This is a genomic window from Faecalibacillus sp. TM498 (assembly GCF_020589955.1).
Classification (GTDB): domain Bacteria; phylum Bacillota_I; class Bacilli_A; order Erysipelotrichales; family Coprobacillaceae; genus Faecalibacillus; species Faecalibacillus intestinalis.
Window position 1 is genome coordinate 1 of record NZ_JAJDKB010000005.1, and the last position, 57,671, is coordinate 57,671.

Sequence of the window (57,671 nt, forward strand, 5' to 3'; positions counted from 1 at the left end):
ACCTAATATTCTTATAAAATCTGCTTTCTGAAAGAGTAAATTCTACTTTTATTTTTCATTTTTTTAAAGTGGAATTTAACTTTTCACTTTAGCGAAATTAATTCTTGATCCAAAGATTCTAAAGCCATAATAGCATCCCAACAGAAACTTTCTTTACCAACGTATTCATCAAAATGATTACGTTTAAATTGAATCATCACTTCTTCTTGAACACCACTGAATTTAATGATACAGTTTTGTGCTTTTAAACGATCAACGATATCAAAGAATTCATGAATACCTGAATCATCAATAGAAGGAACACCTCTCATTGAAAAAACAATAGCTTCTAATGAATCATCTAATTCATCTAAAACATGTGTCATTTGTTCTTGTGTCCCAAAAAAAATAGGTCCACTTAAATACATAATTCTTGTTTTTTTATGATGATGTTTTAAATCTTTTCCTACACGATCTTTATCAATATCACGTACTTCTATATGTAAATGAGAATTATTTAAAACAAATAAGATAATTGAAACCATAACTCCAATAACAATCGCAACAGTTAAATCAAAAACAACAGTCGCACACATTGTAATTAAATATTGTGAAATATTTGTTTTAACTCTATTATGAAATAATGTTTTAATTTCTTGCCAATCGTTCATACGCCAAGCAGTAACCATTAAAACACCAGCAAGTGCAGATAAAGGTATACGTGACATAAGTGAACCAAGTAAAAACATCGAAATCAAAATAACAATTGAATGGAAGACACTGACTAATCTTGTTTTTCCACCTGCTTTAATAGCTACAGATGTTCTAGCAATCGCAGCTGTTGCAGGAACGCCACCAAATAATGGAATCAACATATTTCCAATACCCTGTGCCATTAATTCACGATCAGCATTTAATTTTTCATTTTTCATTTTACCAGCACTTGCTCCACATAAAAGTGATTCAATCATTCCAAGTGCAGCAATACTTAAAGCAGGTAGCATCAATTGTGTAATTGTACTTAAATGTAATGAAGAAAAGGATAATCTTGCTTCTGGAAACAAAGTACTTGGAATAGTCCCTACTTCATGAACCGGTAAATTTAAACATAATTGACAAATTAAAGCAATAATAATCCCTGCTAATGATGAAGGACAATATTCTCCCCATTTTTTAGGCCAAATAAGCATAATCACAACAACTAAAATTCCAAAGAAAACAGTTGGTAATGATACTGGAAAACCTAATTTTAAATATGAAAACAGTTTTTCTAAAGCACTTGAACCAACAGATGTTGTCCCAAAGAAATTATCAATTTGTCCTAATGCAATAATGATTGCAATTCCACTTGTAAAACCAGTAATAACACTAGTTGGAATAAAAGAAACAATTTTTCCAAGCTTAAATAATGAAGCAATAATCAACATACATCCAGATAAAAAGCTTGCGATGAAGACACCTTGTAAACCATATGTTGTTGAAAGTCCAATTAAAATAGCTGACATAGCACCTGTTGGTCCAGAGATTTGGTAACTTGCTCCCGATAAAACACCAATCACTAAACCAGCAATAATCGCTGTAATTAACCCAGCACCTGCATCAGCCCCACTACTTACACCAAACGCTAAGGCAAGTGGTAAAGCAACAGCAGCTACTGTTAAACCTGCTAAGATATCTTGTAAAAGAGTTTGCATGTTATAACCTTTAAACTCATTTTTCAAGTCTCTTATATAATCTTTAAACATAAAATCCCCCTTTTTTACCCCGTGTCATTATACACATTAAACTGTCTTTTGTTAAGTTTATGTAGAAATAATCCTATTAAAATTATAATAATAAATAGGTTATAGCGATTTAATTCGTTATAACCTATTTTCATTAATAAATGATTTTTAAAACATCTTCTTCACTATTGATGTTAAAGATATTTAATGTAAGTTCATTCAATTTTTCTAGCGATGTTGTTGTAAGTCTTTCTTCTAAAGGATTTGATAAAGTTCCTAATTTAACTTTAAGCAGTTCTTTTAAGTTTTTTTCAATTCCTATAGTTTCTCCTTTTTCAATTCCTTGATTTTCAAATCTTTGAAATAATTGATCCATTGCCTTACACATGTTGATTTTATTTCCTTCTGGTAAGTCTTCTTCTTTAATGTCCGTATGTGTCAAGATGGATGCCATCTTATAATTTTCTACACTGATCATACGGTTTGTCCTTAACTTTTCATAGTCTCCTTCAAGCATGCTTTGATTGATCTCTACCACTTCTTTTCCTCTTTCTACCTGATTGATATAAAGCTGGGCAGCATAGTTAAGTATACGAATAATCATATTTTTATCTAAACTACTTTGATACTCTACACCAATGATCATATAATCTCCATTGATACTTACTTTTCTGACGATATCTCGGTATCTTTTGTTTCCATTGGTAAGGGTTCTTTACCTATCAATGTTGAGACATCATTTTCCTGTGATATCAGATTTTCTGGTTTGATGACCTATCTACCATGAAAATAGAGAGCATTGCATAGATCTGCAAAACGTTCCCCGTCTCTTAATAACTGTTTACAGGTTGTATCACTTGCATTTCTTTTTTGACTCATTTTTTTACCTCCTTACATGAGTGTTTTATAGTTAGTCATCATCGCTTTTTATATCTTTTTTTAATATTGATGTAAGGAGCTTTCTTGATTTAATTGCATCATATGTTTAAAGATAATTCGTCTCATATTTGTTTCACATTTAATTCACAAATATTTCTTTTTTATTATTTTATCTTTCTCTTTTCCTTCTTTCAATGGTCGGATAGTCCAAAAAAAGAAACTGCATACTATCTGCAGTTTCATCTTAGCTATATAATTTTTTAGCTATGATAAATTTCTTTATCAAGCATTTTTTCTTTTTTAGCAACGATTACAGAGGTTGCTGCATCTCCTGTAACATTGAGGGAAGTTACAAGCATTTCAATTGGTCTATTGATTGCAAGAATCAATGAATAAGCAAGTAAAGCGGCATCATTTGTATAACCCATACCTGTTAAAATTGTAAAGAGGATAACAGCTCCTGCACCAGGTGCAGCAGGTGTTCCAATAGAAGCAATTAAAGCTAAAATAGCAATAATAGCCATTGACATAAAAGTTACTTTATAACCTGAACTAACAGCTACAAACATGGCTGCAATAACTTGCATAATTGCTGTTCCATCCATGTTAACTGTCATACCTAGAGGTAAAACAAACGAAGCAATTTGATCATGTACCCCTAATTCTTCTACTGTTGTTTTTCTATTTAATGGTAGTGTTGCTGCAGATGAAGATGTTGAAAATCCAAATAAAGCAACTTTAGCAGCTTTTTTCATAAATGGTTTAGGATTAACCCTAGCCATTGTCATTAAATAAATTGGATAAGCGATAAATAAATAAGCAAATAAAGCAATAATAACTGTTACTACATAAGCTAAAGCCGGTTTTAATGAATCAATTCCATAAATAGCAAATGTTCTTGTAAGTAAGCAGAAGATTGCATATGGTGCAAATTTATTAATTACAAACGTTAGAAATAAACTAATAACTTTTGAAACTTCTTCAAATACTTTTTTTAATGTTTTTGTTTGTTCTTCAATGGTATTCATAGCAAGTCCAGTAACTACTGCTAAAAATACAATTGCTAGGACATTTCCATTTGTTGTAAAGGCACTTACAAAATTGTTTGGAATAATTGATACAATAATATTTAATGGATTAGATCCTGTTGTTCCTTGTTGAACAGTAATCTTTCCTGCGTCTACTGAATTAAATAATCCTAAATGATAGATAATTGTACTTACAATACCAGCAAAAATCAAAGCACATATTGTTGTCGTAAAGAAAGTTAAAATTGTTTTAGAAGAAATTCTACCTAATTTCTTAGTATCAGTAATTGTACAAATAGCAAGTGTAATAGAAACAAAAACCATTGGTACTATAATTAACTGTAATGCATTAACAAATAATTGACCTATAATATAGAAAATTCCGATAGCACTTGTAGCACCTTCTGCTGTAATATCTTGGAAAAAGATATTATTAATCGTTTGCCACAAGTCTCCTTGACCATTTGAATTTAAGTGTTCTCTCAATAAAATACAACCAAATCCAGCAATTAAACCACATATTAATGCAATCAACATTTTCTTAGCTAACTGCTTTCCACTATTTTCTTTCATAACCATCCTCCTAAAAGTTCCCAAATTGCCAACATTATACATTATTTTTTTTAAAATACAATCCCTTTTATAAAAAATGTTAAGACCCAGCGATTTTGTCACGATAAAATTCAGCGAAAATGTCACCATCATTTCTCTTTTCTAATCTTCTCCATTATCATGTTATATGAAGGAGGTTTTTATATTGGACAGATTGTCCAAAAAAAATAATTGGTCAGTATGACCAATTATTTCATATATTCTTTTAGTTTATCAGGAATAGCTTCTATTAAATAGCTAACTATTTCTTCTTTTTTGATAGGTATATCATTTAAGACCCATTCTACTGTCATATCTACAGAACCTCGACAATACATATTTAATAAAAAATCTATATCTGAAGATAATGTCTTTCCTGTATTTTTATAAATATAATTTTTATAAAAATCATAGATACAACAAAAATCATAATGAATTAAATTATTATAATCATTTGATTTAAAAGCTTCTTTAAAGAAAGTATGTTCTTGTTCAATAAAAGCAAACTTTAAATTAAGTGCTTCTTGTAACGAACCACCTTGATTCATTTCTTCAAATGATTTTAAAACTAATTTTTCAAAATACCAATTAACTAAATCATATTTATCTTGAAAATGTCGATAAAATGTTTGTCTGGTTTTTCCTGCTGTTGAAACAATATCTGTTACAGTAATTTTATCTAAAGGCTGTTTTTTTATTAAGCTTTTGATTGCTTTAGCAAACAAAAATAAAGTTTCTTCGTTTTTCATAATAAACCTCTATAATAAATAATCATATTTTTCTATTTCATCAGTTTGTGCTAAAACAAGGAAAGTATCATTTAATTCTATTTCTAAATTAGGATCTACTGGAACTTCTAATTTATGTGTATGAGGATTTCGTTTACCTAAAACATTGATACTATAAAGTTTTCTTAAATCTAGTTGTGATAATGTTTTTCCTACCCATGCTTGAGGTACTTTCATTTCAACAATACAATTTTCTTCATCTAATTCAATTAAATCTTTAATATTTTTTCGAAGTAATGTTCTTGCTACTTTTTCTCCCATTTCTTTTTCAGGACGGACAACATAATCAGCACCTATTTTTTCTAAAACAACTTTAAAACGTTTGTTTTTAGCTTTAACAATAACATAAGGTACTCCCAGTTCTTTTAGATTCATTGTAGCTAAAATACTATCTTCTAATCGATCTCCAATAGCAACAATTCCTACATCCATATCATCTAATCCTAAATCTGATAAAAATTGAAAATCTGTGACATCACCAATAACTGCTTTTGTCGCAAAATCAGCCACTCTTTGTACATTTTCAGGATTTTTATCAATTGCAATGACTTCTCTACCATATTGAGAAAGTGTCTTTACAAGTGTAGAGCCAAAAATTCCAAGCCCTAATACAACAAATTGTTTTTCCATCTCATTATCCTATTAAGATATGTTCTTTTATATAGTTCACATCTTTTCCTTTCTTAGCGTTATATTTTCTTACAAAAATCAAAACCATAGTAATAGGACCAATACGTCCTATATACATCAAAATAATTATAACAATTTTTCCAACAAATGTCAGTGTTGGTGTAAGACCCGCTGTTAATCCTACTGTCGCAAAGGCAGAAAAAACTTCAAAAAGTAGATCAATAAAATCTGCCTGCTCACTTATTGATAAAATAAATAAACCTGTTAAAGCAATCGCAAAACTAATCAACATAATTGTTAATGCTCTTTTAACAATTTGATCATCAATTGTTCTTTTAAAAACATGAATATTTTCATCACCACGCATTAATGCACGGACGTATAACAATCCAATAACAAAAGTTACCGTTTTAACACCACCAGCAGTTCCTGCAGGAGAACCACCGATAAACATAATAATAGACATAAAAAACTTCGTTGCTTGATGTAAAGAAGCCATATCTACTGTCGCAAAGCCAGCTGTTCTAAGTGTTACTGATTGAAAAAAACTTGCGAGGATCTTTTGTGAAAATGGTAAAGATTTTAATGTTAGCGGATTTTGAAATTCTAATATGAAAATAACGATCATTCCTCCAAAAATTAAAACAAATGAAGAAATCAATGCAATCTTTGTATGTAAAGATAAAGATTCTAAATACCTTTTTATTTTAAAATATTTAAAATGTTCTCTATAATGAATCAAAGATAAACGTAAATCGATCCACACAACAAAACCTAAACCACCAGCAATAATCAAACCACAAATAACTAAATTGATCCAAACATTGCCTACATAAGGAACCATTGAATTATTTCCTAAAATATCAAATCCAGCATTACAAAATGCTGAAATTGCATGAAATAAACTATAATAAATTCCTTTAAGGATTCCAAATTGTGGAATAAAAACAAAAGCAAGACAAATTGCTCCAATAAGTTCAAAACAAACTGTATATTTAATAACTCTTTTAATATAAATACCTGTTTCATTTAATGAATTTCTATTTAAAGCTTCCTGCATGACAATCTTATTAGCGTAGGTTAGTTTTCTTTTTAAAAGAACAAAGAACATCGACATCAGTGTTAAAAATCCTAACCCACCTATTTGAATCAATAAAATAATGACTATTTGTCCAAAAAGCGTATATTCACTAGCTGTTACATGAGTCACTAAGCCTGTTACACAGGTTGCTGAAGTTGCAACAAATAGATGATCTAAATAACTACTTGTTGAATGAACACTATGACTCATTGGTAAACTTAATAAAATTGACCCTATTAAAATAACCGCAAAAAAGCTAAAGCCAATTCTTCTAACTGCTGATATACCTAGTTTTTTATATTGTTTATGAAGTGTTTTTCTTTGCATATTTTCCCCTCGGTTCTATTAAAAAAAGACATGTTTCCATGCCAATTTAAAACAAATGATAATAAGCCAAGTTCTGTATTAGATAATCATTTATCTACGTTTACACGTCCTCTATCCCGTTCAATTCCGTTTTAAAGGTTCCCCTACCAAATTTGGGTTTCTGCCTTGCGGAGCTTTCCTCTTTTCAGCCATAGTTTCCTATGGAATTGTCTCTGTGGAGCCATTTATGAAGTTCTACCATAGTTGCCCTTAGGTTTTCCTTCTGTCGTTAGTTTACACTACCCTCACTTATTGATTCGTGAGGCACAAACACTACAATCATCGCAGATTGTGGCAGCCTGGACTTTCCTCTACTTCAATGAAGCAGCGATTATCTGTCATTTGTTATTTATTTTGAAATACTGCTTTTTCTAATAATGATAATCTTTTTAAGATATCTACATTGGAAGAAACATTATCTTCTAATGCTCTTAAATTATCATCTTGTAAAGCTTTTTCTCTTTCTAATCGAGCTATCATAGCTTTTTGATCAGCAAGACGTCTTTCAAGCTGTTCTATTCTATCATAAGAATTGTTCAATAGTCCAGCAAAAGCTTCATAATCTTTTACAACTTGATCTAAGAAGTGATCAACCTCATCCGCATTGTACCCTTTAAAATCAACTTTAAATTCTTTACTGACAATTTTTTTTGGACTTAATACGACTTTATATTCCATGCTTTTCAACTCCTTTACCTCATTGTACCAATTTATTTCCTTTTTTCAAGATAAAATATGATTTCTTATCAAAGAGTTGTTATCACAAAAAAAATATGTGTTATAATACCCATATATATGCAACTAAAAAGGAGTTTCTATGGTTAATTATCCAAATAAGAAAAAAAATAATCATTATACATCTATGATTGAAGGTAAACATAATACTGCTCACCGTGGAATGAACTTAGAAGAAGATATTAACTTAACAAATGAATACTATTTATCACATGATATTGCAGTTATTCATAAAAAACCTACCCCTATTCAAATTGTCAAGGTTTCTTATCCAGAAAGAAGTTCAGCAAAAATAGTAGAAGCTTATTTTAGAACCCCTTCAACAACAGATTATAATGGTATTTATAAAGGAAAATATATTGATTTTGAAGCAAAAGAAACAAAAACATTATCTTTTCCCTTTACGAACATTTCTTTACATCAAATTAATCATCTCGATAAAGTCATTCATCATGGAGGAATTGCTTTTTTAATTATCGCCTTTACAAAAGTGAATGAAGTTTATCTCTTAGATGCTTCTTTTATGGTAGAAGCATATAGAAAAAACGATCGTAAATCCCTTCGTTATGAAACAATAAAAGAAAAAGGTCATTTGATAAGGCAAGGATTTCTTCCTCGTCTTCATTATTTAGAAATTATTGATCAATATTATTGTGAGGTATTTAAATGAAAAGACAAACAAAAAAATTAAATTCAAAAAAAATCATTCAAGTAGTAACAATGCTTATTCTTTGTTTAATCTTAGTTTTTGCATGCATATTTGGTTATAGTGTATATAAGAATACAGCTGCTTTTGATTCAAAAAAACTTTTATCCTCTGGAGCAAGTGTCATGTATGATAGTAATGGTGATATTATGTATACTTATGGTAGCCAAGAAAACGGTACACGAAAAAATGTGACCTATGATGACTTACCACAAGTTTTAGTAGATGCCATTGTAGCTGCTGAAGATTCTCGTTTCTTTGAACATAATGGTTTTGATTTACCACGTATTGTTAAAGCGGCATTATCTAACTTAAAAGCTGGAGGAATCACTGGTGGTGGTTCTACAATTACTCAACAGTTGATTAAAAAGACTTATTTCCCTGATGCACAAAAAACGTATTCTCGTAAATTAAGTGAAATAATTTTAGCCATTCAAGCTGATAAAGCTTTAAGTAAAGAAGAAATCTTAACCCTTTATTTAAATAAAATCTATTTTGGTAGAAGTACAAGTTCGATTGGAATTGCTGCAGCAACTAAATATTATTTTAATAAGGATGTAAGTGAATTAACCCTTCCAGAAGCAGCCATGCTTGCAGGTAGCTTAAATTCACCCTATAACTATGATCCATATTATTGCCTTGATAAAGCAACTGCTAGACGTAATACAATTTTAAAATTAATGGTTACTCATGGCTATATTACACAACAAGAATATGAAGAAGCAAAAGCTACCAAAATAGAAAACACGCTTTGTGCTTCACCAACAACAAATAATAACACACTTGCTGCTTATGTTGACATTGTAACTGCTGAAGTTAAAAAACGTACTGGTTTAGATCCTTTAAAAACACAAATGAATATCTATACGTATTGTGATGTTGATACACAAACATTAGCAAGTGCCATCGGTAACGGTGAAAAATATGATTATAGTGATGAAGATATGCGCATGGGTGGTGCCGTCCAATCAAGTCAAGATGGCCGTATCGTCGCTGTCATTGGTGGACGTAATTATAATTTTGGAAATTATAGCTACGCAACAAGTAAGCAACAACCCGGTTCTTCTGTAAAACCGTTTTTAGATTATGGTTTAGCTTTTGAAAACTTAGATTGGTGTACTGGTAAAACATTAGAGGATACTCCTTATTCTAAAGGTAAATTTACTCCTAAAAACTGGGATGGACAATTTCATGGAACTGTTACACTTACAAGTGCTCTAGAAAATTCTTGGAATATCCCAGCCATTAAAACTTATGAAGAAGTGACTAAAGAAATTGGTAAATCAGGCGTTACTTCCGCAATGGCATCAATTGGTATTGATATGTCTAGTGAAAGTAATGTAACCAATTTATCTTATGCTATTGGTGGATGGAATAAAGGAATTTCCCCTCTTGAAATGGCAAGTGCCTATGCAACGATTTCTAATAATGGACTTTATACAGAAAGTCATACAATTAATTATGTAGAAGTTGTCCAAACTGGTGAAACTTTTGAAATTGATAAAGAAATTCAAAACAATGCAAAACAAAGTGATTATTCAAAAGCGAGTGCTTTCATGATTAGACATGTCATGCTTGATTATACTAAAAATGGTAGTGGTAATTACGCATACCTATCCGGTCTTTCTAATGTTGGAGCTAAAACAGGAACATCCAACTGGGGAAGCAGTGCTAAAAAAGGTATGGCTGGAAAAAGTCGAGATTTATGGATGACTGCTTACACTTCTAATTATATTTGTTCAGTATGGATGGGATTTGGTCAAGAAGGTATTGAAAAAGGAAAAACAACCAGTCGTTATAAAGCTTATCCTGGTAAAGTTGTTCAAAGGTTATTGAAACATTTACAAAGTAAAGATGGTAAAAAATCATATCCAAGTCAACCATCAACTGTTGTACAAGATGGAGATGATTATTATAAAAAAGGTTCAAAACATGAATCTCATGCTTCCGTAAGTGAAGAAACAACAGAAGAAACAACAGAAACAAATGAAACCCAAACAACAGATGATAACCAATCATCTCAAAATAATTCAAATAATCAAAATAATAATAATTCTAACAATAACTCTAATAATAATTCTAATAATAACTCTAATAATAACTCTAATAATAACTCTAATAATGATAATAACGGTGATAATACTAATGGTAATAACAATAATGGCAATAACACGGGTGGTAATACCGGTGGAGATAGTCAGCCTTCTCAAAACCAAGGAACCAATCAATCTCAAAACCAAGGAGCAAATCAATAAAAAGTCAACTTCGGTTGGCTTTTATTTTTGCTAAAATTTGCTTTTAATATACAAAATAAGGTATACTTGTATAAGAAAAACATGGAGGTATCTTATGTCTTCGAAAAAAAATAAAACTCAAAAGAAAATAAATAAAAAGAAAGTATTTATCGCTCTTACTATATGTATCTTAGTTGCTTTAATTGGTGGTGTGAGTGTTCTAGCCTATGGTGTCTATAAAGATACAGAAACCTTTGATGCAAAGAAACTTTTATCATCCGGTGCAAGTGTGATGTACGATGATCAAGGGCAAGTTCTTTATACTTATGGTAGTGAAGAAAACGGAACAAGAGAAAATATCACGTATGAAGATCTTCCACAAGTTCTTGTCGATGCTGTTGTCGCTGCTGAAGATTCACGTTTTTTTGAACATAATGGTTTTGATTTGCCACGTATTGCTAAAGCAGCTATGTCTAATTTAGTAGCCGGAGGTATTAGAGGTGGAGGTTCTACAATCACCCAACAATTGATTAAAAAAACTTACTTCCCTAATGCTGAAAAAACATATACGAGAAAGTTTAGTGAAATTATTCTTGCTATCCAAGCGGATAAAGCTTTAAGTAAAGAGGAAATTTTAACACTTTATTTAAATAAGATCTATTTTGGTAGAAGTACACGTTCAATTGGTATTTCTTCTGCTTCTCGTTATTATTTTAATAAAGACGTTAGTGAATTGACCCTACCAGAAGCAGCTATGCTTGCAGGAAGTTTAAATTCACCATACAACTATGATCCTTATTATTGTTTAAATAACGCTACGAAAAGACGTAATACAATTTTAAATCTTATGGTGAAGCATGGTTATATCACTCAAAAAGAATGTGATGACGCCAAAAATGTGAAGGTTGAAAACATGTTATGCTCATCTAAAATTACAAACAGTTCCGTTAATGCAGCTTATGTAGATATCGTAACAGATGAAGTAAAGAAAAGAACAGGATTAGATCCTTTAAAAACACAAATGAATATCTATACATATTGTAATAGTGAAACTCAAGCTTTGGCTGCTGCTATTGGTAATGGTGAAAAATATGATTATAGTGATGAAGATATGCGTATGGGTGGTGCTGTTCAATCAAGCCAAGATGGTCGAATTGTTGCTGTTATTGGTGGTCGTAATTATTCTTATGGGGATTACAACTACGCTACTAGAAAACAACAACCTGGTTCTTCCGTAAAACCATTTTTGGATTATGGACTTGCTTTTGAAAATCTTGATTGGTCTACAGGACATTCAATTAATGATGATGATTACTATAATGGTAAATTTAAAAACTGGGATCGTCAATTCCATGGTTTGGTGACAGTTGAAAACGCTCTTGAAAATTCATGGAATATTCCTGCTATTAAAACATTTGATGAAGTAGAACAAAAAATTGGTAGTGATAAAATCAAAGAAGCCATGGAATCCATAGGTATTTCAATGGAAAAAGAAAACATTGGTCTAGCAAGTGCCATTGGTGGTTGGTCTTATGGTATTTCCCCACTTGAAATGTCAGGAGCTTACGCTACTATTTCTAATAATGGTCTTTACACAGAAAGTCATACGATCAATTATGTAGAAGTTGTACAAACTGGAGAGACCTTTAATATCGATGAAGAAATCCAAAATAATGCAAAACAAAGTGCTTATTCAAAAGCAAGTGCTTTTATGGTAAGACAAGTCATGCTTGATTATACAAAAAATGGTAGTGGTAATTATGCTTACGTTTCTGGTATTAATAATGTCGGGGCTAAAACGGGAACATCTAACTGGTCAAGCAGTGCTAAAAATGGTATGGCTGGAAAAAGCCGTGATTTATGGATGTCAGCTTATACATCGGACTATATTTGTTCTGTATGGATGGGATTTGGTAAAGAAGGTATTGATAAAGGTAAAACAACGAGTCAATATAAAGCCTATCCTGGTAAAGTTGTTCAAACACTTTTAAATCATTTACAAAGTAAAGGAAGTCAAAAATCTTATCCTGATCAACCAGATGATGTTGAACAAGCAGCGATGGTCAAAGGTATTTATCCATATGTTTCACCAAGCGAAGGAATGAGCGAAGATATGATTATTCAAGCTTGGTTTAAAAAAGGAACTGCCCCTACTCAAAGTGTTGATAGTGATGTCTTTAATTTAAGTGAACTTACTTCATTTGATGTAAGTCTTAATGGTCAAAGTCTTTCATTTAACTTTGCTCCATATAGTCCAGAAAATGCTGTTACTGATGAAAATGCTACCGAAGGAACAAAAACATTTGGTAAAGTTGTTTATACAGTTGTTGTAAGTGATCAAAATGGTCAAGAACTTCACCGAGAAAATTTCTCTACTGCATCAGGAACACTTAACTATGCCGTTACATCTAATCTTAAGATTACTGGTTTCTATAGTTATGAAAAAGCACCTGATCGTACATCAAATAAAATAGAAAAAGATTTATCGCAAAACTTATCAAATATTAATGCCTCTCTTTCATGTGCCAGTGGTCAAATTAATGATGGAGCAACAATTACAGCAACTTCTGTTCAGGCAAATATTTATACTCAAAGCCAAAGTAATACGGTAACAATTACAATCTATGATCGAAATGGTAATGTTTTATCATCTGTAAATCATGCAAATGCAACATTTTCTAATTTATCTCATGGTCAACAATATTCTATTAAATTTGTTGAATCAAATGGTTCTTCTTCTACAGAGAAAACAATACATTTTTATGTAAATTAGCCATCCATTAAATGGATGGTTTTTTATTTATTGATTTAAAACAAAACTATCTGTGATATAATATCTCTATCAGAGAGGAAAAGACTAATGGATAATGATAATTATAAAATATATACAAAAGATGTCTTAAATTTAATTTTTAGTAATCAAGATATCGATCAACTTATCCCTTATTTATCTAAAAATGTTAAAGCCATGGGATTATATACAGAAGATGTCTTAAAATACAATGACATTATTAATCATATAAAAACCTATAAATCAAATCATTTTACTTTTTATATTGATCAGTTTACATGCACTGTTATTTATCAAAATAATTCTGTATGTATTACTGAAGGTGTTTTTTACCTTAATATGGAAGAATATCAAACAAGAACTAAATATTTTTATACAATTGTATTTAAAGATCATCAAATAGAACTTCTTCATACCTCTATTGGAAATACACCAAAGGACTTAAAAGAAGCACCTTTTATTCTTGCTTCATGTTCTTTTAAATTAGATGAACAGCTTTCAATTATTGATATTAATGATAATCTATTAGAACTTTTATTATATGATAACAAAGAAGAATTTTTAAATGATATTGATTACCATTGGACCAATTGTATTCATAAAAATGATATTTTTAATGTTATAAAAGCACTTTCTGAAAATGTTTCTGCTTTAGAAAGACACCACTTAGAATATCGTATTAAAAGAAAAGATGGTAGTTATTTATGGATTTATGATCAAGGACATTTCATTTTCAATAATCAAAAAAATTTAATTGTTCAATGTTATTTAAGTGATATTTCTTCTATTAAAAACAGAGAACTTGCTTCATCTGTTGAAAAAGAGAAATATCAAATGGCTTTAAAAGATAATTCTATTTCTATTCTTGAATATCATATTCAAGATGATCGAATGATTATTGATATTTTAGAACAATCTAAAAAACAAATTTATGATCATTATCTAGATTATGTTTCTTCTTCCAAATCAACTGTTTTTGAAGAAGATAAACAAAAAATTGTAGATTTATTTACTCAAAAAATAAAAGGACCTATTATCTATCGTAAATATTATAGAGGTTCACAAGAATACTGTGTTAAAACACTCGATGCAACAGTCATCTATAATTCGAATGATGAAGCAGAAATCATACTTGCAACAGCTTCTGATATTACTGTTAATTGGCATGAACAAAACTCTTTAAAACAACAAGCTCAAAGAGATTCTCTTACTCATTTGTATAATCTTGAAGCTGGAAAATATATCATTGATGAATATATTAAAAAGAATCCAAAGCAACAAAACGCTTTAATTGTTTTAGATATTGATCATTTTAAAGAAGTAAATGATACTTATGGACATTTAGTGGGAAATGAATTATTGATTGCTCTTGCAAAATATTTGTTATTTCATACAAATCCAAATGATATCGTTATTCGTATGGGTGGCGATGAATTTGTTGTTTTTTTAAAAAATGTACATGATGATTTGACTTATCCTTGTAACCAATTAATGTCTCATCTAAATGAAATTTCTCTTTCTCATCACGGGATACATTTTTCAATAAGCATGGGAGTTTATACATTTTCTAATGAACAAAATTTTGATAATATTTTTAAAATAGCTGATGATGCTCTTTATCATTCAAAAAGAAATGGTAGAAATCGTTATACAATTAAATATCAAAAATAAGGGATGAAATTCCCTTTTTTTATATTATAATAAGGTACAAAGGGGGAAAAATATATGTCTTGTACAACATTATTAGTGGGGAAAAACGCTTCTTATGATGGCTCAACAATGATTGCTAGAAATGATGATTCTGGTGCTGATGGGTTCACTCCAAAAAAGTTCGTCGTTATTTCTTCAAAAGAACAAAAAAGAAAATATAAAACTGTTATTTCGCATTTAGAAATTGATTTACCTGATAATCCAATGTCGTATACAGCTATGCCAAATGCAGTTAAAGGAAAGGGAATTTGGGCTGCAAGTGGTATTAATGAAGAAAATATTGCAATGACTGCAACTGAAACAATCACTTCAAATCCACGTGTTTTAGGTGCTGATCCACTTGTTGAATATGATGAAATCAATCATATTTCTGGAGGAATTGGTGAAGAAGATATCGTTTATATTGTTTTACCATACATTCATAGTGCACGTGAAGGTGTTGAAAGATTAGGGAGTCTTTTAGAAAAATATGGAACTTATGAAATGAATGGGATTGCTTTTCAAGATCATGATGAGATTTGGTGGTTAGAAACAATTGGTGGACATCATTGGATTGCAAAAAAAGTACCTGATGATCACTATGTAGCTATGCCTAATCAATTTGGTATTGATAATTTTGATTTAGAAGATGCACTTACTTCCAAGAAAAATCATATGTGTTCTTCAGATATGAAAGAATTCATAGAAAAATATCATCTAGATCTTTCTTTAAATTCTAAATTTAATGCTCGTGACACCTTTGGAAGTCATGATGATTCAGATCATGTCTATAACACACCTCGTGCTTTTGATATTGAAAGATATTTGAATCCACATACATTTACTCATCAACCATATGATGATGATATTCCATGGTCACAAGTACCAGAAAAGAAAATCACTGTTGAAGATGTTAAATATGCTCTTTCTTTACATTTTCAAGGAACTAATTATGATCCTTATAAATCTTATGGTGATTTATCTCAAAAAGGAATGTATCGTCCTATAGGAATTAATCGTAATGACTTTTTATCAGTTATTCAATTAAGAAATGATGTACCTAAGTCTTTCCAAGCAATTGAATGGATTGCCTATGCATCAAATGTCTTTAACGCATTGGTTCCTTTCTATGGAAGTATCAGTGAAACACCAGATTATTTATCTAATACAACAGATACTGTTTCTACAGATAATTTCTATTGGTCAAGTCGTTTAATTGCAGCTATGGCAGACGCTTCCTATAAGAAATCATCTATTCATATCGAACGTTATCAAAAAAATGTTATGGCTAAAGGACATCACTTAATAAACATCTATGATGAACTTTTACAAAAAGAAAACGATTTAGACAAACAACTTCAACTTAAACATCAAGCCAATCAAAAAATAGCTGATATGTTAAAAGAAAAAACAAATAAAACAATTTCACTTGTTTTAAACGAATTAAGTCTTTCAATGAAAAATAAATTTGAACGTTCAGACGCATAAAAGAGGTTCATTCGAACCTCTTTTAACTCCTATTTATTTTCATAAACAGCAATAATTTCACCAATATATCTTTGATGATAATCTTTTTGTGGATACCATCTTTCATCTAAAGATGAATCAATAAATTGTTTAGGATCAATCATATCACTATAAATCTTTTTACATACAAATACCATCTTACCTTGTTTAAAAGTTGGTTGATTTTCTACTTCCTCTATATCAAAAGAAACTTCAGCAATTTTATCGCCATCTCTACCAGATTTAGAACCTAAAACACCTAATTCCTTTTTATAACCATCAAATAGAGTAACTGTAAAATAATCTCCGGCATCTACAAATTCTTTCGTATATCTTTGAGGTCGAATATAAACAGTCATTACATTTTTACCCCATAAATGCCCAAGTTGTCCCCAACTTGCTGTCATTGTATTAATAACTCCATCTTTTTTAGCTGAAATAAGTACCCAATGATTACTAATTTCATCAAAAGGATTAAACTTTAAATCTTGAATATTTACTTTTTCAAACATAGTATTACCCCCTAATATCCTAATTCTTCATTTATAACAAGCACCGTCATTCTACTTAACGGTTGCCTTGCAATCTTCACATAAGCACTACATATACGATCATCACTTTGACAATCTACGCATTTTCCAACTTGAACACATGGTGTGTTCTTATGTAAACGTAATGCATTGGCTGGACATGATATGTTTTTAATATGTTGAATAGCTGAATCTTCATCATCAAAAATCTTATTCATGCCAACAATCACAATCACTTTTTTAGGACCATAAATCATTGCTGCTACTCGATTTCCATTTCCATCAATATTATAAAGATTTCCATTTCTATCGATTGCATTTGAACTTGTTAAATAAACATCAGCGAGTAATGATTGATGAAAAACATCTTCAATTTCATCTCTAGAAAGACCTTCTTGATAACGATCTAAAAAACGAACAGGTTTATTTCTTAAATAATTAATAACTCCTGTTTCAAATAAAGTCATTGAACCACCAACACCTACTGTTTGATCATCTTTAAGTAAAAAATCTAAATAATTTAATAATTCTTGTTTGTTATCTAAAAAAAGTAATTCAATATGATTTTGATTAAATGCTTTTTGCATTTTTTTATTTTTTATTTCTAATATTTTTTGAATATTTTGATCCATGCTTATTTTCTCACTTCTTTTATTTTATCTTTACACATATCATATAAATGACATTCTTTACAATTTGGATTTTGTGCTTTACAAAAATATCTACCAAAGAATATGAACTGATGATGTGCTTTATTCCATCTATCTCTAGGAATAGAACGACAAACCTTTCTTTCAACATCATTTACTGTATCATCTTTTTTAGCAAAGCCTAATCTTTTAGAAATCCGTTCAACATGTGTATCTACAGCAAATGCAGGTTCATCAAAACCAACAGATAAAACAACATTCGTTGTTTTTCTCCCTACTCCTGGTAAACTTTCTAATTCTTTTCTTGTTTTTGGCACTTCACCATTGTATTCTTCAAGCAAAACCTGTGCCATTTTCTTTAAATTTTTAGCTTTATTTCTATAGAGCCCAATAATTTTAATATCATCTTGTAAATCTTCTAAAGATGCTAAAGCAAAAGATTCAACAGTAGGATACTTTTTAAAAAGTGAAGCTGTCACTTGATTGACTTTTTTATCAGTTGTTTGTGCTGAAAGCATGACAGCTACTAAAAGTTCAAAGACATTTTGATGATTGAGTTCACAATGAGCATCAGGAAAGAGTTCTTCAAAGTAATCTAATACTTTGTTTGTTTTTTCTTTATTCATCTTCCCACCAATGATAATGACTTTCTTTTACTTTTCTTTCTTGTGGTTTTTCATCAATATATCTTTCTTTAACTCCATTTTGAGCCCAATTAATTAAAATACCTTCAATATATCTTAAAGTTAAAACTTGACTTTTAACAGCTTCTTTTAAAGCTTTTAAAATCATTTCTTCACTATAACCGCTTTGAACCCACTCTTTAATACTATCAAATTCCATCGGTGTTAATGGTCTACCAAATTGTTCTTCAAAAATATCAATCATATTCATTTTTTCTTCTACTGGAGCTTCTTTATTTTCTAAAAGTTTTTCTTCAAAATGATTTAAACATATCGCTCCATTTTTATTAAAAATCCATTTTTTCTTTAAAAGAGAATCTAAAATATGATCCATTTCATGAGGAGTAAGTGATGAATATTTTAATAATAATGAAGGTGTAATCATTTTTTTGTGCAACGTAACAAAAGTATCAATCAATAGTAATATATGACATTCTTCATCTGTCAAAGAGAGTTCTTTCCCTCTTAAAAGTAATAATCTTTCTAAATTTATACATTCTAAATCTTTTAAATATTTAATCATATCTTTTTATAATTTATATGCTTTCAAAAATTCTCCATTATCTAAAGAATAAAACGCATATAATAAAGTATCCTTTCCTTTATAAGTTAAACAATAAACAAATTGATCATTTTCATATCCTATCTCTACTTTTGTTGGATTTACTTGATATTTTTGAACAAAAGCATTCTTCACTTCTTTTTTAGAAATAGTTTCACCTTCAAAAGTATCCACCTTTTTTAATTTTTTATTACATACAACATACATTGTTTTCTTTTTATTTTTCACTTTAACAATATAATTTATTTTCTTATTTTGATAAGCATTAAAATAGTCATCATAGTCATAATGGTATTGACTACATATTTCTTCTTGTATACTTACTAAATCATTTTTATGCTTTGTGTAAGGAACATGTACCCAAAGCATGTAAAAACATATATATACAAAAACAATAACTAAAAATGTTAACACGATTTTAAAACGATGTTTTCTAAAAAAAGCTTTCATACATTATTCCTCCATGCCACCTTATTATAACCTTTTTAAACAAAAAGAAAAAGCCTTTTGGCTTAGTCTCTTCCTCGATCATTTCCTAAAACAACTAAGACAATTCTAAGTAATGAAAGAAGGGTCGATAACATTCCTGCAACATAGGTTAGCGCTGCAGCTGTTAACATTTTTTTAGCTCCAAAATATTCATCTTGAACTAAATAACGATCATTTAAAATACTCAAAGCTCTAGAAGATGCATCAAATTCAACTGGAAGGGTAACAATTTGAAATAATAACATTAAGCTTGTAAGTAAAACACCAATCCAAGCAATAGATGTTCTTCCCATAAAAAGACCAATCATAATGGCAACCCATCCTAAATTATAAGAAAAGTTACATACAGGAACGATAGCATTTCTAAATGTCAATGGTCTATAACCTTCTTGATGTTGAAGTGCATGTCCACATTCGTGAGCAGCTACCGCAAGTGAAGCAATACTTGTCCCATGATAAATATCACGAGATAGATGTAATGTTTGGTTACTTGGATTATAGTGATCACTTAAACGTCCTTGAACTTCAAAGATTTGAACAGAAGACAAACCATGTTGATCAAGAATTTCTCGCGCCACATCATAGCCCGTTAAATGTCTGCTATTTTGAACCTTTGAATATTTATTATAAGCACTTGAAACTTTCATTTGTGCAAGTGCCATCAAAGCAACACCAACTAAAACAAGTATATTCCCTAACATATAATAAGAATTTGTATAATAGTAATAATTAAACATTTTATTCACCTCGATTTATAGTTTACACTTCTATTATGAACAGAAAATGAAAAAGATGCTTAATTCATAGCATCTTTTAATCTGTTACTAGGTTTAAATGTCACTGTTTTACTAGCAGGAATAATCATTTCTTCTTGAGTTTTAGGAGAAATTCCTTTTCTAGCTTTACGATCATTGACTTTAAAAGTACCAAATCCAGAAATAAGTACCTTATCTCCTTCAACAACGCTTCTAGTAATCGTATTAAACACAGTATCTACAAGTAGTTCTGCTTCTTTTTTTGTTAAATTACGTTCTATTGAAACTGATTCAACTAATTCTTTCTTATTCATTTTCACACCCCGCAATAATAAAAATACTAGGTTAGTATAGCATCTAAAAAATGTTGTTTCAAGAGATTTTTAAAGAACTTTTTCAAAAAATTATAAAACAATTGCTATCACATTTGATTTACCTTTATTTACAATTTTTGACAATATATCATGTATTTTTAAACTTGCATTTTCTGGAATCATATTCAATTTATAATACATCCCTTCTTCTATTAAATCACCTAATTTTCTGCCAAAAACATCACATGAAAAAATAGCTTCCTTATCATTTCCATTATGATTTAAATAATCAATAAAGCTTTCCGCTTGTTGCTTTGAACCAATAATTGGTTCAAATGTACTTTCAATATCAATTTTAATCATATAAGTGGTTGCTGCTTTACTTTTTAACTTCATTCCATATCTAGAACCTTGTTTAATAATTTCTGGTTTTGATAATTCTATTTCTTCTAAACGAGGAATCGCATAACCATAACCTGTTTGTCTTACCATACTAAGGGCATTCGAAATACCATCATATTCATCCTTGATAGTCATCAATTCTTGTAACAAGGCAAGAATAGAAGAACGATCTACTTCATAACCAACAATATTTGTTAGTAATTCATCATATAAACCATTTCTTTCTTCAATGCGAATCGTCGCTGAAGAATGAGATGTATCGACACTTTTTAAATAAGCTCTTTTAACAAAGTCATACGATTCAATACCTTCTGTAAGATGTTTGACATCTTTTATTTTTTTGATTTCTACTAATGAATTTTTTAGTGCTTCATCTAATGTTTGTTTTAACCAATGTTTTTGATTTAACATTGCAATATAACGCGGAACTTCAATTTTCACCTCATGAATTCCAAATTCATTAAGTGCTTCTTGTAAAAGATGCACGATTTGAGTTTCTAACATGTTGGTTGTATCAATAGCAATGATTGGTACATCGTATTCTTTTTGATAACTTTCAACAACATTTTGACACTTTGAACTTGAAGGATCTTTACTATTGACAATCACAATAAATGGTTTCCCTATATCTTGCAACTCTTGAATGATTTCTTTTGTTGCACTGTGATAACTTTGTTCATCAATATCTAGAAAACTACCATCACTAGTAACAACGATTCCAATCGTTGAATGATCTTGAATAACCTTTTTTGTTCCAATTTTAGCTGCTTGATCAAAAGGTATACTTTCATTATACCATGGTGTTTTAACAAGACGTATCCCACTGTCATCTTGATAACCACTTGCCCCTTCAATCACATATCCTACACAATCAACTAAACGTACATTGATTTTAAAATCATCTTGTAAATCTATCTTAACGGCTTGATTCGGTATAAACTTAGGTTCTACAGTCATAATCATTTTGCCTTTTCCTGATTGTGGAAGTTCATCGATCGTTCTTATCTTTACATCAGGATCTTCAATATAAGGAATAACCGCCATTTCCATAAATCTTTTAATAAAAGTCGATTTTCCACTTCTTACAGGTCCAACAATTCCTAAATAAATATCACCTTGACATCTTTTACCAATATCTTTAAGAATTTGTTTCGTTTCCATTATCATAACTCCTTTTATTCCAATATATTAAAAACTTACGAAATCATTCCTAAATAATAAAAACAAAGCATAAAAACAAATGAAAGAAAATCTAAGAAAAAGCCTAACCATAATGTATAGCTATACTTCTTTAAATGAATACTTCCATAATATAAAGAAACAACATATAAAGTTGTATCACTTCCAGTTTGTAAAATTGATCCCATTAAACTATAAAGATGATCTATTCCATAATGATCATAAATTCTTTTTAAAATAATAAGAGAAGTTTGACTACTTATTGGTCTTGTAAAAGCCATTAATAATAAATCAAGGGGAATTGAAAAAAATCGAATAAAGAAAGTACCTATTAAAGAGATAAAACCACTACTTAAAAAAAGATTGACCCATAAAGTAAGAAGCATTAAAGAAGGAAAAAGAATCATTAAATAATGCATTCCTTCTTTGACTCCTGTAATAAATTCTTCATAAATAGGTATTTTTTTATAAGCACATTCTAAAAAACTCCATAAAATAATAAGTAGAATTAAATTAGACATGTTCAATCACCTTAATAATAACAATTCCTATAATTGTAATTGAAAAACCAATAAATAAACTATAAGGATAAAAAGCTAAAATATTTTGACTATGATAATTTTGTCTAATTGTCATCATGGTAGTTGGTAAAATAGAAAAGCCTGCCGTATTGATTACTACGAGTATTTTTATTTGAAGGGAATAATTCTTTTCTTTTAATTTAGAAATTGCTTGTAAACCACTCATTGTAGCAAGTGTTCCAAGTCCTAATAGATTAGCAATCAAATTTGAAGATAGTGCTTGATAGATTTGTTCATCTTGAATACATCGTCCATAGATCCAACGTAATAGTGGTTTAAATAGAAAATTTAAATGATTCACCATATTTGAAGCCTGAATGATTTTTAATAAGCCATTCCATAAACAAATACTTAAAATGAGTGTTTTACAAAGTTCAAAGACATCAAAAGGTGTTTGTAAAAGAGCTTTTAACATGGCTTCTTGTTTATTAAAAATCAAACCAACAATAATAAAAAGAATAATCCCATAATGAAAGATCTTATTCATAAACTAGATCCTTTAAGATCATTAAATAAAAATTTCTAAACCGATATTTCTTTAATTTAATTTTTTTAATATACGTTTGATTTCTATAAATAAACATTTCTTCATTATGAATCAAATAACTTACACTTTCATCCTTTTCTTTTGACATCAACAAATCATTTTCAAACAAGTACCAGTTTCCTTTAATATTTCTAACCCCTTTATCAAACAACACAAGTTTTTCATAATTTTTAAAACATTCCTCATACTTTTTTTGATGAAACTCAAAATCATTTCCACAATTAAAAGTAACAATAATTAAATCAACTTGTTTTTTTATAGCTCGTGTAATCAATGTTCTTTTGGCTTTTTTGGTATAACCTGTTTTACCACCAACACAATAAGGGTATTCTTTTAAAAGACGATTTTTATTATGCCAATAACCTTTTCCATCTAGTCTTTTATACTCTTTTGTTTTAACAATTTGATTAAAAAGAGGATTTTGACAACAATAACGATAAAGCATCGCCATTTCTTTAACTGTTGATAAATTTCCTTCATCTTCTTCATCTAAACCTGAAGGATTCGAAAAATGTGTCTGTTTCATCCCTATATCTCTAGCTTTTTCATTCATCATTTCCACAAAACGTTCAACACTTCCACCAACACTTTTAGCCAGCATTAAAGCACAGTCATTCCCACTTCGAAGCATTAAACCATATAAAAGATCTTGAATCGTAATTCGATCTTTTATATGTATATAGACACAACTCCCATAAGCTTTATTAATCGTTTCATCAACTGTAATCTTTTTATCTAAGCGACTATTTTCAATAACAACGATGGCAGTCATAATTTTAGAAATTGAAGCAACACTTTGTAAATAATCTATATTTCTGCCTTCTACAACATATTGATTTAAACTATCATATACAATATAACTCTTTCCATAAAACTCGACATTGGTACAAATCATTTGAAAAATCATCAAAAAACTAATCAATAATTTCATTATATCACCTATATCATTCTATGTTTCTTCTTTCCGTTTAACACAAATAGATTAAATACACTACATAGGAAAGTAACATCAAAAGACCACCTATTCTATTTAATTCATGTCGATAAATCGTTAAAAGCCATAATAAACAACCACTTCCTATAGCTACAAACATATCTACAATAAATTTACTTTCAAAAGGTACTGGACAAATTAAAGAAACACCTCCAGCAATAAATAAAATATTAAAAATATTACTTCCGACAATATTTCCAATCGCAATACCCACATGATCTTTTCTAGCTGCCTGTAAAGAGGTTACTAATTCAGGCAATGATGTTCCAAAAGCAACAATCGTTAAACCGATGAATCTTTGAGAAAAATGGAACCAATAAGCTATTTGAGTGGCTGCTTTAACAACCAGTTGACTACCAATCATAACAAAAAAGATACCTAAACCAATCAACAACACACATCCTATAAAAGAGTATTGTGGAGAGACTTCCTCCTCACTTTCTTTTTGTGACAGCCAAAACAAATAAAGTAAATAAACGATAAACATACCTATTAAAATAAGTCCTTCTTGAAACGATACAACTTGTTGACTTTTTCCCATAACAAGTAAAACAAGACTTGAAAGCAACATATAAGGAATTTCAATGAACAATGTTGATTTTTCAATCTTTATTTTTGTAATCAAAGCGCTCATTCCTAAAACAATCAAAATATTTAAAATATTACTTCCAACAACATTCCCAATGGTAATTCCTGAATTTCCTTTTAACCCTGCTACTAATGAAACAGCTGCCTCTGGCAAACTGGTTCCCATCGCACAAATCGTCAATCCAATAACTAATTGAGAAACATGAAAAATACTTGCCAGTGAAGATGCTCCATCTACAAACCAATCCGCTCCTTTCACTAAAACAAAAAAGCCTGCTGTTAGTACAATAAGCGAATAAATCATTTTATCCCTCCTGTTTTCATTCTATTAAGATTTATTCATTAAATGAAAAAGAAGGGTAAATTTCCCTTCTTTCAATGATTATCGCTTGATTGAAATAAAATGACTTCTATCTATATATCTTATTTTCTTTTGTTCAAAAAGATCAATTATTTGTAAAAAACGTGCATCTTGTTTACATTCAAAAGAATATTGTTGATTTCTTGTTGTTACTAACATACAAACTACCTTTTGTTTTAAAGATAGATCAACTTCATAAAAATCATCATAGTCTATTTCAAAAAGATTATGTTTTTCTATATCATAACATTCAACTTTATCACTTGAAAAATATAAATATTTTTCAAAATCTTTATCTTCCATTATTTCTTGATGAATACCAAAGAATAACCCAGAAAAACGAAAGGCTTTTTTATATTCCTTATATGCTTTTTCTAGTTGATCAAGACTTAAAATGAGTTTTACTTTCATCATTTTTTCTCCTTATATAAAATACTATCGTTATAATTAAACAAATAACTACATAAAAATCTATAGCAGGTAATGGAAAAGAAAGTTGAACTTGATTTCCATGAAATAATTTATTAAAGATAAATAAGATAATAAGTAGAATTATATTTTTTCGATAATCTATGACATCACTATTCCATAAGGCAATAAAATATAAAATAGGTAAAAAATAAAATAAACAATAAATAATAAAACTAATATGAATACTAATATATCCTAAAGAATTTAAAGAATTTGTAAGTAAGCTTTGACCACAAACCATGGTCATGATCATAAAAATTTCCATTAAATAATCAAAGACCCATACTTTATCTATTATCTTCATATAAATCTCACATTCCTTTCTACATATATTCTAATAAATACTTTATTTGCCTAGAGATGTAATTTATCTTTTCCTTACTTTTATTATATTATTATATTATTTATATATCAATATTATTTTTATTATTTTAATACAAAAAAGATCTAAGAAATTCTTAGATCTTTAATCGTTGATAATATTTAATACATTTAGAAAGTGGTAATCCTTCTTTGTTATTGATATAAAAAACTTCTTGACCCTTTAATACAACATATTTTTGCTTATATTTAAAACATAAATCACTATCTTTTTGAGTTATCAGAGGATATTGCTGAATAATTTTTTTATAAGCTATTTTATTTTTAAAAATATTTTCTACTTGATATTCAAAAATACCTTTTGAAATAGCTGCCGTATATCCTTTATAATAGCCTTCCATCATTCCATGATCCCCTTCAATAGAATATCCTTGATATAACATTCCACCATCTTCATAGCTATAAGGTTGTTGCAAGCTTTGGACAGGTTCAATAGCGCTATAAGGATCGCCATCTGCTGGATGGTCATACAAACTTAAAGCAATTGTAGCAATAACACAAAGATAAACAATCGCATTAGATTTTTGATGTTTTTCTTTATAAAGATGTCCAAGGTAACCAATTAACCAAGAAATAAGTAAAATCAGAAATGATTTGAAACCATTTTGTTTTAATAAATCTAATAAAATCAAAATAATCCCAACATAAAGATTTATTTTAGATAAAGTATTAAAAATATTTTCTAAATAAAAGGGCTTATTTTTCATTACTTTTTTTAAATGTGATAGATTACATAAGCCCAAAAAGAACAAAGAGAAGCTTATAAGACTTACAGCAGTATAAAATAAATAAGTACCAAAATAAAAAGTCAAATAAGGTAAACTTGGCAACCCATGTATTTTAAAAGGTTGATAAGAAATTAATAAAACAATGGCCATGATCATTAAAAAATAATGAGTTGTAAAATTATAGATCGTTGATAAGATTTCTTTTTTATCACCTACATCTTGTTTTAAAGGTTGAGCAAAAAGATCTTCAACTTCTACTACTTGTAACCCAAAATAATTAACAATAATACGGCATCCTGCTTCTTTTATATCTTTATTTATTTGTTTATAATATATTTTATAATGCTTCCTTTGTGGTGTTCTTTTTTCAAATGTTAAAAAATTTAGACTTATATTTTTTAAATACCATCCTTCTAAAGCTTTATTTTCTAATAAATCAATAAATTGATCTTCATTTACTAAATAATCTTTTGTAGATATTCTTTTATATTTCATAAACATCACCCATCTTTATTATATCAATATATTATATTTATTCAACAAATATTATTTTTATTATAAAGTATATAAAAAGTTGCCTAAGCAACTTTCTATGGTAGTGGTTTTTCACTTGCAAGATAGAGATCATACCATTCTTGTCTTGTAAGCGTAAAATCACATGCTTTAATTGTTTCTTTTAAATGTTGAGAGGATGTTGTCCCTACGATTGGTTGCATATGTGCAGGATGACGAAGTAACCAAGCAATCGCTATTGCTGGTTTAGTTACTTGATATTTATGAGCTAATTGTTGCATAACATCATTTAATTTTTGATAATTTGGATGATCAATAAAAGTTCCTTCCGCCCAAGAAGCTTGGATTGAACTCCATGGTTGGATCGTAATATCATTTAAACGACAATAATCTAAAACACCACCATCTTTATCTTGCGCAAATGCTTCTTTCATATTCATATTTAATCCTGAATCAATCATTACTGAATGAACGATTGATAATTGTAATTGATTAATAATAATTGGATATTTTAAATATTTCTTTAATAATTCTATTTGTAAAGGTGTGTGATTAGAAACACCAAAATAATGAACTTTTCCAGCTTCATATAATTCATTAAAAGTTTCAGCAACTTCTTGAGGATCACATAAAGCATCTGGTCTATGAAGCAAAAGAATATCTACATAGTCTGTATGTAATCTTTCTAATGATTCATTGACACATTTTAAGATATGTTCCTTAGAAAAATCATATCTTTTTCCAGGAACAATACCACACTTTGTTTGAATAATCATCTGTTTTCTATATTCAGGATGTCTTTTTAATACTTCACCAAATAATTCTTCTGATTTTCCTCCACCATAAATATCTGCATGATCAAAAAAATTAATTCCTGATTCTAGAGCAGTTTTGACAAGTTCTTCCACTTCTTCAATGCTTTTATCAGCAATTCTCATACATCCTAAAGCAATCTTTGATACCTTTAAATCCGTTTGTGGTAATGTTAAATATTCCATAGATAGCTCCTTTATAATTTTAATAAATTTAAACCAATTTCTTCATCAAAGTAACGATCTACTTGTCCATTGATGACTTGAATAACCATTTCACACGTTGCTGAAACAATTGCTTTATTTAAATGACCACCAAAAACTTCTCCTTGATCATTTCCAGCAGATAGATGCATATGACTATAATATTCACCATTCATTGTATTAATAGTTCCCGTAAGAGATACAATTTCATAATCACCTTTAAATTCATTAGCATAATATTTCTTTTCCTTTGTTTTAAAAACACCGACTGTAAAATCATTAATTGCACCTAAAGCTTGAATACTTGCAAGTTTGATATTTTCTTTTAAAGCAATATTTTTAACTTGTTCAACAATATCTTCACCCTTATCAATTCTTGCGATAATTGTATTTTCAAATTTTTTATATTTCATTTTCTTTCCTCCTATTGATAAACCCGATATTTCCATTTTCCTTTCAAAAAACGTGTTGATAATAATAAACATCTAGAAATATTATCTAAAACCATCATGATCCAAACACTTTCAAGTCCAAATGAAAAGACATTGATCATGAGCATTGAACCAAAAATCCTTATTCCCCACATCGTAATCAAAGAAAATACAAATGGTGCTTTGGTATCCCCCATTCCATTAAAAGTTCCTTCTAAAATAATCAAGATACCATAGATTGGTTCACTAATAGAAACAATCCTTAATACCCTAGTTCCTAAAGCGATAACTTTTTGATCAGGAGTAAAAATCGACATAATATTTTGAGCATTTATGAATAATAAAACACCAGCAATAGCCATGATACTTAAAGTAATTGCACATGTAAGATACGTCATTCTTTTAACTTTAGATTCATCTTTTTCACCAACAGCATTTCCTACAAGTGTACTTGCTGCTGATTGGAAACCATACCCCGGTGCATAAAACGCTTGTTCTGCTTGAATTGCTATCGAATGTGTTGCCAAAGAAACAACTCCTAATTTAGCAATCAACGAAGCAAAAGTAACATGTCCTAAACAAATAACACTTCTTTCCATAACAACAGGAATAGAAATTTTTAAACATTCTAAACATACTGGTTTATGAAAATGAAATCCTGTATGTTTAAAATCAAAGATTTTATTTTGATAATAATGTCTAAAAATCAAGATTCCTCCAACAATATAAGAAATAGCTGAAGCTATCGCTGCTCCGGCTACGGATAAACCAGCTCCATAAACAGTTATACCAAATATCTTTCTTGTCGGATAAATTAAAAAGAAATTTAAAACGATATTGATTATATTCATATAAACATTGATCATCATTGGTGTTTTCATATCTTTAACAGCTCTTAAAGTTGAAGAGAGAATAATAATAAATGTTCTAAATATAAATGGTGCTGATACAATTAAAAAATATAAAAAAGCATCATGCCTTATTTCTTTGGCACCATTGAGCCAACCAGGTAAAAATGGAGCAATTATGATACTAATAATAGTTGTTATCAATCCTATAATAAAAGAAATAAATAAGGCTTGTTGACCCGCAATCTGTACTTTTTTATAATCTTTAGCGCCATCTGATTGAGCACATACGGCTAAGACACCCACTCCAAAGGCAACCGAAATACTTCCTAACAACCAAGTAACAGTAGATGTTAAACCAACTGCTGCAGAAGCTGTTGCTCCCATAGAACCAACCATCGCTGTATCTACATAAGTCACTACCGTATTCATTGCTTCTTGAATAATAGCAGGCCATGCAAGATGACATATATTTTTTATCTCATTTCCATATTTCATCCTATAACCTCCAATAATTCTATTATACAAACAAAAAAAGGAATAAACAATGTTATTCCTATAATTCTTGATACATTCTTGTACGTTTCACATCTAAATATTTCCAATATTTTCTTTCCCTACCACCTACAGCTATTACTAAATCATCACTGTATCCAAAAACTCTGGCAATTGTTCCTTTTTTCACTTTAGAAATATGAGTTAATTTTCCATCTAATATTGCATACTTCATAATAGCTACCCCCTTTATCTATCTTTATTATAGATAAATAAAAGAAATATTGTTTTCATAAGTATGTATTAAACACCTAAAAAACGTATTTATAGTATATATACATAAAAAAGAGGTCCTCTATTTAGGACCTCATTTATTCTATTAGAAATCTACTTCTGTATCATAGTAGCAAGCTTTTAATAAAGCAACCATTTCATCATGGTTTGGAATACGTGGGTTTGATCCTGTACATGCATCAGCAATTGCATTATCAGCAATTTCATCAACACGTGCTAAGAAGATATCTTCTGGAACAAATCCAGTTTCAGCTGGCATACCATCTGCGCCATATTTATTGATTCCATGAGGAATATTTAATTCATCATTCATACCTCTTAAATATTTAATTAATAAAGCAACTTTTTCATCATCATCTGCTCCACCTAAATGCATGTAATCAGCGATGACACCATAACGTTTTTTAGCTGTTGGATCTTTGGCATTGAAAGCAATAACTTTTGGTAAATACATTGCATTAGCTGCACCATGAATAATATGTCCACCTTGATCAACGAAAGCAGCACCTGTTTTATGTGCCATTGAGTGAACGATACCTAATAAAGCGTTAGAGAATGATTGACCAGCTAAACATTGAGCATCATGCATTGTATCTCTTGCTGCCATATCTCCATTATATGATTTTACTAAGTTAGCTTGAATTAATTCAATTGCATGAATAGCAAGTGGATCTGTATAATTACAGTTTGCTGTAGAAACATATGCTTCAATAGCATGAGTCATTGCATCCATACCAGTATGAGCAACTAATTTAACTGGCATTGTTTCAGCTAAATCAGGATCAACAATAGCAACATCTGGTGTAATTTCAAAGTCAGCGATAGGATATTTAATTCCTTTATTATAGTCTGTAATAATTGAAAAAGCAGTAACTTCTGTAGCTGTACCACTTGTAGATGGGATTGCACAGAAATGAGCTTTTTTACGTAATTTTGGAATACCAAATACTTTGCACATATCTTCAAATGTGATATCAGGGTATTCATATTTAATCCACATTGCTTTAGCCGCATCAATTGGTGAACCTCCACCCATAGCTACAATCCAATCTGGATTAAATTCTTCCATAACAGCTGCACCTTTCATAACAGTTTCAACTGATGGATCTGGTTCAATACCTTCAAATAATTTAACTTCCATTCCAGCTTCTTGTAAATAGTTAACAGCACGATCTAAGAAACCATTACGTTTCATTGATCCTCCACCAACACATACAATTGCTTTTTTTCCTTCTAAAGTTTTTAGAGCTTCTAATGCTCCTTTTCCATGATATAAATCTCTAGGTAATGTAAATCTTTGCATAACTTATTCTCCTCTTTTCCTATCTCTAATGATAGCACTTACATTTATTTTTGGTTAGATACTAAAAAGGCATAGTGATATGCTTTTTTTTATATATCAAGTTATTTTTTTCACATTACATGTACATTTTTTTACTTTACTTGTTCGATTCCATTTTTCAAACATTCTATAAAATTTTGATCTTCTTTTGATAAAACATATCCTTTTCGATAAATTAAATAATCAACATATGGTATTTTCTTATCTTTACAAGCTTTTAAAACAAAATCATTTTGTTTTAAAAGCTTTTTAGGTATTGGGGCAACCCACATATAAGTTTCTGGAATCTCACTTAAAAGTTCAAATTGTATTCCTCTTTCATAAATGTTCATATGCTTATGATTATGATGATCTTCTTGAATATGAATATCTCCATGTTTTAATTCAATTTGTTTCTTTAAATCTTTCATATAGATATCTTTATCTTTAAGAGGATTACCTTTTGAAATAAGAATTTGGTAATCAAAAGTAAATAGTTTTTCATAAGTCAATTCTTTTAAATTTAAAATATTGAAATAATAATCTTGATCTCTTAAAGGAAAACGTACAATTCCTAAATTATTTTCTCCATCATAAACATTTTGAATCGTATCAATTGAATTCGTTTCTCGATAATTTAGATTCAATTCCTTTTTCATATTATTATCCATTTTTAAATATTCAATAAAAGCTTCTGAGATGTAACTTGAACGAGGGACACAAATATCTAAATTCAATTTATGAGGATCATCCTGATACATATTTTTTAAATAATCTACTTCTTGAACAATTTTTTTAGCCTGTGATAAAAATTCTCTTCCTTTAGTTGTTGGAACAACCCCTTTATTATGCCTTTCAAATATCTTTATATTAGCTTCTTCTTCTATTTCTTTAATAATTTTAGATAAACGTGGTTGATTAATATAGAGATGCTGTGCTGCTTTAGAAATAGATTCATATTTTTCAACTTCTATTAAATATTTTAAATGTAAAAAATTCATCTTCAAGCTCCTTAAATATAATGTAACTATTATATCATTTCTATAAAAAAATTCTATGCAAAACATAGAATTTATAAATAAGTTTCTTTAATATAATCAATTGTTTCTTCTAAATTACTTTTAGATAAATGAACTAACATATCTTTAATCATTGCATCTGTTTCTTGATGAATGACATAATAACCATGTGTCTTATTATAATAATCTAAAGGAGCCGATACATCAAAATTTTCTCCACGGTAAACCATTGTTGCCGCAACACGATCACAAAACATTTCCACAACATACTTTGTAGGCATTTTAGCAGGAACGACTCCTTCTCTTGAAAAATCAACCCAATATTCCCAATGATGTTTATTTCTTCCTTTATGATGAAGCCAAGCGGAAGAATAACCAATCGTTTCTCTTTCAATTGAATTAGGTGAACGCGTCCCTACCCAATATTTAGCACCTGTTTTTAGTTCAGTTGGCGAATATTTTGATAAATCATGTAGTAATCCTTGTTTATATAAACCACATTTAAAACAAAGCGTTGTTACATAGTATTTATGTTTATTAATTGTTTTTAAATGATTGATGAGTTTCACTATAAATCCCTCTCTTGATATTTCGTTTTAAATATATCTTCATCACTTTCTGTCTCTACAACATCACCAAGTTCTGGAAGTTCATCTAAAGACGCTAAAGAAAAAGCATCCATAAATTCATCTGTCACCCCATATAAAATAGGAAGTCCTGGACTTTCTTCTCTGCCTACTTCTTTAATAAGTGCTTTAGCAATGAGTTTTCTAATCATGCCATCACAACCAACTCCTCTAATATCTTCAACTTTAGCACGAGTAATTGGTTGATTATAGGCAATAATAGCGAGTGTTTCTAAAGCTGCTTGAGAAAGTGTTGCTTTTGATTGTTCTACCATTTTTTGATAATAAGGAAAATATTGAGGATTCGTTGCAAGTTTATATTTACCACCAAAATCAACAACTTGTAGGCCATCAAAGCCTCTTTTTGAATAAGCTTCTATAAAATGGTCCATAGCTTCCACAGCTTCTTTTTTAGAAATTTCTAAAATCAGTGATAATTCTTTTATATCAATACCTTCATCACCTTTTAGATAAAGGATACCTTCTATAATATTATTATAATCTTCCATTACTCTTTCCCCTCTACATAAATATCATCAAACAATCCTTCTTGGATAATTTCAACTTCTTTATCATTAGCTAAAACTAAAATCGATAAAAATGTCACGATAAAATAATAGCGATCTCCTCTATCAAATAATTCATCTAATTTTACCCTTTTATTAACTCTTACTTTAAAATAATTTCTAATTTGATCACTTCTTTGTTCAATGGAAATATCTTTTTTAGAAATATGTGTATCTAATGGTCGTGATAACATTTTTCTTTGATACATTTTTTGCATAGCCTTCATTAAATCATATACTTCTAACCCCTTTGGAATCATTGTTGAAGTATCAATGACATATTCTTCCATATTATTAGAGGGTTTAATCAACATAGATTGTCTTTTTTCATATTTTTCTTGAATCTCGTCTAAAACATCTTTATATCTTTTATATTCAATAAGTCTTCTAATGAGTGCTTCTCTTGGATCTTCTTGATACTCATCTTCAATTTGTACTTTTTCTTTAGGTAAAAGCATTTTACTTTTCATTTCAATAAGCTGTGCAGCCATGACTAAATATTCAGACATCACTTCAAGTTGTGATGATTCCATCATATGTATATATTGTAAATATTGATCTGTAATAACTGATAATTCAAGTGTTTGTAGATCCATCTCTTTTTCTTTAATTAAATGTAACAATAAATCTAAAGGGCCTTGAAAATCATCTAATATAACTTGATATTCCATTGTTTCACCTCTTAGGTATTATAACATAAATTTATATTTTGTATTTATTATGTTGATTATTTCCTATATAATACGCCTGAAAGGGGTTATAAAATGTTTTCATTATCATCAATTATATTAGCTTTTTTTGCAGGAATTTTAGGAACACTAATTGGTGGAACACAAACCTTTATTTGTACAGGTTTTGTCGGTCTCCTTATATTTTTATTAGAACATGTTGGTGTTAATACCACATTTTTAAATGAAGCTTTATCAAATAATTTATTTTTACCATGTATTATCTTTAACGCTGCAGGACTTGCAACTGCCTATGCAGGAACAAAACATGAAATAAGAGGCGTTGAAACTTCTAGGTCACTTGCTTTTACCAATGATCCAAAGGTTTTACTCGTAGGTGCTATCGGTGGGGTTTTAGGTTATTTGATTTTTGCTTTTGAAAATTATTTTTCATTTCCAGTAGATACCGGAGCAGTTTCGGTTATTCTTGTAGGAGTTTTAGGAAGAATCTTATTCAATCAAGAAGATACATATAATGAAAAGAATTTAGATTTCTTAGAAAAAGCATCTCCTTCATTTTGGGGATTTCAATTTTTAATTGGTTTAGCTGTATCAACAGTTATGGCTTATTTTGCAAAAGAAACAGGTCTTTATACAATTGGTTTTTCAATTAGTGCTTTAACACTTATCTTTGCTTTAAGTGATCCTGCTTTCCCTGCTACACACCATACAACTCTTGTTGTAGGTTATGCAATGGCACAAACAGGTAATATTTTGATTGCTGTTATTTTTGGTATCATTGCTCATTTTATTGGATTAATTTTTGGGATGGTGCTCAATACAGATTGTGGTACACATATCGATCCACCAGCTGTTGCTATTGCTACATGTAGTTTAATTATTTTTACTTTATTTTAAAACAGAGGTTAAATAGGAACCTCTGTTTTTTGATAAACTATAATCATTTGATTAATTTAATAAAATTTTTATTTCTTAGGTTCTCTAATAATGAATTGGAGTAAATCTTTTCCATTAAAAGGAATTAATGGATAAAGATAGGAAAAGCCAAAAGGTTTTAATGATATTAAATACATATATAAAATAACTTGATAAGCAATAAAGCCTAGCCAACCAAATAATCCTGAAAATAGAATCATAAATATTTTTACATATTTATTGGTTAAAGATAATTCATAATTAGGTGTGGCAAAACCACAAACATCTCCAATAGATACAAATAAAAGAATCTCTCCTGAAAAAAAACCGAGTTCAATCGCAAATTCTCCTAGTAAAATAGCAGCAATCATCCCCATCGTATTTGAAATAGAATTGGGCGTATGAATGGTTGCAATTCTTAAAAGCTCTACTGCCAGTTCAACTAAAATAATTGAAAATAATTTTTTTAGGCTGACACTTCCTTGATTTACAATCAACATCCATAAAGGAACCAAATAAATTGAAAGAAATACAGCACTAAAACGAATTAAACGAATAAAAGTACCAATAATAGGTGTTTGTCGATGTTCTTCAACATGTTCTAGAATTTCAAACAAAGTTGTAGGTAACATCATAACAGAACTTGAAGTATCGCATATAATGGCAAGATAACCATGATGAATGTGTGTAGAAACCACATCTGGTCTTTCACTGTATCTTACAAGGGGAAAAGGATTATAACTTTGGTCAAAAATTAATTCTTCCAAAGCACGATCTGTCATAATTAAATCTTCATTTTTTATTTCATTAAGTCTTTCTTTAATACTTTTTAACATGGTTTGATCTATTTCGCTTTTTAAATAACATAAACAAATATCTAATTTATTTTTTTTACCTACAACAACTTTTTCCATTACTAAATCTAATGTACGAATTCGTCTTCTAATCAAACCTGCACAATTTAATAGATTTTCATTAAATCCATCTTTACTTCCTCTAACCGATTTTTCTGTATCTGGTTCTTCGATTGAACGTGTAGGAAAATGTCTTGTATCTAAAACATAGACTTTACTTTTATCTATATCTTTAACGATTGCACAACCTGTAAGCATCGCATATTCGTAATTTTCTTTATTTAATTCTTCTTTGACATCTCCATTATTTAAACAATCTTTTAAAGTTTTTCCTTTTGCATTTGTAATTCCTTCAACCAAATAAGCAATCAATTCATCAGAACATAAACTAGAAATATAATCAATTTCAATTTTTCGACCATCAAAATCTAAATATCTAACATTTAAATCAAACGAAGGGTTTTTCATGATTTTGGTTTAAAGAAAAGAGCAATAATAAACGCAAATAAAATGGCCGAAGAAATTCCTGCTGCTGTTAAATCAAACATTCCCATTGCTAGACCAAAAACCCCGTATTCTTTTGTCATTGCCATGGCCCCATGCATTAAAGAATGGCCAAAACTCGTAATGGGAAGCATTGCCCCTGCATGAAAAATTTTAATCAAGCGATCATAAATATGAAATAAATCTAACAGTGCTCCTAGTACAACAAAACTACATGTAATATGTCCTGGCGTTAATTTAGTATATTCATAAATTAGTTGAGCAACAGCACAGACAAACCCACAAAACAAAAAGGATAAGACGTAATTCATTTGACAACCTCCAATACATAGCCATGACAAACACAAGGAATCGATAATTTTTGATTTGTCATCACCGGATTTAACAAAGCCCCTGTTGCTAGAACAAGCACACGTTGATACTTTCCTTTTAACATCATCTGATAAATATAGCCAAAACTAACAAGTCCATTACAAACAGGACCACTTCCTCCTTGATAGACATTTTGAGTAACATCATAAAGTAAACAACCACAATCATCATACTCGTTATACTTTTGATTTTCTTCTTTTAAAAGATCTTTCATAATTGTTTTTCCATAACGAGAAAGATCTCCGGTTAAAATTAAATCATAATAAGTACCATCTCTCTTTAGATCTTTCATATGTTGTAAATAGGTATCTAAAGCTGCTGGTGCCATGGCACGCCCCATATCATTAGCGTCATATTGATCGAAGTCGATGACTTTTCCTAAAGTAATAGATTCAATTCTTATTTGACTTGGTTTATTTGATAAAAAGACCGCGACACTTCCTGTAGCCGTAAAAGTCATCGTTTCTTTTCTCTGTATACCATATTCTAAAGGATATCTAAATTGTCTTTCTGCTGTGGCATTATGAGAAACTGTACAAGCCATAGCACTATGAATATTATGATTTTCAATCATAATTGAAGCATTTGCTAGAGCAAGTCCAATCGTACTACATGCACTATATAAGCCAATAAAAGGTCGATGTAAATGATTAGCGTAATAATAACACGCTGTAATTTGATTATTTAAGTCTCCTCCAAAATATAAATCAATTTCTTCTTTTTTTACTTTTCCTTTTTTTAAACAAATAAGGATAGCATCTTTCAGCATTTCAATTTCTGCCTGTTCATAACTTGCATGATGATGATAATGATTAGGATAATGTTTATCAAAATAATGTCCTAAAGGCCCTTGATGTTCAACAATTCCTGCTGTTGTCCCAACACTTTGAATATAAACATCTTGAAAAACAAAACTACTACCAGAAATAGGTGATGACATAACGAATTCCTCCTAATACAAATGAAGCAACAATTCCAAAAGTAATCACCGCTCCACCAAGTTTAAAAATATTAGCCCCTATTCCCGTCACGAAACCTTCACTTCTTGCCTCCATTGCACTTGAAGTCATCGCATTTGAAAAACCTGTAATAGGAATAAAAGAACCTGCCCCTGCAAAATCACCTAAACGGTCATAGATTCCTAAACCCGTTAGTATTGCTGCAATTAAAATAAGAGTAATCAACATAATAGGGGTGGCTTCCTTTTCACTAAAAGAAAATAATTCTTTGTAAAGACTTAAAAAAAATTCTCCTATCATACCAATCACTCCACCCACTAAAAAAGCACTTGCTGTATGTTTTAATACTTGCTTTTGTGGTTTATTTTTATCTGCAATTTCATTATATTTTTTTATATTCATAGATTTACCTCCACATTTTTAGGATAGACAAAAACAATGAATATAAACATTTTAATTAAATTATCGATATTCGATATAACTAACAAAATAAAAAGGCAAGACTTAGCTTGCACTTTTATAGTTCATTTGTAAGTGATTGAATATATTCTTTTAAAGGTTCATCTGCTTGACTTCCATGTTCTTTAATAATATTAACAATTGCACTACCAACAATGACACCATCAGCATATTGTTTAAACTCTTTTACTTGTTCTGGTTTATTAATACCAAAACCAATAGCTACTGGTGTATTTGTTACTTGACGAATATGTTCAATAATTTCTTCAAGATTATTAGAAAATGAAGTATTATCTCTTGTCCCTGTAACACCCATTGACGATACAAGATAGATAAATCCTTTTGCTTCTTTTGCAATCATTTCAACACGATCTTTACTTGTTGGGGCAATCATTGAAATTAAAGTAACATCATAATTATAACAAACATCTTTGACTTCTTGACTTTCTTCATAAGGTAAATCTGGAAGAATAATACCATCAATGCCAACTTCTTGACATTTTTTAAAGAATTCATCATAACCGTAATGGAAAACAACATTTAAATAAGTCATAAAACATAAAGGAATATCACTTTTTTCTCTTACTTTTTTAACCATTTCAAAAACATCATCTGTTGTAACTTTGTTTTTTAAAGCACGTACATTTGCTTCTTGAATGGTTGGTCCTTCAGCAATTGGATCAGAAAAGGGAATACCAATTTCAATCAAACTAGCCCCTGCTTGTTCCATATCTAAAATATAGTCTACTGTTTTATCTATTACAGGATCCCCTGCTGTTAAAAAACCAATGAAGGCTTTTTTATTTTCAAAAGCTTTATATATTCTATTCATAGATTTCTTTCCCCCTATATCTTGCAATCGCTGCAACATCCTTATCTCCTCTACCTGAAAGACAAACAATTAAAATATCATCTTTTTTCATAGTTGGTGCTATTTTGATTGCATGTGCAATCGCATGTGCACTTTCAATGGCACAAATAATTCCTTCAGTTTTTGCAATGTATTCAAAAGCATCCACTGCTTCATCATCTGTAACTGGTACATATTGCGCACGTTTTGTATCATGTAAATAAGCATGTTCAGGTCCAATACCTGGGTAATCTAAACCGGCTGAAATAGAATAAACAGGTGCAATTTGACCGTATTTATCTTGACAGAAGTAAGATTTCATTCCATGGAAGACACCTAATGATCCTGTCGCAATTGTTGCTGCTGTTAAAGCTGTATCGACACCTTTACCAGCGGCTTCACAACCAATAAGTTTTACATCTTTATCATTGATAAAATTATAGAACATTCCCATCGCATTACTTCCACCACCAACACAAGCCATCACAGCTGTAGGAAGTTTACCTTCATATTCAAGAATTTGTTCTCTTGCTTCTTTAGAAATCACACTTTGGAAATCTCTCACCATCATTGGAAATGGATGAGGTCCCATCACAGAACCTAAAACATACATCGTATCATCCACACGTTTTGTCCATTCTCTCATTGCTTCATTGACCGCATCTTTTAAAGTCATTGTCCCTGTAGTTACAGGATGTACTTTAGCTCCTAAAAGTTCCATACGATAAACATTTAAAGCTTGACGATCTGTATCTTCTTTTCCCATAAAAATTTCACATTCAAGTCCAAGCAAGGCTGCTGCTGTGGCTGTAGCTACACCATGTTGTCCAGCACCAGTTTCAGCAATAATTCTTGTTTTTCCCATTTTTTTAGCCATTAAAGCTTGTCCTAATACATTGTTGATTTTATGAGAACCTGTATGGTTTAAATCTTCTCTTTTTAAATAGATTTTAGCGCCACCTAAATCTTCTGTCATCTTTTTCGCATAATATAATAAAGATGGTCTACCAGCATATTCTTTTAATAATGTATTAAGTTCATCATTAAATGCTTGATCATTTTTATAAAATTCATAAGCCTCTTCAATTTTATGAATTTCACTCATTAAAGTTTCAGGTATGTACTGTCCCCCATGTATTCCATATCTACCTTTCATTTCTAACTCTCCTTACGATTTCCTTAATTTTTTCCCTATCTTTAAAACCATCTGTTTCAACACCACTTGAAACATCTAATCCATAAACATTCAGTTTTAAAGCTTCATCAATATTAGAAAGATTGATTCCCCCTGCCAAAAATACAGACTTATTGACTTCTTTCAACATAGACCAATCAAAACTTTCCCCAGTTCCTCCAGAGCCATGATCGAAAAGATAATAATCAACGTCATAGTCTACATTGAAAGAATCATCATTTTTAATTTGAATTGCTTTAATAATTGGAACATCTATTTTTTGTTTTAAAATCTTTATATATTCATTTGTTTCTTGACCATGCAATTGTACAAGATCAATAACATCATTTTTAACTAATTTTTCAACAAAAGAAATATCCTCATTTACAAAAACACCTACAACTTGAATCGAAGATAAAAGACCTTTTTTTAATTCTTTTGCCTGATCATAAGTAATCTTTCTTTTTTTTCCCGCAAAAACAAAGCCAACATAATCAGGTTGATATGTATTTACATAATCAACATCTTCGCTTCTTTTTAAACCACAAATTTTAATCTTCTTCATCAATACCTTTTAAAACTTCTAATGTATGTCTTTTATCATGGCTTTTCATCATAGCTTCACCAATTAAGACAGCATTTACATGATGTTTTTCTAATAATTCAATATCTTTTCTTGTTTTAATACCACTTTCAGAGACAAAGATAACATCATCATCGACCATATCTCTTAATTTTAATGTTGTATTTAAATCAACACTGAAATCTCTTAAATCTCTGTTATTTACACCAATAATTTTAGCGCCTACACGCAACGCTTTTTTTACTTGCATTGAACTGTGTGTTTCAACAATTGCTGACATACCTAAATTATGCGCTAAATTAACACAACGCATTAATGTAATTTCATCTAAAACACCTGCAATTAATAAAATTGCATCTGCTCCTAAGATTTTAGCTTCATAAACCATATATTCATCTACAACAAAATCTTTTCTTAAAACAGGAATTTTCACAATACGTTTGATTTCTCTTAAAAAATCATCATCCCCTTTAAAATAATCAGGTTCAGTTACTACTGAAATAGCATCTGCTCCAATCATTTCATATTCTTTCGCAATTGCTTTAAAATCAAAAGTGGAAACAATTTGTCCTTTTGATGGTGAATGTCTTTTAACTTCTAAAATATAAGACATTCCATCTTTTTCTAAAGCTTTTTTAAAAGGAAAACTTTGGTCAATAGGCATTGCAAAGGCTTTTTCTTTTAATTCATAAATTGAATGACGTTTTTTATTTGTTTCAACACGTTCTTTTGTACTTTCAACAATATCTTCTAAAATCATAATATACGCTCCTATTTGTTTGATTCTTTTATAAACTCTTCTAGTTTTTCATTTGCCTTTCCACTATCAATTAACTTTGCTGCTAAATCAATTCCTGCTTGTAAAGAATCAACTTTACCACCAATATATAAACCTGCCCCCGCATTCATTAAGACAGCTGTTCTAGGTCCACCTTGTTTACCATTTAAAACATCTCGTGTAATTTGAGCATTTTCTTTGGGAGTTCCTCCAACAAGTTCATCTTTTAAACATCTTTGTAAACCAAATTGTTCAGGTGAAATTGTATATGTTTTAAATTGTTTCTCATTAATTTCACAAACAAAAGTTTCATTAGATGCTGAGATTTCATCTAAACCATCTCTTCCATAAACCACCATAGCTCTTTTAACCCCTAAATTACTTAAAACTTGAGCAAGTGGTTCAACTAATGATCCATCATAAACTCCCATTACTTGATAAGTCGCTCCTGCTGGATTCGTAAGTGGTCCTAAAATATTAAAGACTGTACGAATACCTAGTTCTTTTCTTACTGGTGCAACATATTTCATCGCTAAATGATAGTTTTGAGCAAATAAGAAACAAATATTAATATCGTTTAATAATTCCTTACTTCTTTTTTCATTGATTGTAATATCCACCCCAAGAGCTTCTAAACAATCTGCTGCGCCACTTTTTGAACTTGCCGCACGATTTCCATGCTTAGCAACTTTAACACCACCACTAGCAATCACAATAGATGAAGTTGTAGAAATATTGAAAGAATTTGATCCATCTCCTCCAGTTCCTACAATTTCAAGAACATCTTGATCATTCAATAACTTCACACAATGTTCTCTCATTCCTTTAGCACTTGCAGTTATTTCATCAATTGTTTCACCTTTTAATGAAAGTGCTGTTAAATAAGCAGCCTTTTGAATATCAGAAGCTTGATCATCCATGATCTCATTCATACATTCATAAGCTTCTTGATATGTTAAATCTTCTTTTTTTGATAATTTAATAATTGCTTCCCTAATCATTTTGTATCTCCTTTAAAAAATTTTCAACTATTTTTTTACCTTCTTTTGTTAAAATCGACTCCGGATGAAACTGTAACCCATAAACAGGATAGTTTTTATGACTGATTGCCATGATTTCACCATCACCGCTTTCCCCTATAATCTTCAAACATTCTGGTAAATTTTCTTTTTTAGCAGCTAAGCTATGATATCTAGCCACTGCTGTCTTTTCCCCGATTCCCTTAAAAATTGGATTTGTAGTATCTACTTTAATTATTGAAGACTTTCCATGCATGACGCTTTGAGCATAACTTACTGTTCCTCCAAAAGCTTCAACAATTGCTTGATGCCCTAAACAAACTCCCAAAATAGGATATTTCGTATAACATTTTTGAACAACTTCTTCAATAATACCCGCTTCACTCGGTTTCCCTGGACCTGGTGAAATAATAATACATGATGGCTGAAGTTCTTCTATTTCTTCAACTGTCATTTCATCATTTCTTATAACCTTGATATCTTCATCGATTGAACCTATCAATTGATAAAGGTTATAAGCAAAACTATCATAATTATCAATGAGTAGAATCATAATCAATACCTCCATCTGCCATCTTGATTGCTTCAACAACCGCACCTGCTTTATTTAAACATTCTTGATATTCATTTTCAGGAACACTGTCATAAACAATTCCTGCACCACTACAAATAGAAATTTCATTATTTCTTTTATAAGCTAAACGAATACCAATACATAAATCCATATTTCCTGTAAAATCTAAATAACCAATCGCTCCTCCATAAATACCTCTTTTATTTTGTTCTAATTGATTAATGATTTGACATGCCCTGATCTTTGGTGCTCCTGATAAAGTACCTGCAGGAAGTAAAGCATCAACTGCATCTAAAGCATCATATTCTTCTTTAATTTCACTGCTAACAACACTTGCTATATGGATAACTTTTGAAAACTTTAAGATATCCATATAAGATACCACATGTACACTATTGAATTTAGAAATTCTTCCTAAATCATTTCTTCCTAAATCAACGAGCATATTATGTTCAGCTAATTCTTTTTCATCTTTTAATAAATCATCTATTAATTGTTGATCTTCTTGATCATCTTTTCCTCTTTTTCTCGTTCCAGCAATTGGAAAAGTTGTTAACTTTGTTTCCTCCAATTTAATTAAAGTTTCTGGAGAAGCTCCAGCTACTTCAATATTATCACTTGCAAAATAGAACATATAAGGTGATGGATTCGTTGTTCTTAAAACACGATAGCTATCAAATAATGAACCTGTTGCTTTTGCATAAAGTCTATTTGATAAAACAACTTGGAAGATATCACCTTCTTTAATATAATCAATACCTTTTTCAACCATTTGACAATATTCTTCTTTAGAGAGAACTGGTTTAAAATCTTCTAATAATTTTAATGGTTGAACAAGTGTTTTAACATGTTTTCTAATAATATAATCTAATTCATCTAATTCTTTGATTCCTTTTTTATAATTCTTTTGTAAATCATTTGTTCCAATATTAACAATTAAAATCAACTTTTGCTTAAAATGATCAAAACAAATAACTTTATCAAATAACATTAAATCAACATCATTAAAACCATTATCTTTTTGATTTTTAATAATTGAAGGTTCGCTATATTTGAAATAATCAAAACTAAAATAGCCAACTAAGCCTCCTGTAAAAGTAGGAAAACCCTCTAATTTTAAACTACGATGTTCATTTAAAACTTTTCTAATATATTCTTTGGGATGTGTCACTTTAAAAATCTTATCATCCACTTTCATCATCTTGTTATAACAAGTAATTTCGCTTTTAGGATCAAATCCTATAAAAGTATATCTTCCCCATTTATTTTTATCTTCATGACTTTCTAACATATAAACATGTCTAGAATATTGTTTTAATTTTCTCATTAATTCTATAGGTGTAATCATATCACTATAGATTTCTTTTTTTATTGGAACTAAATCATACTGACTAAGATCCATTTCTTCTAACATTTCTAAACTTGGATAATACATATAATTCCCCCTAATAATTAAAAAAACCGTCTTGAAAGTTAAACTTTCAAGGACGGTTATGTCCGCGGTGCCACCTTGATTCATGATACACTCATGCACTTTACTAGATGCTATCACATCTATGACTACTTACGTAAGCCTTACGTCAAAGAATACTCAGCTAATGCCTTTCCTTTTGCCCTCAGTGGTCCATTTAATAGACTGCGTTCTGTTTGCTTCCACCATCCAAACTCTCTATAAGTGCACGTTCTATTTTTATCTCCACTTCATCGGTTTCACTTATTGTATGTATTATAAATCGGTTTTAAAAATAAAGTCAACATTATTAAATAATGTTTTATTTTTTGTACACTTAGGTATATCCTTTTATTTTACAAAATATGTTTGATATACCAATTCTGCAAACAATGAATTAGCCCATGCAAACCAAGATCTTGTATATTCACTTGGTTCATCCTTATTAAATCCCTCATGACATAATCCTTCATTATTACTTGTTTCTAAAATCAAATTAATCATTTTTTTAGCTTCTTCTTTAGTCCCTGTTAATCCTTGCATTGATAAAGCAATATGCCAAATATAATTTTTAGGAGTATGTGGACTACCGATACCACTTGCACAGGTTCCTTGATAATAATAAGGATTATGATGGCTTAAAATAAATGATCGTGTATGTTGATAAAGTGTATCCTCCTTTTTACAATAGCCTAAATAAGGCATAGAAAGTAAAGATGGTACGTTAGCATCATCCATCAAACAATAATTACCGAAGCCATCCGTTTCATAAGCGTATATTTTTCCAAACTGAGGATGTAAATAAATTCCATAACATTGAACTTGTTTATTAATAAGTCCAGCAATTAGATCTGATAATTCTTAATCTTGAGCTACAAAAGGTAAATAGTGATTCACTTGAGCTGAAGAATCTCTTAACCACATGGCGGGAATGTCTCCTGTAATGATAAAAGTTTCATCATCATTCATCTTTTTTAAAGTTGTTTCAATTGTTTAAACAAAACATTGTTTAAACATTTTTAATAATTGGGGATTGTCTTTTAAAACATAATCTGCCTCTTTTAATACTTTTTCTATTTGTATTGTCCTCATAATTTTCTCCTCTTTTTCTTATTATATAATGAAATAAGAAAAATATATATTTTAAATTATTGGTAAAACATCATCCTTTTCTTTATTCAATCAAATTTTATTTTATAAAATAAAAAAAGACCTTTTGGTCTTAACTCCAAGTCTATGTACAAATTTAGAATGTTGTTGTCAAAAAAATATTTAAGGAAGAAAAACCTGTTCATGACTTGTCTACAAAACTTATTATATTTTTTTCTTTTTAAAAATCAATTTTATTGTCATAATTAAAAAAACAAAAGCGATTACATCTCCTAAAATTTAAAAAAAGTAGTTTTTATCGCTATTTTTTAGGATATATAAATAATAAGTATGGTATTTATTTCTACAATTATTTCATATAGAAATAAAAAAAGACCATTCGGTCTTTACTTCAAGTCTATGTACAAATTTAGAATGTTGTTGTCAAAAAAATATTTAAGGAAGAAAAACCTGTTCATGACTTGTCTACGAAAATTATTATATTTTTTTCTTTTTAAAAATCAATTTTATTGTCATAATTTAATAAATAAAAGCGATTACATCTCCTAAAATTTAAAAAAAACCGCTTTTATCACGGTTTTTTAGGATATATAAATAATAAGTATGGTATTTATCTTTTAGCTTTCTTTAACATTTTTTGAATTATTTGTATTTGATTTTGATAATCATCAAATGAAGTAAGTTTATAAGACCAGTTATGTGGACCTACTGTCCCTGGTAAATTAATACGAGCTTCTTTGCCATAGCCAAGTAGATCTTGTAAAGGAACAATAGAAATCACTGCATCACATTCAAGTGTATATGCAAGCATATCTTCCACAAGATTTTCTCCTATATATCCTAGCCCCTTCATAATTTCTTTCATTCTTTCTTTATCATCTAATTCTTCATACCATTGTTTAAGAGTAGCATTATCATGTGTTCCTGTATAAACAACACAATGTTGAGGAATTTTATATTTAACTTTTCTTTCATCTTCTCCAAAAGAGAATTGCATAACTTTCATTCCTAATAAATCATAATGATCTCTCAGTTCATGTACTTGTGGACGTAATTCTCCTAAGTCTTCAACAATCATATTAAGTTTAGGCAATTGTTTATAAACTGAATCTAAAAAATGATAACTTGGTCCTTCTATCCATTTTCCTTCTCTTGCTGTAGCACTTCCATAAGGAACTGACCAATATGTATCAAAAGCCCTAAAATGATCAACTCTTAAAATATCAAAAATTTCATTATTCCATTTTAATCTTTTGATCCAAAAATTATATCTTGTTTTCTTTAAATAATCCCAATCATATAAAGGATGTCCCCATAGTTGGCCATCTTTTGAAAAATAATCAGGTGATGCTCCAGATACGAATTTAGGATAAAATTTATCATCTAATTGAAAACATTTACGATACTCATAAACATCCGCAGAATCATCACCTACATATAAAGGTAAATCTCCCATGATAGATATTCCTTTTTGATGTGCATGTATTTTTAATAAATTAAATTGTTTTACAAAAATATATTGAAGAAATTGAATATAATCAATTTCTGCTTCTAATCCTTCATTACTTCCTTTAATATTTTGATCTTCATCATTCCAATCTACCCAAGGTAAACCTTCGTTTGCTTTATTTAAAGCCATAAAACGCGCATATTTTTTTAACCAAAATGTTCCTTTAACAAAAGTACGATATTCTTTCTTTAATTCTTTATCTTTTAAGAAAACTTGATAAGCTTTTCTTAAATAACGATCTTTAAATAAACGTACGCGTTTATAATCAACTCTTTTTAAATCTTGTAAATAGTTAGGAACTTCATCTAACAAATGCCAATCTTTTAAAAGTTCTAAAGAAATATATATTTCATCACCAGCAAAAGATGAATAAGGAGTATAGGGTGAATTCCCGGAGCTTGATGGATTTAATGGTAAAATTTGCCAAATAGAAAAACCTGCTTGAGCAGATAAGTCAACAAATTCATAAGCTTCTTTTCCTAAATCCCCTATTCCATGTTTTCCTGGTAAACTAAATAACGGTAACAAAATACCAGCTTGTCTTTGATCAAGTGCTTTTAATTCCATGATTTTCACCTCTTCTTTAAATATACCATAAAAAAAGCGTCTTCGCTTATGAAAACGCTATCTTTTTTAGTTTTAAAATGAAAAGGTTCTATTTTCTTAATCTTGAAAATAGAAACCTTTTATTTTAGTCTTCTTTTGTTCTTTTTCTTAAAGATACATAAACGATTGCTGCCATTAATGCAAATGTTGCAAATGTCCATGCAGATGTTGAATCACCTGTTTTCACTTTGTTATTTGTTACAACTTGAGGTTTATGAGCAGGTTCATTTGTATCTGTAGTGATTGTTGGTGCTTTTTCTAATGCATTAATAGCGTTTTGTAATTCACCTACAAGGGCATCGACTTCTTCTTGTGTCATTTCTGATGAATTTTCTAATTTCTTAGAAATTTCAGTAACAACATCTATTAATTTAGAATAAGATGCTTCTGTATATTTTTTACTATCTAATTGTTTAATTTGATCTAATAAACCATGGATACCATCTAAATTACCACGTTTAACAAGTTTTTGAGCAGCTTCTTTTAAAGTATTAGTTAATGCTTGAACGTTATCACTTGTGTTTTCATTTTCTAAAGCAGCTTTTACATCATTGTAAACTTTTTCAAATTCTTTCCATGATGATGCTGTATAATCTTTTTCTTGATATTGATCCATTAATGCTTTTAATGCATTTACTTCATCATCTGTTGCTTTTAAAACTAATTTTGTTCTTGCATCTTTTAATTGTTTTAAAGCTTCATCTAATTGTTCTTTTGTTGCATCTTCTTGTTCGATTAATGTTTGTGCATTCTTTAATGCTTTTTTAAATGAATCAGCAGTAAATGTTAAATATTTATTTGTATCTAACTTATCTAATTCATTTGATGCAATATAATCTTTTAACTCTTTTTTACTTACTGATACTTTTGTTACTAATTGAGCTTTTGCTTTTTGTAAAGCATCTACCATATCAATAACTTCTTTTTCAGTAATTGTTGTTTCATCCTTTTTAATGAATTCTTGAGCAAGTTTCACTTGATCTTGTAAAATAGCCCATGTTTCACTTGTATAATCTTTTTCTTTTAACTTGTTAATTGTATCAAGTTCATCTTTAACACCTTGAATATCTCCACGTTTAACAAGATTTGCATAAGCAACTTCTAATTCAGCTTTTGCATTTGTAATAGCATCTAATTCACCAGCTTGTTTATCTAAAACTTTTTGAGCTTGTTTTAATGCCTTTTCAAATTCTTTATAAGAATCTGCTGTATATTTATTTTGTTTAACATCTAAAAAATCAATATAACTTTGTAAATCATTAGCTGCTGTTGAAGCATATTCATCATCATTTAACATAATAACTTCTGAAATTGTTGGAATTTGATTTTCATCCCATTCAATCTTTAATTCATAAACGTTTCCTTCAGGCATATAGAATTCATTTAATGATTTTTTAAGAGTTCCAACTTGAACCCATTTCTTTCCATTTTCACCATCTACAAGAACAGATACTCTTGCATTTGAAATTTCACCTTTTTGAATAATATGCATTTTCTTAACATCTAAATCACTTGATAACGTATAAGTAATGCTTCCAGCTTCTTTAGAACCTGGTCTATAAGCTGTAGATAAATCTCCATCAAACATATATTGAGGAATAAATCCATTTGCTTCTACAGTTGAAGAAGTATATGTTGGATCATTTGAAACTGGTACATATTCTCCATCATTGATAACAATTTCATTGAAAACAACAGCTCTATTATTATTTGTTGCTGTCATTAAGATCTTTAAGTAACGTGCTTTAACATTATTAGCAGTTCCTTCTACATAGACTTTATTTGGATATGTGCTTGATGCTTTATAACCTGCATCTGAATCAATACATTTAACCCCAGCATCATTTGTATTTTCAACACCATCTCCAATAGTAATAACTTTTGTCCAGTTTTCTAAATCATCTGATACTAAAATATCAGCATCTCTAATATAGTTAACTGCACTATCTTGGCAATACATTTGAATTTTAGAAATTGTTCTTTCTTGTCCTAAATCATAAATAATATATTGTCCTCTTTGTGGAAAATCACCAAATTCTGTTGTTGAATCGATATTACCATCAAAAGCAGCACCATTATTTCTAGTATCTTCACCAACACCCCATGAAGGATTAATATTCATAGTTGCTTTATATAAATATGGTGCTGTAATTTCATTTGAATGTACTTCAAAATGATTAATTGTTAATTTAATAGCTTTGTCTGTTTTATTAATTAATCTTACATATCTTCCATCTGGAAGTTCTTTTTCTTGACCTGTTACAGTTGTCCATTCAACACCATTTTTTGAAACTTGTAAAGTTGCTCCTTGACCATTTTCATAATCAATATTGAATGTACTTAAATCTTTGATTCTTGATAAATCAACACCAACGTATTGACCTTTTTCTAAAGTAATTTCTTGATTATAGATCAATTCTGTAAGTGCTTCTTCACTTTGTGAAGCTAATCTATAATCTGTATTTGTATAAACATTAGCATTATTGAAATCTTCATCTGGATTATATGCATTTACTGTAAATTCAGAGAAAATAACCCATACAGCTCTCTCTTCTTCATTCACTAAACGAACATAACGTGCTTTTAAACCATAGAAATTTTCATCAATTGTATCTTTTCCATTAGCTACACCTTGATATGTTTTATAAGTAGTCCAGTTTTGGTTGTCATTAGAGTATTGTAAACTATATTTTTCCCATTTATCTCCTGCACTGCGGTCTCCACCGATAACTGCATGAATTTTACCAATAGCTGTTTCTTTACCTAAATCCCAACCAATATAATCACCTTTTCTTGTTCTATCACCTGAGGTTCTAAAATCTAATGCTGTTGAACTATCACCATCTGTTAAATTATCTACTGTTCCTTGATAAATTCTCCATGTATCTGTATACATAAATGTTGCATTGATTTGTCCTGGATCAGCCATTTTAAATGTATTGACTTTCCACCAATATCCTGCTGTATTACTTTTTAAATTTAATTCTAAGTTTCTAATACGAACTGCTTTTGCTTTAATATTTTGACTTGATACATCTAATTCAACAGAAGCATCACCATTATATTCTTTTAATACTTTCCATGTTTGACCATCCGTTGTATATTCGATGACATATTTTTTTGATTTATCTGTTCCTGCATCTTGTCCAAAATAAATTGTACCTAATGTTTTTGCTTTTTTGAAAGTTAATGTAATACTTGCATCAACTGGTAAATAATCTTTAATTTCTCCACCTTTATAAGGACTTTCAGCAAAATGAGCATAAGTAGCATTACTGTCATCTAATAAATTATTTAAAGAACCACCTTTAAGTGTCAATTTATCGACAGATAATGTACCTGGATCTTCTTCAGTTACTACTTCATCTGCATTAACAGCAATATCTCTAATACCTAACCAAGTATTCGCTTTATCTTCAGTAGCAATCATGCGAATACCTTTAACCCCTTTTAAATTTAAGTCAGTTAAAGCTACATCATTTGGTAAAGTATATTCTTGATTATCTAAATCAACCCATTTTTTACCATCTGTTGTATATTGCACTTTAGCTTTAGAAAAAGTATCTTTTGAATTTGAATTTGTTCCTAATCTAAAAGTCACTCTATCAATATCAATTGCTTTTGAATAACTAACGCCTACATAAGTTCCTTTACTAATTGTATTTGGTGTTTTATAAACAATTTCAGTATTGGCTTTATTATCGAATACATTATCAATATTACCTGTTGGACTATCATTACGATTTGTAATAAATTTAGTGACTTGTTTATTTGGATCAACAATAGTTGAAGCAATATCTCCTAAATAAGAATCCATTGCTTTAATAAATGGTACGATATGTTGTACTCCTACTTCTGCATATTCTAAATGATCAACATAATTGAATCCATATGTTTTTGATTTTTCAAAAGCAGCTTGTCCAGTAGAATATAGATCCCAAATCTTATCATTAGCTTCTTCATCTTGTACAGCTTTAACAGCTTTAAGATAATTTATTGCTGCATCTGCTGTATCATCCCAACAGTTTAACCAATATACAATTTGATCTTTTATTCTTATATCACCTGCTTGTGCTCTATATGTAGCACTAGCATTTTTTAAGATTGTAAATTCATTGATCAAATCTTCAAATTGCTCATCACTGATTGTTGTTCCATTTGTAAGAGCTTCTTTGAAGCTTGTTAAACGATCTTTTAAATCTACTGATTCTTGTAATGCTGTTACACGACCATCCATATTTTGATTGATCATATGTTTTGAAAGTTCTCTTAAAGCAGCTGATGCTTGAGTTTCAATAGCGCTATTATGATCGACATATTTAAAGGAAGCATTCCAGCATTTTTGAGCTTCTTCTTCACTTTGCCAAATATTCCATGAGTAACATGCATTCCCAAAAATTGCAACTTTACTTGGCTCAGATTGTTGCATTGGATTTAAAACGATTCCTTGAATCTTATTTGGATCTACACCAGGGTGTAAAAATGTTGTATATCCACCCATAATTAAGTGTTTTTTAGAGTTATCTGTACATGGCCAGTTGATCCACATATAAGGGCCACGCCCTGCATTATTTGTAAAAGTTGTTGTGAAGTTATTTGTAACTTCTCCCCATACTCTACCACCAGTCATAACGATTTGAATATTTGCTGGGAAATTTTGATAATAACTTTCACCATTATACATATATTCTTGTGTACAGAATGGTAATGTTAATTTTAAATCTGGATATGTTTTTTGCATTTCTTTTAACCATGCTGTCATATCAGTTAATGTTTTTGTATAGTTAGCACCACCAACATTTCCAGCATCATCTGCTAAAATAGCAATTTGACGAACACCTGCTTTAATAACTTGTTCAAATTTAGCTTGTAATACTTTTAAGTCTGCTTGATAGTTTTCTTCACTATTATACCTGATGGCATTATACATATATGGATGTAATGCAAATACAAAACGACATTTTGATTTATTTCCTGCTTCAGCAAGAGGTTTGATTTTTGTTTCAATTTCTTCATCTGTATAAAGTTCACGCCATTTGGAGTTATGTTTAGGATCATCTTTAGGAGCATAGAAATAAGAATTCAACTTGTAGTATCCTCCCCATTCCATTAATTTCATACGATCCGTAGTAGACCATGGATTTCCATAATAACCTTCAATAAATCCACGACTAGCAACATTAGCATAATCTTCCATTGTAAAATTACGGATATTTGTTCCGTCTAATTGTTTAAAGATATGATACAAACTTGTAAGACCATAAAAAGCCGCATCTGTATCTTTACCTAATACTGTAATTGTTCCATTATCAACTTTTAATAAGTATGAATCTAATTGATCAAATAATTGGGTTGTTTTTACTGAATAATGTTCACCAACATATTGATCAACATATTGATTTGAATCTTTAATACCTACTAAAATGTTTGTTTGGTCTTCTTTTACTTCTTCAGAAGTACTTGCTTTTATATTTTTAATAGCTAATACTTCATTCATTCTATCCTTTGTATATTTATCAATACCATCTTCATAGACAACATTGACAGTAGATGTCATATCAAATGAACCATCTTGATAATCCATCATATGAGGATTTGGATAGACTTCATAATCATTTTCCAAAGCACTGACGATTGGATAAGAGTGAATACATCCAATTGACATTAAAAATGCAAGTGCTAGAGAAACAATTCTCTTTACCTTTTCTTTCATATTCTTCTTCCTTTCTTATTTACATTACTGCTCCCTTAAATGAATAATGTAATCTTAATTTGCAAATACAAATCAAAAAATAAAGACCAAATAAGATACACTAAAAAAGTGTAAGTTATTTGGTCTTGCCTACTTAAAGTAACAATCCGTATTTACATCCTGTATTGTAACATACACTCTTTGTCTATGCAAGGGCTTACAATAAATTTGTCTAGACAAAATAAATACCACTACTTAATAGTGGCATCTATTTTTATAATTCTTCTTTTTTTACTTTTTTAATACCTAACCATGACATGAAAGCCATTAATACAAATAAAATAATATTTGTTTCATCACCTGTTTTAGCAGTTGAAGATTGTTTTTTATCATTTTTAGTAGTAGAAGTAATTACTTGATTATCTTTAGATGAAGCATTTCCTTTTGAAGTATTATCATCTTTATTAGATGAATCTACTTTTTTAAGAGCATTCATAGTTTTTTCTAGATTAGAAATAGCTTCGTTGATTTCTTCTTTTGTAGCATCTTCTTTAGCAGATACTTCTTTTGCTTGAGTTAATGCTTCTACCAGTTGTTTCCATGAATCTTTTGTATAATCTTTTTCTTGAAGTTGATCAGCTTTACTAATCAAATCAGTTAATCCAGATTTATCATTAAGTGTAACAAGTCCATTATAAGCATCTAATAATTTTTGATACATATCATTGATTTCATCTTTTGTAGCATCAAGATTACTTAAAACATCCTGTGCTTCTTTAAGAACAGTTTGGAATTGTTTCCATGAATCCTTTGTATAATCTTTTTGTTCAAGATTTGATAAATCATCAACGAATGATTTTAATTTTTCATTATCAACAGATAATACAAGTTTTACCATTGCATCTGTTAATTGACGTTTCATAATTTCAATTTCATTAGCGTTAGGATTTTCTGCATTGACTAAACCTTCAGCAGCTTTAATTGTATCCTGTAAATAATTCCATGAAGTAGATAAATATCCAATATCTTCCATAGCTTTAGCTTTATTGATAACATCTTTTAAACCATCAACATCTGCTGGTACATCTGCACGATGTAATTTAATTTCTGCAGCACTTCCGTTATTATTAACAGCTTCTACGTAGTATAAACGAAGATGTTTTGTTTTTACTGTATCAAATTCAATGACTTTTGTAGAGGAATCACTTGATAAATTACCTTCTTTAACTGTTTTCCAATTAACACCATCATCACTTATTTCAATACGATATTTTGTAACATTTCCATTTTTACCAGTTTGACGAGGAACATATGTTAAACCATTGACACTCATTTCTTCTTTATTTTCAAAAGCAATCCAATGAGGTGTTGATAAATTCCAATCTGTATGCCACATTGTTGATGGATTATCATCTAATACATTTTTAGGATCTGATCCATCATGTTGATAAGATGAAGCAGTTGCTGTAAGTTTGCTTTTATCAATGTAATTTACATTAACTTGTGATTTTAATTGTAGTTTAGTAAGTGCTTTTGTAAGTTCTACTTCATATTGATCGACTGTATCTTGCATTGATTTAGGTAATTCTCTTTGAATCATATCAATAACAAATTGCAAGTTTTTAACAGAATCTTCTGTATAAATAGATAAATCTTTTGGAATTGAATTTAAATAGTGATCTACTCTTGTATAATTTGCTTTTTTGTAATCAATTCCATTTACTAATTCTTTAATTTCATCTGTAAGAGTTGAAATTGTTTGTTCATTTGGATCATATTCTTTTAAAGCAACTTTTGCTTCTTTTAGTTTTTCTTGTAATTGTTTATTTTGTGATTCTTCTGCAATATGACTTGCACTTGTCACTAAATAATCTAATTCCATTGTTGAAGCAAATGATTTTTCTGAACCTAAACGAATATCATCTACATATCCTTTAAAGGCATGTTCTTTACTTCCAATTCTTTCCATTGGAATCATCATTGTTGCTTTTAATGGTCTACCATTTACTTGTTCATCATCTCCAAGTGTATCTACAAGTTGACCATTTACATAAAGATCAATAACTTCTTTTCTATTTTTAAATTCTAATTCAACCCATTGATTAACAGGTAATTCATAATTAAATGAATAGTCATGATTTTCTCTACTTAATCCAACTTTACCTGTTCCTTTTTGAACAGCTTTAATTGAACCATAGCTACTTTCAAATAAAATTTGTTCTTCTTCACTTGATGATTCACGTTTTACTTTTACACGTAAATCATTATTTAAACCAACTGTATCTAATGAAGTTGTTGCATAACTTGTATCTCCTAATAAATGCAATGCATCATGACTATCTAATGATGCAAGTTCGATATTTTCATGGCCTTTTAATTGATTAAGATTATCTAAATCATAATGAGCAATCATACCATTTTCATCTTTAGCTGCTTCATAACCAAAATTTGTACCTGGAGCATCCCCTAATGTTGTTCTTAAACTATTAGCTTGATCTAATGTTTTATCTCCTTTACCCCATAATTTAGCACCAAATAATGGAATTGCATTTTGTAAACGATCATAAACATCATATTCACTAATACCATTTTCTAAATAGTCTGTCATATCGTTCCATACAGCAATAGCGCCCCCTAACATTTGTTCATCACCAGCAGGAATTGTGACACCACTAATCGAGTTGATTGCTTGATTATATAAAATGTTGCTATTTAAATAATCATAGTAATATCCAGCATTAGGAACAATATAATATTGTGCATCATTACAGTTAATTAAATCATAACCTTGTTCATACATTTGATCCATATTCGCATAACCAAAGTTCCATAAATTCATTTGAACATCTTTACTTCTAACCGGAGTTTTTCCTGAACATTGAGTTAAACTTCCCCAAATACGTGCTGTTCTTCCTGAATTTTGTACATATTTTAACATATCATCTGAGAATCGACGATAAGCTTCTTTGTCTGCATTATATTCATCTGCACCCACATGAACTGTTGTTTGTTCATCGAAAACAGGATCACTTGTTGTCATATATTCATCAAAAATACTTTGTACAAATTCTAATGATTCATCATATTTATCCCTTAAAGCCAAATGATCGTTTTCACGTCCGTTTGTCCCATGTCTTAAATCAGGTCTTACTTTTGTAAGTGCTAATGAATGGGCTGGTGTATCGATTTCTGGTACAATATCTACCCCATAATCCCTTGAATCCTTAATAAAATCTTTAAATTCTTTTTTTGTATAGAATAAATCTGTACTTGTTAAATCTTGTTGATTTAAACCATTGTTTCCACCTTTTTTAACATCTGATTCTAATCTAAATGCTGAATAACCTGTCATTGGATCAGCTAAACTTTCAATTGGAATTAAGTTATCATTTAAGTGAACTTGGAAATCGTTCATTTTATACCATGACATTTGTTTAACAATTTGTTTTAAATAATCCATTGTAAATGTTTTACGTCCAACATCTAAAATAAAACTTCTTAC

General features: G+C 29.6%; 53 protein-coding genes and 1 other RNA gene (1 of these 54 running past the window's edge). 6 read left to right on the forward strand and 48 right to left on the reverse strand.

The window, feature by feature from the left end; all coding sequences use genetic code 11:
• Positions 1–83: 83 nt before the first annotated feature.
• The 8 genes from LJD32_RS02610 to LJD32_RS02645 all read right to left on the reverse strand — a co-directional run bounded on the left by LJD32_RS02610 (position 84) and on the right by LJD32_RS02645 (position 7,744).
• Complete coding sequence (locus tag LJD32_RS02610; RefSeq protein ID WP_227391748.1) at positions 84–1,724, reverse strand: SulP family inorganic anion transporter; 1,641 nt, start codon at positions 1,722–1,724, stop codon at positions 84–86.
• Between the two features lie 133 nt (positions 1,725–1,857).
• On the reverse strand, positions 1,858–2,349 hold the full coding sequence (locus LJD32_RS02615; protein WP_227391747.1) for a hypothetical protein: 492 nt from the start codon (positions 2,347–2,349) through the stop codon (positions 1,858–1,860).
• 493 nt (positions 2,350–2,842) lie between these two features.
• Positions 2,843–4,183, reverse strand: a complete 1,341-nt coding sequence (locus LJD32_RS02620) for a dicarboxylate/amino acid:cation symporter (protein WP_032090588.1) — start codon at positions 4,181–4,183, stop codon at positions 2,843–2,845.
• A 227-nt stretch (positions 4,184–4,410) separates the two neighbouring features.
• A complete protein-coding gene (locus tag LJD32_RS02625; RefSeq protein ID WP_227391746.1) occupies positions 4,411–4,950 on the reverse strand; it encodes a TetR/AcrR family transcriptional regulator C-terminal domain-containing protein in 540 nt (179 codons plus the stop codon).
• Positions 4,951–4,959: 9 nt separating this feature from the next.
• Positions 4,960–5,619 carry a potassium channel family protein gene (locus LJD32_RS02630; RefSeq protein WP_022001819.1) on the reverse strand — a complete coding sequence of 220 codons (660 nt, stop codon included), beginning with the start codon at positions 5,617–5,619 and terminating at the stop codon, positions 4,960–4,962.
• 4 nt (positions 5,620–5,623) lie between these two features.
• Positions 5,624–7,027: a TrkH family potassium uptake protein gene (locus tag LJD32_RS02635; RefSeq protein ID WP_227391745.1), complete on the reverse strand. Its 1,404-nt coding sequence runs from the start codon at positions 7,025–7,027 to the stop codon at positions 5,624–5,626.
• A 57-nt stretch (positions 7,028–7,084) separates the two neighbouring features.
• Positions 7,085–7,409: RNase P RNA component class B (gene rnpB / locus LJD32_RS02640), an RNA gene on the reverse strand.
• 2 nt (positions 7,410–7,411) lie between these two features.
• Complete coding sequence (locus LJD32_RS02645; RefSeq protein ID WP_022001821.1) at positions 7,412–7,744, reverse strand: DivIVA domain-containing protein; 333 nt, start codon at positions 7,742–7,744, stop codon at positions 7,412–7,414.
• A gap of 139 nt (positions 7,745–7,883) precedes the next feature.
• On the opposite strand from LJD32_RS02645, the gene recU reads away from it, so the two are divergent.
• The 5 genes from recU (at position 7,884) to LJD32_RS02670 (ending at position 16,709) form a co-directional block, all read left to right on the forward strand.
• Positions 7,884–8,471 (forward strand): Holliday junction resolvase RecU, encoded by a 588-nt coding sequence (gene recU / locus LJD32_RS02650; protein ID WP_022001822.1) that lies wholly within the window; start codon positions 7,884–7,886, stop codon positions 8,469–8,471.
• Positions 8,468–10,762 (forward strand): transglycosylase domain-containing protein, encoded by a 2,295-nt coding sequence (locus LJD32_RS02655; RefSeq protein ID WP_227391744.1) that lies wholly within the window; start codon positions 8,468–8,470, stop codon positions 10,760–10,762. The genes recU and LJD32_RS02655 overlap by 4 nt, the downstream gene beginning before the upstream one ends.
• A gap of 94 nt (positions 10,763–10,856) precedes the next feature.
• Positions 10,857–13,514: a transglycosylase domain-containing protein gene (locus LJD32_RS02660; RefSeq protein WP_227391743.1), complete on the forward strand. Its 2,658-nt coding sequence runs from the start codon at positions 10,857–10,859 to the stop codon at positions 13,512–13,514.
• A gap of 87 nt (positions 13,515–13,601) precedes the next feature.
• Positions 13,602–15,203: a diguanylate cyclase domain-containing protein gene (locus LJD32_RS02665; protein ID WP_227391742.1), complete on the forward strand. Its 1,602-nt coding sequence runs from the start codon at positions 13,602–13,604 to the stop codon at positions 15,201–15,203.
• Between the two features lie 54 nt (positions 15,204–15,257).
• On the forward strand, positions 15,258–16,709 hold the full coding sequence (locus LJD32_RS02670; RefSeq protein ID WP_227391741.1) for a C69 family dipeptidase: 1,452 nt from the start codon (positions 15,258–15,260) through the stop codon (positions 16,707–16,709).
• Positions 16,710–16,738: 29 nt separating this feature from the next.
• On the opposite strand, the gene LJD32_RS02675 is transcribed toward LJD32_RS02670, so the two are convergent.
• The 24 genes from LJD32_RS02675 to LJD32_RS02790 all read right to left on the reverse strand — a co-directional run bounded on the left by LJD32_RS02675 (position 16,739) and on the right by LJD32_RS02790 (position 34,742).
• Positions 16,739–17,239 (reverse strand): flavin reductase family protein, encoded by a 501-nt coding sequence (locus LJD32_RS02675; RefSeq protein ID WP_227391740.1) that lies wholly within the window; start codon positions 17,237–17,239, stop codon positions 16,739–16,741.
• A gap of 11 nt (positions 17,240–17,250) precedes the next feature.
• Complete coding sequence (locus LJD32_RS02680; protein ID WP_227391739.1) at positions 17,251–17,889, reverse strand: lactate utilization protein; 639 nt, start codon at positions 17,887–17,889, stop codon at positions 17,251–17,253.
• Between the two features lie 2 nt (positions 17,890–17,891).
• Positions 17,892–18,533, reverse strand: coding sequence for an endonuclease III (gene nth / locus LJD32_RS02685; RefSeq protein WP_032090596.1), 642 nt, complete (start codon positions 18,531–18,533; stop codon positions 17,892–17,894).
• The gene (locus tag LJD32_RS02690) at positions 18,526–19,113 is read right to left on the reverse strand and encodes a DnaD domain-containing protein (RefSeq protein WP_118306010.1); all 588 of its coding nucleotides are present in this window, start codon (positions 19,111–19,113) and stop codon (positions 18,526–18,528) included. The genes nth and LJD32_RS02690 overlap by 8 nt, the downstream gene beginning before the upstream one ends.
• 6 nt (positions 19,114–19,119) lie before the next feature.
• Entirely contained in the window at positions 19,120–19,602 is a 483-nt protein-coding gene (locus LJD32_RS02695) for a hypothetical protein (RefSeq protein ID WP_022001831.1), read from the reverse strand.
• 62 nt (positions 19,603–19,664) lie between these two features.
• Positions 19,665–20,378, reverse strand: a complete 714-nt coding sequence (locus LJD32_RS02700; RefSeq protein WP_022001832.1) for a zinc metallopeptidase — start codon at positions 20,376–20,378, stop codon at positions 19,665–19,667.
• A 59-nt stretch (positions 20,379–20,437) separates the two neighbouring features.
• Positions 20,438–20,710: an HU family DNA-binding protein gene (locus LJD32_RS02705; protein WP_022001833.1), complete on the reverse strand. Its 273-nt coding sequence runs from the start codon at positions 20,708–20,710 to the stop codon at positions 20,438–20,440.
• Between the two features lie 90 nt (positions 20,711–20,800).
• Positions 20,801–22,273 carry a stage IV sporulation protein A gene (spoIVA, locus tag LJD32_RS02710; RefSeq protein WP_022001834.1) on the reverse strand — a complete coding sequence of 491 codons (1,473 nt, stop codon included), beginning with the start codon at positions 22,271–22,273 and terminating at the stop codon, positions 20,801–20,803.
• A 35-nt stretch (positions 22,274–22,308) separates the two neighbouring features.
• A complete protein-coding gene (locus LJD32_RS02715; RefSeq protein WP_052010927.1) occupies positions 22,309–22,812 on the reverse strand; it encodes a hypothetical protein in 504 nt (167 codons plus the stop codon).
• Complete coding sequence (locus LJD32_RS02720; RefSeq protein ID WP_227391738.1) at positions 22,805–23,359, reverse strand: hypothetical protein; 555 nt, start codon at positions 23,357–23,359, stop codon at positions 22,805–22,807. The genes LJD32_RS02715 and LJD32_RS02720 overlap by 8 nt, the downstream gene beginning before the upstream one ends.
• On the reverse strand, positions 23,352–24,350 hold the full coding sequence (locus LJD32_RS02725) for a D-alanyl-D-alanine carboxypeptidase family protein (RefSeq protein ID WP_227391737.1): 999 nt from the start codon (positions 24,348–24,350) through the stop codon (positions 23,352–23,354). The genes LJD32_RS02720 and LJD32_RS02725 overlap by 8 nt, the downstream gene beginning before the upstream one ends.
• Positions 24,351–24,387: 37 nt before the next feature.
• Complete coding sequence (locus LJD32_RS02730; protein WP_227391736.1) at positions 24,388–25,305, reverse strand: calcium/sodium antiporter; 918 nt, start codon at positions 25,303–25,305, stop codon at positions 24,388–24,390.
• Between the two features lie 78 nt (positions 25,306–25,383).
• The gene (locus tag LJD32_RS02735) at positions 25,384–25,773 is read right to left on the reverse strand and encodes a hypothetical protein (protein ID WP_227391735.1); all 390 of its coding nucleotides are present in this window, start codon (positions 25,771–25,773) and stop codon (positions 25,384–25,386) included.
• The gene (locus LJD32_RS02740) at positions 25,745–26,137 is read right to left on the reverse strand and encodes a hypothetical protein (protein WP_119363760.1); all 393 of its coding nucleotides are present in this window, start codon (positions 26,135–26,137) and stop codon (positions 25,745–25,747) included. Before LJD32_RS02740 ends, LJD32_RS02735 begins: the two co-directional genes overlap by 29 nt.
• A gap of 154 nt (positions 26,138–26,291) precedes the next feature.
• Positions 26,292–27,437: a DUF2812 domain-containing protein gene (locus LJD32_RS02745; protein WP_227391734.1), complete on the reverse strand. Its 1,146-nt coding sequence runs from the start codon at positions 27,435–27,437 to the stop codon at positions 26,292–26,294.
• A gap of 95 nt (positions 27,438–27,532) precedes the next feature.
• On the reverse strand, positions 27,533–28,453 hold the full coding sequence (locus LJD32_RS02750; RefSeq protein WP_032090605.1) for an aldo/keto reductase: 921 nt from the start codon (positions 28,451–28,453) through the stop codon (positions 27,533–27,535).
• A gap of 11 nt (positions 28,454–28,464) precedes the next feature.
• Positions 28,465–28,884: a PPC domain-containing DNA-binding protein gene (locus LJD32_RS02755; protein WP_022001844.1), complete on the reverse strand. Its 420-nt coding sequence runs from the start codon at positions 28,882–28,884 to the stop codon at positions 28,465–28,467.
• Between the two features lie 11 nt (positions 28,885–28,895).
• Positions 28,896–30,248 carry an MATE family efflux transporter gene (locus LJD32_RS02760; RefSeq protein WP_117813238.1) on the reverse strand — a complete coding sequence of 451 codons (1,353 nt, stop codon included), beginning with the start codon at positions 30,246–30,248 and terminating at the stop codon, positions 28,896–28,898.
• Between the two features lie 58 nt (positions 30,249–30,306).
• A complete protein-coding gene (locus tag LJD32_RS02765) occupies positions 30,307–30,480 on the reverse strand; it encodes a hypothetical protein (RefSeq protein WP_167693747.1) in 174 nt (57 codons plus the stop codon).
• Positions 30,481–30,624: 144 nt separating this feature from the next.
• Positions 30,625–31,842: an iron-containing alcohol dehydrogenase gene (locus LJD32_RS02770; RefSeq protein ID WP_022001846.1), complete on the reverse strand. Its 1,218-nt coding sequence runs from the start codon at positions 31,840–31,842 to the stop codon at positions 30,625–30,627.
• 131 nt (positions 31,843–31,973) lie between these two features.
• Positions 31,974–32,861, reverse strand: a complete 888-nt coding sequence (locus LJD32_RS02775; protein WP_227391733.1) for a LysR family transcriptional regulator — start codon at positions 32,859–32,861, stop codon at positions 31,974–31,976.
• A 71-nt stretch (positions 32,862–32,932) separates the two neighbouring features.
• Positions 32,933–33,448 (reverse strand): DUF5662 family protein, encoded by a 516-nt coding sequence (locus LJD32_RS02780; RefSeq protein WP_227391732.1) that lies wholly within the window; start codon positions 33,446–33,448, stop codon positions 32,933–32,935.
• On the reverse strand, positions 33,448–34,014 hold the full coding sequence (scpB, locus tag LJD32_RS02785) for an SMC-Scp complex subunit ScpB (protein WP_032090609.1): 567 nt from the start codon (positions 34,012–34,014) through the stop codon (positions 33,448–33,450). The genes LJD32_RS02780 and scpB overlap by 1 nt, the downstream gene beginning before the upstream one ends.
• Positions 34,014–34,742, reverse strand: a complete 729-nt coding sequence (locus tag LJD32_RS02790) for a segregation and condensation protein A (RefSeq protein WP_032090610.1) — start codon at positions 34,740–34,742, stop codon at positions 34,014–34,016. The genes scpB and LJD32_RS02790 overlap by 1 nt, the downstream gene beginning before the upstream one ends.
• 93 nt (positions 34,743–34,835) lie before the next feature.
• Here LJD32_RS02790 and LJD32_RS02795 point away from each other — a divergent pair, with 93 nt between their 5' ends.
• On the forward strand, positions 34,836–35,657 hold the full coding sequence (locus LJD32_RS02795) for a hypothetical protein (protein ID WP_032090611.1): 822 nt from the start codon (positions 34,836–34,838) through the stop codon (positions 35,655–35,657).
• A 68-nt stretch (positions 35,658–35,725) separates the two neighbouring features.
• Here LJD32_RS02795 and LJD32_RS02800 read toward each other — a convergent pair whose 3' ends face one another.
• The 16 genes from LJD32_RS02800 to LJD32_RS02875 all read right to left on the reverse strand — a co-directional run.
• Positions 35,726–36,997 carry a spore germination protein gene (locus LJD32_RS02800; RefSeq protein WP_032090612.1) on the reverse strand — a complete coding sequence of 424 codons (1,272 nt, stop codon included), beginning with the start codon at positions 36,995–36,997 and terminating at the stop codon, positions 35,726–35,728.
• Positions 36,994–37,344, reverse strand: coding sequence for a stage V sporulation protein AE (spoVAE, locus tag LJD32_RS02805; protein ID WP_032090613.1), 351 nt, complete (start codon positions 37,342–37,344; stop codon positions 36,994–36,996). The genes LJD32_RS02800 and spoVAE overlap by 4 nt, the downstream gene beginning before the upstream one ends.
• Positions 37,341–38,345 (reverse strand): stage V sporulation protein AD, encoded by a 1,005-nt coding sequence (locus LJD32_RS02810; RefSeq protein WP_147579459.1) that lies wholly within the window; start codon positions 38,343–38,345, stop codon positions 37,341–37,343. Before LJD32_RS02810 ends, spoVAE begins: the two co-directional genes overlap by 4 nt.
• On the reverse strand, positions 38,323–38,766 hold the full coding sequence (gene spoVAC, locus LJD32_RS02815) for a stage V sporulation protein AC (RefSeq protein ID WP_227391731.1): 444 nt from the start codon (positions 38,764–38,766) through the stop codon (positions 38,323–38,325). Before spoVAC ends, LJD32_RS02810 begins: the two co-directional genes overlap by 23 nt.
• Positions 38,767–38,881: 115 nt before the next feature.
• On the reverse strand, positions 38,882–39,655 hold the full coding sequence (gene trpA, locus LJD32_RS02820; RefSeq protein WP_227391730.1) for a tryptophan synthase subunit alpha: 774 nt from the start codon (positions 39,653–39,655) through the stop codon (positions 38,882–38,884).
• Entirely contained in the window at positions 39,648–40,829 is a 1,182-nt protein-coding gene (trpB, locus tag LJD32_RS02825; protein ID WP_032090617.1) for a tryptophan synthase subunit beta, read from the reverse strand. The genes trpA and trpB overlap by 8 nt, the downstream gene beginning before the upstream one ends.
• Entirely contained in the window at positions 40,819–41,412 is a 594-nt protein-coding gene (locus LJD32_RS02830) for a phosphoribosylanthranilate isomerase (protein ID WP_175301621.1), read from the reverse strand. Before LJD32_RS02830 ends, trpB begins: the two co-directional genes overlap by 11 nt.
• Positions 41,399–42,190, reverse strand: a complete 792-nt coding sequence (gene trpC, locus LJD32_RS02835) for an indole-3-glycerol phosphate synthase TrpC (protein ID WP_119363772.1) — start codon at positions 42,188–42,190, stop codon at positions 41,399–41,401. The genes LJD32_RS02830 and trpC overlap by 14 nt, the downstream gene beginning before the upstream one ends.
• 11 nt (positions 42,191–42,201) lie before the next feature.
• Positions 42,202–43,209: an anthranilate phosphoribosyltransferase gene (trpD, locus tag LJD32_RS02840; RefSeq protein WP_227391729.1), complete on the reverse strand. Its 1,008-nt coding sequence runs from the start codon at positions 43,207–43,209 to the stop codon at positions 42,202–42,204.
• The gene (locus tag LJD32_RS02845; protein ID WP_227391728.1) at positions 43,202–43,780 is read right to left on the reverse strand and encodes an anthranilate synthase component II; all 579 of its coding nucleotides are present in this window, start codon (positions 43,778–43,780) and stop codon (positions 43,202–43,204) included. Before LJD32_RS02845 ends, trpD begins: the two co-directional genes overlap by 8 nt.
• Positions 43,764–45,236 (reverse strand): anthranilate synthase component I family protein, encoded by a 1,473-nt coding sequence (locus LJD32_RS02850; RefSeq protein ID WP_227391727.1) that lies wholly within the window; start codon positions 45,234–45,236, stop codon positions 43,764–43,766. Before LJD32_RS02850 ends, LJD32_RS02845 begins: the two co-directional genes overlap by 17 nt.
• Before the next feature lie 366 nt (positions 45,237–45,602).
• Positions 45,603–46,097: a glycoside hydrolase family 125 protein gene (locus LJD32_RS02855; protein ID WP_227403801.1), complete on the reverse strand. Its 495-nt coding sequence runs from the start codon at positions 46,095–46,097 to the stop codon at positions 45,603–45,605.
• Positions 46,098–46,112: 15 nt separating this feature from the next.
• On the reverse strand, positions 46,113–46,241 hold the full coding sequence (locus tag LJD32_RS02860) for a glycoside hydrolase family 125 protein (protein ID WP_317989751.1): 129 nt from the start codon (positions 46,239–46,241) through the stop codon (positions 46,113–46,115).
• A gap of 730 nt (positions 46,242–46,971) precedes the next feature.
• Positions 46,972–48,438, reverse strand: a complete 1,467-nt coding sequence (malQ, locus tag LJD32_RS02865) for a 4-alpha-glucanotransferase (protein ID WP_227391726.1) — start codon at positions 48,436–48,438, stop codon at positions 46,972–46,974.
• 124 nt (positions 48,439–48,562) lie between these two features.
• Positions 48,563–54,190 (reverse strand): beta-N-acetylglucosaminidase domain-containing protein, encoded by a 5,628-nt coding sequence (locus tag LJD32_RS02870; protein ID WP_227391725.1) that lies wholly within the window; start codon positions 54,188–54,190, stop codon positions 48,563–48,565.
• Between the two features lie 253 nt (positions 54,191–54,443).
• Positions 54,444–57,671, reverse strand: partial view of a discoidin domain-containing protein gene (locus LJD32_RS02875; RefSeq protein ID WP_227391724.1) — the 3' portion only. Its footprint extends 1,641 nt past the window's final position; 3,228 of the gene's 4,869 nt are visible here — the last part of the coding sequence; its start codon lies off the right edge, out of view; the stop codon is at positions 54,444–54,446.

Excerpts from the sequence above, each read along its gene's own strand:
- LJD32_RS02610 (WP_227391748.1), bottom strand. The coding sequence starts at position 1,724 with ATGTTTAAAGATTATATAAGAGACTTGAAAAATGAGTTTAAAGGTTAT.
- LJD32_RS02615 (WP_227391747.1), bottom strand. The coding sequence starts at position 2,349 with ATGATCATTGGTGTAGAGTATCAAAGTAGTTTAGATAAAAATATGATT.
- LJD32_RS02620 (WP_032090588.1), bottom strand. The coding sequence starts at position 4,183 with ATGAAAGAAAATAGTGGAAAGCAGTTAGCTAAGAAAATGTTGATTGCA.
- LJD32_RS02625 (WP_227391746.1), bottom strand. The coding sequence starts at position 4,950 with ATGAAAAACGAAGAAACTTTATTTTTGTTTGCTAAAGCAATCAAAAGC.
- LJD32_RS02630 (WP_022001819.1), bottom strand. The coding sequence starts at position 5,619 with ATGGAAAAACAATTTGTTGTATTAGGGCTTGGAATTTTTGGCTCTACA.
- LJD32_RS02635 (WP_227391745.1), bottom strand. The coding sequence starts at position 7,027 with ATGCAAAGAAAAACACTTCATAAACAATATAAAAAACTAGGTATATCA.
- LJD32_RS02645 (WP_022001821.1), bottom strand. The coding sequence starts at position 7,744 with ATGGAATATAAAGTCGTATTAAGTCCAAAAAAAATTGTCAGTAAAGAA.
- recU (WP_022001822.1), top strand. The coding sequence starts at position 7,884 with ATGGTTAATTATCCAAATAAGAAAAAAAATAATCATTATACATCTATG.
- LJD32_RS02655 (WP_227391744.1), top strand. The coding sequence starts at position 8,468 with ATGAAAAGACAAACAAAAAAATTAAATTCAAAAAAAATCATTCAAGTA.
- LJD32_RS02660 (WP_227391743.1), top strand. The coding sequence starts at position 10,857 with ATGTCTTCGAAAAAAAATAAAACTCAAAAGAAAATAAATAAAAAGAAA.
- LJD32_RS02665 (WP_227391742.1), top strand. The coding sequence starts at position 13,602 with ATGGATAATGATAATTATAAAATATATACAAAAGATGTCTTAAATTTA.
- LJD32_RS02670 (WP_227391741.1), top strand. The coding sequence starts at position 15,258 with ATGTCTTGTACAACATTATTAGTGGGGAAAAACGCTTCTTATGATGGC.
- LJD32_RS02675 (WP_227391740.1), bottom strand. The coding sequence starts at position 17,239 with ATGTTTGAAAAAGTAAATATTCAAGATTTAAAGTTTAATCCTTTTGAT.
- LJD32_RS02680 (WP_227391739.1), bottom strand. The coding sequence starts at position 17,889 with ATGGATCAAAATATTCAAAAAATATTAGAAATAAAAAATAAAAAAATG.
- nth (WP_032090596.1), bottom strand. The coding sequence starts at position 18,533 with ATGAATAAAGAAAAAACAAACAAAGTATTAGATTACTTTGAAGAACTC.
- LJD32_RS02690 (WP_118306010.1), bottom strand. The coding sequence starts at position 19,113 with ATGATTAAATATTTAAAAGATTTAGAATGTATAAATTTAGAAAGATTA.
- LJD32_RS02695 (WP_022001831.1), bottom strand. The coding sequence starts at position 19,602 with ATGAAAGCTTTTTTTAGAAAACATCGTTTTAAAATCGTGTTAACATTT.
- LJD32_RS02700 (WP_022001832.1), bottom strand. The coding sequence starts at position 20,378 with ATGTTTAATTATTACTATTATACAAATTCTTATTATATGTTAGGGAAT.
- LJD32_RS02705 (WP_022001833.1), bottom strand. The coding sequence starts at position 20,710 with ATGAATAAGAAAGAATTAGTTGAATCAGTTTCAATAGAACGTAATTTA.
- spoIVA (WP_022001834.1), bottom strand. The coding sequence starts at position 22,273 with ATGGAAACGAAACAAATTCTTAAAGATATTGGTAAAAGATGTCAAGGT.
- LJD32_RS02715 (WP_052010927.1), bottom strand. The coding sequence starts at position 22,812 with ATGTCTAATTTAATTCTACTTATTATTTTATGGAGTTTTTTAGAATGT.
- LJD32_RS02720 (WP_227391738.1), bottom strand. The coding sequence starts at position 23,359 with ATGAATAAGATCTTTCATTATGGGATTATTCTTTTTATTATTGTTGGT.
- LJD32_RS02725 (WP_227391737.1), bottom strand. The coding sequence starts at position 24,350 with ATGAAATTATTGATTAGTTTTTTGATGATTTTTCAAATGATTTGTACC.
- LJD32_RS02730 (WP_227391736.1), bottom strand. The coding sequence starts at position 25,305 with ATGATTTATTCGCTTATTGTACTAACAGCAGGCTTTTTTGTTTTAGTG.
- LJD32_RS02735 (WP_227391735.1), bottom strand. The coding sequence starts at position 25,773 with ATGAAAGTAAAACTCATTTTAAGTCTTGATCAACTAGAAAAAGCATAT.
- LJD32_RS02740 (WP_119363760.1), bottom strand. The coding sequence starts at position 26,137 with ATGAAGATAATAGATAAAGTATGGGTCTTTGATTATTTAATGGAAATT.
- LJD32_RS02745 (WP_227391734.1), bottom strand. The coding sequence starts at position 27,437 with ATGAAATATAAAAGAATATCTACAAAAGATTATTTAGTAAATGAAGAT.
- LJD32_RS02750 (WP_032090605.1), bottom strand. The coding sequence starts at position 28,453 with ATGGAATATTTAACATTACCACAAACGGATTTAAAGGTATCAAAGATT.
- LJD32_RS02755 (WP_022001844.1), bottom strand. The coding sequence starts at position 28,884 with ATGAAATATAAAAAATTTGAAAATACAATTATCGCAAGAATTGATAAG.
- LJD32_RS02760 (WP_117813238.1), bottom strand. The coding sequence starts at position 30,248 with ATGAAATATGGAAATGAGATAAAAAATATATGTCATCTTGCATGGCCT.
- LJD32_RS02765 (WP_167693747.1), bottom strand. The coding sequence starts at position 30,480 with ATGAAGTATGCAATATTAGATGGAAAATTAACTCATATTTCTAAAGTG.
- LJD32_RS02770 (WP_022001846.1), bottom strand. The coding sequence starts at position 31,842 with ATGCAAAGATTTACATTACCTAGAGATTTATATCATGGAAAAGGAGCA.
- LJD32_RS02775 (WP_227391733.1), bottom strand. The coding sequence starts at position 32,861 with ATGAATTTTTTACATTTAAAATATTTAATAGAAGTTGAAAAATATGAA.
- scpB (WP_032090609.1), bottom strand. The coding sequence starts at position 34,014 with ATGGAAGATTATAATAATATTATAGAAGGTATCCTTTATCTAAAAGGT.
- LJD32_RS02790 (WP_032090610.1), bottom strand. The coding sequence starts at position 34,742 with ATGGAATATCAAGTTATATTAGATGATTTTCAAGGCCCTTTAGATTTA.
- LJD32_RS02795 (WP_032090611.1), top strand. The coding sequence starts at position 34,836 with ATGTTTTCATTATCATCAATTATATTAGCTTTTTTTGCAGGAATTTTA.
- LJD32_RS02800 (WP_032090612.1), bottom strand. The coding sequence starts at position 36,997 with ATGAAAAACCCTTCGTTTGATTTAAATGTTAGATATTTAGATTTTGAT.
- spoVAE (WP_032090613.1), bottom strand. The coding sequence starts at position 37,344 with ATGAATTACGTCTTATCCTTTTTGTTTTGTGGGTTTGTCTGTGCTGTT.
- LJD32_RS02810 (WP_147579459.1), bottom strand. The coding sequence starts at position 38,345 with ATGTCATCACCTATTTCTGGTAGTAGTTTTGTTTTTCAAGATGTTTAT.
- spoVAC (WP_227391731.1), bottom strand. The coding sequence starts at position 38,766 with ATGAATATAAAAAAATATAATGAAATTGCAGATAAAAATAAACCACAA.
- trpA (WP_227391730.1), bottom strand. The coding sequence starts at position 39,655 with ATGAATAGAATATATAAAGCTTTTGAAAATAAAAAAGCCTTCATTGGT.
- trpB (WP_032090617.1), bottom strand. The coding sequence starts at position 40,829 with ATGAAAGGTAGATATGGAATACATGGGGGACAGTACATACCTGAAACT.
- LJD32_RS02830 (WP_175301621.1), bottom strand. The coding sequence starts at position 41,412 with ATGAAGAAGATTAAAATTTGTGGTTTAAAAAGAAGCGAAGATGTTGAT.
- trpC (WP_119363772.1), bottom strand. The coding sequence starts at position 42,190 with ATGATTTTAGAAGATATTGTTGAAAGTACAAAAGAACGTGTTGAAACA.
- trpD (WP_227391729.1), bottom strand. The coding sequence starts at position 43,209 with ATGATTAGGGAAGCAATTATTAAATTATCAAAAAAAGAAGATTTAACA.
- LJD32_RS02845 (WP_227391728.1), bottom strand. The coding sequence starts at position 43,780 with ATGATTCTACTCATTGATAATTATGATAGTTTTGCTTATAACCTTTAT.
- LJD32_RS02850 (WP_227391727.1), bottom strand. The coding sequence starts at position 45,236 with ATGTATTATCCAAGTTTAGAAATGTTAGAAGAAATGGATCTTAGTCAG.
- malQ (WP_227391726.1), bottom strand. The coding sequence starts at position 48,438 with ATGGAATTAAAAGCACTTGATCAAAGACAAGCTGGTATTTTGTTACCG.
- LJD32_RS02870 (WP_227391725.1), bottom strand. The coding sequence starts at position 54,190 with ATGAAAGAAAAGGTAAAGAGAATTGTTTCTCTAGCACTTGCATTTTTA.